The 55,828-nt window shown below is 65.6% G+C and carries 62 protein-coding genes and 1 pseudogene (1 of these 63 cut by a window edge); 30 read left to right on the forward strand and 33 right to left on the reverse strand.

Features of this window, described 5'->3' with window-relative positions:
- The 5 genes from P9A17_RS28035 to P9A17_RS28055 form a co-directional block, all read right to left on the reverse strand.
- Positions 1-404: ABC transporter permease (locus tag P9A17_RS28035; RefSeq protein WP_278042267.1), on the reverse strand; the 404-nt coding region annotated here is incomplete at its 3' end.
- 61 nt (positions 405-465) lie between these two features.
- On the reverse strand, positions 466-1,629 hold the full coding sequence (locus P9A17_RS28040; RefSeq protein WP_278042049.1) for a thiolase family protein: 1,164 nt from the start codon (positions 1,627-1,629) through the stop codon (positions 466-468).
- The gene (locus P9A17_RS28045) at positions 1,626-2,840 is read right to left on the reverse strand and encodes an OB-fold domain-containing protein (RefSeq protein WP_278042050.1); all 1,215 of its coding nucleotides are present in this window, start codon (positions 2,838-2,840) and stop codon (positions 1,626-1,628) included. Before P9A17_RS28045 ends, P9A17_RS28040 begins: the two co-directional genes overlap by 4 nt.
- A gap of 30 nt (positions 2,841-2,870) precedes the next feature.
- Complete coding sequence (locus P9A17_RS28050) at positions 2,871-4,079, reverse strand: CoA transferase (RefSeq protein WP_278042051.1); 1,209 nt, start codon at positions 4,077-4,079, stop codon at positions 2,871-2,873.
- Positions 4,079-5,575 (reverse strand): aldehyde dehydrogenase family protein, encoded by a 1,497-nt coding sequence (locus P9A17_RS28055; protein ID WP_278042052.1) that lies wholly within the window; start codon positions 5,573-5,575, stop codon positions 4,079-4,081. The genes P9A17_RS28050 and P9A17_RS28055 overlap by 1 nt, the downstream gene beginning before the upstream one ends.
- 284 nt (positions 5,576-5,859) lie before the next feature.
- Here P9A17_RS28055 and P9A17_RS28060 point away from each other — a divergent pair, with 284 nt between their 5' ends.
- The 5 genes from P9A17_RS28060 (at position 5,860) to P9A17_RS28080 (ending at position 9,621) form a co-directional block, all read left to right on the forward strand.
- Positions 5,860-6,561, forward strand: a complete 702-nt coding sequence (locus tag P9A17_RS28060; protein WP_278042053.1) for an SDR family NAD(P)-dependent oxidoreductase — start codon at positions 5,860-5,862, stop codon at positions 6,559-6,561.
- A 35-nt stretch (positions 6,562-6,596) separates the two neighbouring features.
- A complete protein-coding gene (locus tag P9A17_RS28065; RefSeq protein WP_278042054.1) occupies positions 6,597-7,457 on the forward strand; it encodes a mycofactocin-coupled SDR family oxidoreductase in 861 nt (286 codons plus the stop codon).
- A gap of 12 nt (positions 7,458-7,469) precedes the next feature.
- Complete coding sequence (locus P9A17_RS28070) at positions 7,470-7,664, forward strand: ferredoxin (protein ID WP_278042055.1); 195 nt, start codon at positions 7,470-7,472, stop codon at positions 7,662-7,664.
- 68 nt (positions 7,665-7,732) lie between these two features.
- Complete coding sequence (locus P9A17_RS28075) at positions 7,733-9,103, forward strand: cytochrome P450 (RefSeq protein ID WP_278042056.1); 1,371 nt, start codon at positions 7,733-7,735, stop codon at positions 9,101-9,103.
- 68 nt (positions 9,104-9,171) lie between these two features.
- Positions 9,172-9,621 (forward strand): hypothetical protein, encoded by a 450-nt coding sequence (locus P9A17_RS28080; protein ID WP_278042057.1) that lies wholly within the window; start codon positions 9,172-9,174, stop codon positions 9,619-9,621.
- A 97-nt stretch (positions 9,622-9,718) separates the two neighbouring features.
- Here P9A17_RS28080 and P9A17_RS28085 read toward each other — a convergent pair whose 3' ends face one another.
- The 6 genes from P9A17_RS28085 to P9A17_RS28110 form a co-directional block, all read right to left on the reverse strand.
- Entirely contained in the window at positions 9,719-10,930 is a 1,212-nt protein-coding gene (locus P9A17_RS28085; RefSeq protein WP_278042058.1) for a DUF1214 domain-containing protein, read from the reverse strand.
- 2 nt (positions 10,931-10,932) lie between these two features.
- Positions 10,933-11,646, reverse strand: coding sequence for a TIM barrel protein (locus P9A17_RS28090; protein WP_278042268.1), 714 nt, complete (start codon positions 11,644-11,646; stop codon positions 10,933-10,935).
- Between the two features lie 67 nt (positions 11,647-11,713).
- On the reverse strand, positions 11,714-12,877 hold the full coding sequence (locus P9A17_RS28095) for a sulfotransferase (RefSeq protein ID WP_278042059.1): 1,164 nt from the start codon (positions 12,875-12,877) through the stop codon (positions 11,714-11,716).
- Positions 12,874-14,001 carry an LLM class flavin-dependent oxidoreductase gene (locus P9A17_RS28100; RefSeq protein ID WP_278042060.1) on the reverse strand — a complete coding sequence of 376 codons (1,128 nt, stop codon included), beginning with the start codon at positions 13,999-14,001 and terminating at the stop codon, positions 12,874-12,876. Before P9A17_RS28100 ends, P9A17_RS28095 begins: the two co-directional genes overlap by 4 nt.
- A gap of 7 nt (positions 14,002-14,008) precedes the next feature.
- A complete protein-coding gene (locus tag P9A17_RS28105; RefSeq protein WP_278042061.1) occupies positions 14,009-15,196 on the reverse strand; it encodes an acyl-CoA dehydrogenase family protein in 1,188 nt (395 codons plus the stop codon).
- Positions 15,196-16,191 (reverse strand): acyl-CoA dehydrogenase family protein, encoded by a 996-nt coding sequence (locus P9A17_RS28110; RefSeq protein WP_278042062.1) that lies wholly within the window; start codon positions 16,189-16,191, stop codon positions 15,196-15,198. The genes P9A17_RS28105 and P9A17_RS28110 overlap by 1 nt, the downstream gene beginning before the upstream one ends.
- A 247-nt stretch (positions 16,192-16,438) precedes the next feature.
- Here P9A17_RS28110 and P9A17_RS28115 point away from each other — a divergent pair, with 247 nt between their 5' ends.
- The 4 genes from P9A17_RS28115 to P9A17_RS28130 are packed head-to-tail and all read left to right on the forward strand — an operon-like array spanning position 16,439 to position 20,047.
- Complete coding sequence (locus P9A17_RS28115) at positions 16,439-17,548, forward strand: amidohydrolase family protein (protein ID WP_278042063.1); 1,110 nt, start codon at positions 16,439-16,441, stop codon at positions 17,546-17,548.
- A 19-nt stretch (positions 17,549-17,567) separates the two neighbouring features.
- Entirely contained in the window at positions 17,568-18,713 is a 1,146-nt protein-coding gene (locus P9A17_RS28120; protein WP_278042064.1) for an amidohydrolase family protein, read from the forward strand.
- Between the two features lie 2 nt (positions 18,714-18,715).
- A complete protein-coding gene (locus P9A17_RS28125; RefSeq protein WP_278042065.1) occupies positions 18,716-19,129 on the forward strand; it encodes a Rieske (2Fe-2S) protein in 414 nt (137 codons plus the stop codon).
- 39 nt (positions 19,130-19,168) lie between these two features.
- Positions 19,169-20,047 carry an alpha/beta hydrolase gene (locus tag P9A17_RS28130; protein WP_278042066.1) on the forward strand — a complete coding sequence of 293 codons (879 nt, stop codon included), beginning with the start codon at positions 19,169-19,171 and terminating at the stop codon, positions 20,045-20,047.
- A 5-nt stretch (positions 20,048-20,052) separates the two neighbouring features.
- On the opposite strand, the gene P9A17_RS28135 is transcribed toward P9A17_RS28130, so the two are convergent.
- Complete coding sequence (locus tag P9A17_RS28135) at positions 20,053-20,529, reverse strand: hypothetical protein (RefSeq protein ID WP_278042067.1); 477 nt, start codon at positions 20,527-20,529, stop codon at positions 20,053-20,055.
- Positions 20,530-20,549: 20 nt separating this feature from the next.
- Here P9A17_RS28135 and P9A17_RS28140 point away from each other — a divergent pair, with 20 nt between their 5' ends.
- The 10 genes and pseudogenes from P9A17_RS28140 to P9A17_RS28185 all read left to right on the forward strand — a co-directional run bounded on the left by P9A17_RS28140 (position 20,550) and on the right by P9A17_RS28185 (position 29,886).
- On the forward strand, positions 20,550-21,842 hold the full coding sequence (locus tag P9A17_RS28140; RefSeq protein WP_278042068.1) for an NADH-ubiquinone oxidoreductase-F iron-sulfur binding region domain-containing protein: 1,293 nt from the start codon (positions 20,550-20,552) through the stop codon (positions 21,840-21,842).
- Positions 21,843-21,850: 8 nt separating this feature from the next.
- A complete protein-coding gene (locus P9A17_RS28145) occupies positions 21,851-22,144 on the forward strand; it encodes a ferredoxin (protein WP_278042269.1) in 294 nt (97 codons plus the stop codon).
- A 61-nt stretch (positions 22,145-22,205) separates the two neighbouring features.
- Positions 22,206-23,852: an OB-fold domain-containing protein gene (locus P9A17_RS28150; protein ID WP_278042069.1), complete on the forward strand. Its 1,647-nt coding sequence runs from the start codon at positions 22,206-22,208 to the stop codon at positions 23,850-23,852.
- On the forward strand, positions 23,849-24,739 hold the full coding sequence (locus P9A17_RS28155) for an alpha/beta fold hydrolase (RefSeq protein WP_278042070.1): 891 nt from the start codon (positions 23,849-23,851) through the stop codon (positions 24,737-24,739). Before P9A17_RS28150 ends, P9A17_RS28155 begins: the two co-directional genes overlap by 4 nt.
- Positions 24,739-25,557 (forward strand): NAD(P)-dependent oxidoreductase, encoded by an 819-nt coding sequence (locus P9A17_RS28160; RefSeq protein WP_278042071.1) that lies wholly within the window; start codon positions 24,739-24,741, stop codon positions 25,555-25,557. Before P9A17_RS28155 ends, P9A17_RS28160 begins: the two co-directional genes overlap by 1 nt.
- A gap of 15 nt (positions 25,558-25,572) precedes the next feature.
- A pseudogene (locus tag P9A17_RS28165) lies at positions 25,573-26,382 on the forward strand (NAD(P)-dependent oxidoreductase); the annotation flags it as partial.
- A gap of 124 nt (positions 26,383-26,506) precedes the next feature.
- On the forward strand, positions 26,507-27,712 hold the full coding sequence (locus P9A17_RS28170) for a cytochrome P450 (RefSeq protein WP_278042072.1): 1,206 nt from the start codon (positions 26,507-26,509) through the stop codon (positions 27,710-27,712).
- A complete protein-coding gene (locus P9A17_RS28175) occupies positions 27,709-27,909 on the forward strand; it encodes a ferredoxin (RefSeq protein WP_278042073.1) in 201 nt (66 codons plus the stop codon). Before P9A17_RS28170 ends, P9A17_RS28175 begins: the two co-directional genes overlap by 4 nt.
- Entirely contained in the window at positions 27,906-29,111 is a 1,206-nt protein-coding gene (locus tag P9A17_RS28180) for a cytochrome P450 (RefSeq protein ID WP_278042074.1), read from the forward strand. Before P9A17_RS28175 ends, P9A17_RS28180 begins: the two co-directional genes overlap by 4 nt.
- A gap of 4 nt (positions 29,112-29,115) precedes the next feature.
- Positions 29,116-29,886: an alpha/beta fold hydrolase gene (locus P9A17_RS28185; RefSeq protein WP_278042075.1), complete on the forward strand. Its 771-nt coding sequence runs from the start codon at positions 29,116-29,118 to the stop codon at positions 29,884-29,886.
- A 98-nt stretch (positions 29,887-29,984) separates the two neighbouring features.
- Here P9A17_RS28185 and P9A17_RS28190 read toward each other — a convergent pair whose 3' ends face one another.
- From P9A17_RS28190 to P9A17_RS28250, 13 genes are all read right to left on the reverse strand, one after another.
- Entirely contained in the window at positions 29,985-30,269 is a 285-nt protein-coding gene (locus P9A17_RS28190; RefSeq protein WP_278042076.1) for a DUF1330 domain-containing protein, read from the reverse strand.
- A 12-nt stretch (positions 30,270-30,281) separates the two neighbouring features.
- Positions 30,282-30,473, reverse strand: coding sequence for a ferredoxin (locus P9A17_RS28195; protein WP_278042077.1), 192 nt, complete (start codon positions 30,471-30,473; stop codon positions 30,282-30,284).
- On the reverse strand, positions 30,470-31,753 hold the full coding sequence (locus tag P9A17_RS28200) for a cytochrome P450 (RefSeq protein WP_278042078.1): 1,284 nt from the start codon (positions 31,751-31,753) through the stop codon (positions 30,470-30,472). The genes P9A17_RS28195 and P9A17_RS28200 overlap by 4 nt, the downstream gene beginning before the upstream one ends.
- 101 nt (positions 31,754-31,854) lie before the next feature.
- Positions 31,855-32,391 (reverse strand): carboxymuconolactone decarboxylase family protein, encoded by a 537-nt coding sequence (locus P9A17_RS28205; RefSeq protein ID WP_278042270.1) that lies wholly within the window; start codon positions 32,389-32,391, stop codon positions 31,855-31,857.
- Positions 32,388-33,233: a TauD/TfdA family dioxygenase gene (locus P9A17_RS28210; RefSeq protein WP_278042079.1), complete on the reverse strand. Its 846-nt coding sequence runs from the start codon at positions 33,231-33,233 to the stop codon at positions 32,388-32,390. Before P9A17_RS28210 ends, P9A17_RS28205 begins: the two co-directional genes overlap by 4 nt.
- A 14-nt stretch (positions 33,234-33,247) precedes the next feature.
- The gene (locus P9A17_RS28215) at positions 33,248-33,583 is read right to left on the reverse strand and encodes a hypothetical protein (RefSeq protein ID WP_278042080.1); all 336 of its coding nucleotides are present in this window, start codon (positions 33,581-33,583) and stop codon (positions 33,248-33,250) included.
- On the reverse strand, positions 33,580-34,839 hold the full coding sequence (locus P9A17_RS28220) for an aromatic ring-hydroxylating dioxygenase subunit alpha (protein WP_278042081.1): 1,260 nt from the start codon (positions 34,837-34,839) through the stop codon (positions 33,580-33,582). Before P9A17_RS28220 ends, P9A17_RS28215 begins: the two co-directional genes overlap by 4 nt.
- Before the next feature lie 36 nt (positions 34,840-34,875).
- Positions 34,876-35,622, reverse strand: a complete 747-nt coding sequence (locus P9A17_RS28225) for an SDR family NAD(P)-dependent oxidoreductase (RefSeq protein ID WP_278042082.1) — start codon at positions 35,620-35,622, stop codon at positions 34,876-34,878.
- The gene (locus tag P9A17_RS28230; RefSeq protein WP_278042083.1) at positions 35,615-36,649 is read right to left on the reverse strand and encodes a ferredoxin--NADP reductase; all 1,035 of its coding nucleotides are present in this window, start codon (positions 36,647-36,649) and stop codon (positions 35,615-35,617) included. Before P9A17_RS28230 ends, P9A17_RS28225 begins: the two co-directional genes overlap by 8 nt.
- Positions 36,650-36,771: 122 nt before the next feature.
- Entirely contained in the window at positions 36,772-37,224 is a 453-nt protein-coding gene (locus P9A17_RS28235; RefSeq protein ID WP_278042271.1) for a MarR family transcriptional regulator, read from the reverse strand.
- Positions 37,225-37,250: 26 nt separating this feature from the next.
- Positions 37,251-38,507: an amidohydrolase family protein gene (locus tag P9A17_RS28240; RefSeq protein ID WP_278042084.1), complete on the reverse strand. Its 1,257-nt coding sequence runs from the start codon at positions 38,505-38,507 to the stop codon at positions 37,251-37,253.
- Positions 38,504-38,848 carry a hypothetical protein gene (locus P9A17_RS28245; protein ID WP_278042085.1) on the reverse strand — a complete coding sequence of 115 codons (345 nt, stop codon included), beginning with the start codon at positions 38,846-38,848 and terminating at the stop codon, positions 38,504-38,506. The genes P9A17_RS28240 and P9A17_RS28245 overlap by 4 nt, the downstream gene beginning before the upstream one ends.
- A gap of 2 nt (positions 38,849-38,850) precedes the next feature.
- A complete protein-coding gene (locus P9A17_RS28250) occupies positions 38,851-40,119 on the reverse strand; it encodes an aromatic ring-hydroxylating dioxygenase subunit alpha (protein ID WP_278042086.1) in 1,269 nt (422 codons plus the stop codon).
- 204 nt (positions 40,120-40,323) lie between these two features.
- Between P9A17_RS28250 and P9A17_RS28255 the strand changes: the two genes are divergently transcribed.
- Entirely contained in the window at positions 40,324-41,769 is a 1,446-nt protein-coding gene (locus P9A17_RS28255) for an aldehyde dehydrogenase (protein ID WP_278042087.1), read from the forward strand.
- Here P9A17_RS28255 and P9A17_RS28260 read toward each other — a convergent pair.
- The 3 genes from P9A17_RS28260 to P9A17_RS28270 are packed head-to-tail and all read right to left on the reverse strand — an operon-like array spanning position 41,766 to position 43,686.
- Positions 41,766-42,293 carry a carboxymuconolactone decarboxylase family protein gene (locus P9A17_RS28260; protein WP_278042088.1) on the reverse strand — a complete coding sequence of 176 codons (528 nt, stop codon included), beginning with the start codon at positions 42,291-42,293 and terminating at the stop codon, positions 41,766-41,768. The genes P9A17_RS28255 and P9A17_RS28260 overlap by 4 nt on opposite strands.
- Positions 42,290-43,126, reverse strand: coding sequence for a mycofactocin-coupled SDR family oxidoreductase (locus tag P9A17_RS28265; RefSeq protein ID WP_278042089.1), 837 nt, complete (start codon positions 43,124-43,126; stop codon positions 42,290-42,292). Before P9A17_RS28265 ends, P9A17_RS28260 begins: the two co-directional genes overlap by 4 nt.
- Before the next feature lie 35 nt (positions 43,127-43,161).
- Positions 43,162-43,686 (reverse strand): hypothetical protein, encoded by a 525-nt coding sequence (locus P9A17_RS28270; protein ID WP_278042090.1) that lies wholly within the window; start codon positions 43,684-43,686, stop codon positions 43,162-43,164.
- A 150-nt stretch (positions 43,687-43,836) separates the two neighbouring features.
- On the opposite strand from P9A17_RS28270, the gene P9A17_RS28275 reads away from it, so the two are divergent.
- Positions 43,837-44,439, forward strand: a complete 603-nt coding sequence (locus tag P9A17_RS28275) for a TetR/AcrR family transcriptional regulator (protein ID WP_278042091.1) — start codon at positions 43,837-43,839, stop codon at positions 44,437-44,439.
- On the opposite strand, the gene P9A17_RS28280 is transcribed toward P9A17_RS28275, so the two are convergent.
- The 3 genes from P9A17_RS28280 to P9A17_RS28290 form a co-directional block, all read right to left on the reverse strand.
- Positions 44,436-44,900: a hypothetical protein gene (locus P9A17_RS28280; RefSeq protein WP_278042092.1), complete on the reverse strand. Its 465-nt coding sequence runs from the start codon at positions 44,898-44,900 to the stop codon at positions 44,436-44,438. The genes P9A17_RS28275 and P9A17_RS28280 overlap by 4 nt on opposite strands.
- Complete coding sequence (locus tag P9A17_RS28285) at positions 44,897-46,276, reverse strand: aromatic ring-hydroxylating dioxygenase subunit alpha (protein ID WP_278042093.1); 1,380 nt, start codon at positions 46,274-46,276, stop codon at positions 44,897-44,899. The genes P9A17_RS28280 and P9A17_RS28285 overlap by 4 nt, the downstream gene beginning before the upstream one ends.
- Positions 46,277-46,436: 160 nt before the next feature.
- The gene (locus P9A17_RS28290; protein ID WP_278042094.1) at positions 46,437-47,042 is read right to left on the reverse strand and encodes a TetR/AcrR family transcriptional regulator; all 606 of its coding nucleotides are present in this window, start codon (positions 47,040-47,042) and stop codon (positions 46,437-46,439) included.
- A gap of 109 nt (positions 47,043-47,151) precedes the next feature.
- Here P9A17_RS28290 and P9A17_RS28295 point away from each other — a divergent pair, with 109 nt between their 5' ends.
- Genes P9A17_RS28295 through P9A17_RS28325 form a run of 7 tightly spaced genes read left to right on the forward strand, consistent with a single transcriptional unit; the run spans position 47,152 to position 54,360 of the window.
- A complete protein-coding gene (locus P9A17_RS28295) occupies positions 47,152-48,330 on the forward strand; it encodes a spirocyclase AveC family protein (protein ID WP_278042095.1) in 1,179 nt (392 codons plus the stop codon).
- Positions 48,331-48,352: 22 nt separating this feature from the next.
- Positions 48,353-49,135, forward strand: a complete 783-nt coding sequence (locus P9A17_RS28300; protein WP_278042096.1) for a CbbQ/NirQ/NorQ/GpvN family protein — start codon at positions 48,353-48,355, stop codon at positions 49,133-49,135.
- Positions 49,132-50,853 carry a VWA domain-containing protein gene (locus P9A17_RS28305; RefSeq protein WP_278042097.1) on the forward strand — a complete coding sequence of 574 codons (1,722 nt, stop codon included), beginning with the start codon at positions 49,132-49,134 and terminating at the stop codon, positions 50,851-50,853. Before P9A17_RS28300 ends, P9A17_RS28305 begins: the two co-directional genes overlap by 4 nt.
- Positions 50,854-50,882: 29 nt before the next feature.
- Positions 50,883-51,689, forward strand: coding sequence for an emopamil-binding protein (locus P9A17_RS28310; protein ID WP_278042098.1), 807 nt, complete (start codon positions 50,883-50,885; stop codon positions 51,687-51,689).
- Positions 51,690-51,742: 53 nt separating this feature from the next.
- Entirely contained in the window at positions 51,743-52,657 is a 915-nt protein-coding gene (locus tag P9A17_RS28315; RefSeq protein ID WP_278042099.1) for an NAD(P)-dependent oxidoreductase, read from the forward strand.
- Positions 52,657-53,400 (forward strand): hypothetical protein, encoded by a 744-nt coding sequence (locus P9A17_RS28320; RefSeq protein WP_278042100.1) that lies wholly within the window; start codon positions 52,657-52,659, stop codon positions 53,398-53,400. The genes P9A17_RS28315 and P9A17_RS28320 overlap by 1 nt, the downstream gene beginning before the upstream one ends.
- A gap of 12 nt (positions 53,401-53,412) precedes the next feature.
- The gene (locus tag P9A17_RS28325) at positions 53,413-54,360 is read left to right on the forward strand and encodes an LLM class F420-dependent oxidoreductase (protein ID WP_278042101.1); all 948 of its coding nucleotides are present in this window, start codon (positions 53,413-53,415) and stop codon (positions 54,358-54,360) included.
- A 2-nt stretch (positions 54,361-54,362) separates the two neighbouring features.
- Here the strand turns inward: P9A17_RS28325 and P9A17_RS28330 are convergent, their stop codons facing one another.
- Both P9A17_RS28330 and P9A17_RS28335 read right to left on the reverse strand, forming a co-directional pair.
- Positions 54,363-54,545: a hypothetical protein gene (locus tag P9A17_RS28330; protein ID WP_278042102.1), complete on the reverse strand. Its 183-nt coding sequence runs from the start codon at positions 54,543-54,545 to the stop codon at positions 54,363-54,365.
- Entirely contained in the window at positions 54,542-54,967 is a 426-nt protein-coding gene (locus P9A17_RS28335; RefSeq protein WP_278042103.1) for a VOC family protein, read from the reverse strand. The genes P9A17_RS28330 and P9A17_RS28335 overlap by 4 nt, the downstream gene beginning before the upstream one ends.
- 111 nt (positions 54,968-55,078) lie before the next feature.
- Here P9A17_RS28335 and P9A17_RS28340 point away from each other — a divergent pair, with 111 nt between their 5' ends.
- Together P9A17_RS28340 and P9A17_RS28345 are read left to right on the forward strand one after the other, a co-directional pair.
- Positions 55,079-55,744 (forward strand): TetR/AcrR family transcriptional regulator, encoded by a 666-nt coding sequence (locus P9A17_RS28340; RefSeq protein ID WP_278042104.1) that lies wholly within the window; start codon positions 55,079-55,081, stop codon positions 55,742-55,744.
- Positions 55,731-55,828, forward strand: partial view of an acyl-CoA dehydrogenase family protein gene (locus P9A17_RS28345; RefSeq protein WP_278042105.1) — the beginning only. It continues 1,201 nt past the right edge of the window; only the first 98 of its 1,299 coding nucleotides appear in the window; the start codon lies at positions 55,731-55,733; its stop codon lies off the right edge, out of view. The genes P9A17_RS28340 and P9A17_RS28345 overlap by 14 nt, the downstream gene beginning before the upstream one ends.

A 55,828-nucleotide genomic window follows, 5' to 3' on the forward strand; every position in this document is an offset into this window, starting at 1 on the left:
GCCGCCAGCATCCGCGGCGTCACCAGCCGCTGCACCGGGTTGATGCCCAGCACCTCCATCGCGTCGATCTCCTCGCGGATGGTGCGAGAGCCCAAGTCCGCGCACATCGCCGTCGCCCCGGCGCCGGCCACGATCAACACCGTCACCAACGGACCGACCTGCGTCACCGCACCGAAAGCCGCACCGGCGCCGGACAGATCCGCCGCACCCAACTCGCGCAGCAGGATGTTCAACGTGAACGAGACCAGAACCGTGAACGGGATGGCCACCAACAACGTCGGCGCCATCGCCACCTTGGCCACAAACCAGCACTGCTCCAGGAACTCACGCCACTGAAACGGCCGCACGAACACATAACGCACCGCATCCAGCGACATCGAGAAGAACCCACCGACAGCCTGCATCGCCCCCGACAAACCATTCGGCAACGCGATACCGGTGGTCCACCGTTCCGGCCCCTTGGACTTAGTTGCCATTGGGCGCCTCCAGGATGGTCACGGCCGCGACGGCGGTGGGTCCGCCGATGTTGTGGGCCAGCGCAATTCGTGCCTTGTCGACTTGATTGGCCGCTTCACCGCGCAGTTGCGCGAACAGTTCGACACATTGGGCGACCCCCGTCGCGCCCGGCGGATGGCCTTTGGCCTTGAGACCTCCGCTGGGATTGACCGGCAGAGAGCCACCGATGCTCGTCACTTCGGCCTCAAGAAGCTTGTAGCCGCCCAGCCTTTCGGCGAAGCCGAGGTCCTCGTAGCTCATCAACTCGATTCCTGTGAGGAAGTCGTGAACTTCAGCGACATCCACATCCTCTGGGCCCACGCCCGCCATCGCGAACGCTTGCTTGGCAGCCCGCGTCGTCGCCGGGAACGTGGTCAGGTCCGGCTTGTGCTGATGCATCACCGAATCGAGCCCCAGCCCCACGCCACGAATCCAGACGGGCCGGTCAGTGAACCGATCGACGACCTCTTCTGCGGCGATGACGAGCGCTGCGGCACCGTCACTCTGCGGCGCGCAGTCGTACAACCGGAACGGGGTCACCACCGTTGGTGCGTTCAGGGCCTGCTCCATCGTGATCTCAAAGCGCAACCGTGCCTTCGGGTTGTTCACTCCATGACGGTGGTTCTTGACCGCCACCATGGCTAAGTGTTCTTCAGTTGCCGGAGATTCGTGGAGATATCGACGAACATGTAAGGCAAATCCTGCCGGGGCCACCAATCCCAGCGGGTAATCCCAGGCCATGTCGCGTGCCATGGCCTCCCACTCCCACATCATGTCGGCCGACGTGGTGTCGCGGAGCTTGTCCGCACCGACCACCAACGCCACATCGAACGCTCCAGACGCGACACCGAACATCGCGTTGCGGATCGCGTCATGTCCGGTCGCACAGGAGTTCTCAACACGTGTCACGGGAAGGTCTGGCAGACCCAGCGTGTCGGCGAGGATACCCGACGGGAAGCCGTCTGCCGTGCCCATCGCCCCGAACCACGCCGCCTGCAGATCGCTTTTCGCCAAACCTTTGTCGACGGTGGCTGCGCAGGCCGAGAACGCCATGGGCAGCAGGTCTTTGATGCCGAGCGCGAAGTGCTCGGCGAACGGCGTCATACCGGCGCCGACGATGGCTACCCGCCTCATGCGCTCGCCCCCACCGAGTCGTCGTCTCCTCGCGCAAGCGCTCGTCGATCGTCGGGCTCGAAGGCGTAGCCGTAATCCGGTACTCCCGACCGCACCGCGACCCGGCGCAGCGCCATCCGGCCGCGGTGACCGATGTCGACGGTGCCCGGCGTTGCGCCGGTTACCTTCACCAGCGCTCGGACGTCGACCCCGTCGAGTTCCACGATCACCAACGAGTACGGCGTCGTGAGCCCGGGAACCGGGATGTGCACCGTGGTCTCGGTATAGACCGTGCCCGTGCGGGGCAGCGGGACCAGTTCGTAGTCGGTGGCCAACGCGCCATCGGCACCCACGCGGTAACGCGGCGGGAAGTCGAGCTCGTCGGAGCCGGCGAATTGCCCTGCCTCCCAGCGGACCTTCGCCTCGAAAGCCCGCTCGTAGGCGGCCAGCGAGATCGGGATGTCCGCCTCCGTGGCCGACGCGGCCTCCGGCATCGGGCGCGGCGGCGGCTCCCTGCGGCAGGTCTGCGCGGTCCCACCGCTGACGCTGATTCCCGACAGAATCGCCTGTTCGACCGCCACCAGCGGTCCGGTCTTTCCCTGCTCCGCGAGGCCTGCGAGGGCGAACAGGCTGGCGCTCGCACCCACGGTCGGCAGCGCCGGCGGATCTCCCACGCACAGATCGGCTGCGCGCTCGTGATCCACGCCCGCAACGGCCACCGGGGTGTCCAGCCACGCCGCGGCCAGTGAGGCGATGAGGCCCCGTTCGTGCAGCAGCCGGGGGTCGCCGTAGTCGTGGACGTCCCCGGTGGACTTGCGCGTCCGAACGGGAAGGCTCCGCGCCACCCGCGCCGCTGTCCGCACCTGCAGACCGCGTTCGGCCGTCAGGATGGCCGCCGCTCCGGCCGGCGCCAGGTCGGCGCCGATGATCAGCGTGCGCGGCCGGGCCGAACTGAGCGCGTCGACCGTTGCCGGGGCGCCCCCGAGTCGTTCGTCGACCTCGAGTTCGGGATCCAGCCCGAGACCTGCGAGAAGCACTGCGGCATTGCTGCTTTCCAGCAGCGGCAGATCGCGGCTGACAAGCACGACCCGCTCGACCGAACCGCCGCCCGTCAGCGCCGCCCGCCCGGCCTCGACGGCCATGGTGACGGCGTCCTCGTCATCACCGGCAACCCGGTGCAGGGGTGTTCCCCAGCACGGCAGGTAAGTGCCGACGGACGCGACGTAGGGCATTCGGTTCTCCAGGTCTTCCGACCGCCACCGTCAGGTGACGGCACCCGCGGTCTTGAGCTCGATGATCCGGTCCCAATCCAGACCCAGTTCGACGAGGATGTCGTCGGTTTGTTCGGCGAATCCGGGTGCCGGGCCCGAGGTGGGCGCGGCGACGTCGAACTGCACGGGGTTGGACACCAGCTCGAGTTCGCCTGCCTGCACCAGATATTCGTTGGCGCGGATCTGCGCGTCCTCGGCGGCCTGCAACGTGTCCTGCACCGGAGCCCACGGTCCGGCCAGCGTCGCGAACCGCTCGCTCCACTCGGGCAGCGAGCGCTTCTGCATTGCCTCGGTCAGAATCTCGTTGGCGGCGGCGGTGTTCTCGGCGATCGATTCGGCGGTCGCGAAGCGCGGGTCGTCGATGAGGTCGTCGAGTTCCATGTGCTTGCACACGTCGGCCCAGAACTTGGTCGGCTGCATCATGACGAACGAGATGTAGCGGTCGTCGGCGGTCGGGTAGAGCCCGACGAGCGGGTTGAACGGCGACCCCTGCGTTCCGGGCGGGAATGCCTCCATGCGCTGGCCGAGGTGATTGGTCAGGGCCACCGTGTGACCCATCGACCAGAGTCCGCTGCCGAGCAGCGACACATCGACGACCGACGGCTCACCGGTGCGTTCCCGCTTGAGGAGTGCGGCCGCGATGCCGCCGGCCAGGTTCGTGCCGGAGATGGTGTCGCCGTAGGCGGGTCCCGGCGGGCCGACCATGCCGGGCGTTCCCGGCGGCGTGATCGTCGCGGCGGTGCCGGCACGGCACCAGAACGCGGTCATGTCGTAGCCGCCTTTGACCGCTTCTTCCCCGCGGGGTCCCAGCGCGCTGCCCCGGGCGTAGACGATCGTGGGGTTGACGGCGCGGATGTCGTCGACGTCGATGCCGAACTTTTCGCGGTGCCCCGGCAGGAAGCTGGTCAGGAAGACGTCAGCGCGGCGCGCCAATTCCAGAAGCACCTCGCGGCCCTCGGGCACGGACATGTCGAGGCCGATGCTGCGCTTCAGACGGTTGGCGTGCTCGATGTTCGGGTTGGGATCGCCGTCGACGCGCAGCAGCCCGGTCTGGCGCAGGCCGCGCTGCGGGTCGCCGGTGACCGCGTGCTCGACCTTGATGACGTCGGCGCCCCACTCCGCGAGCACCGCGCCGGCCGACGGCACGAAGCCGTACATCGCGACCTCGAGGACACGGATTCCGTCCAAAGGCTTTGTCATTACCCCACCACCGTCGCGAACGTCTTCGATTCCAGGAACTCTTCGAGCCCCGCCTTGCCCATCTCCCTGCCGATGCCCGACTGCTTGTAGCCGCCGAACGGGCTGTCCGGGCTGAAGTAGTTACCGCCGTTGATGGAGAAGGTGCCGGTGCGAATCCGGCGCGCGACCGCGAGTGCCCGGTCCTCGCTGCCGAACACGGCACCGGACAATCCGTAGATGGAGTTGTTCGCGATCCGCACGGCGTCGTCGTCGTCCTCGTAGGCGATGACGGCGAGCACAGGGCCGAAGACCTCTTCCTGCGCGATCTCGCTGTCGGGGTCGACGTCGGCGAGAAGCGTCGGGGTATAGAAGTAGCCCGGGTCGACCTTTTCCCCTCCGGTCACCAACGTGGCGCCGGCGTCGACGGCCCGCTTCACCATTCCGTCGACCTTGTCGCGCTGCTTGTCCGAGATCAGCGGGCCCATATATGTGCCCTCGGCTTTCGGATCGCCGTACCTGACGAGCCCGAAGTTGTTCTTGATCATCTCGACCAGCTCGTCCTTGTGCTTCTTCGGGACCAGCAGTCGTGACGTCAGCGCGCAGCCCTGACCGGCGTGGGTGACCATGCTGAACGCGGAGAACAGTGCGGCAGTGTTGAAGTCGGCGTCGTCGAGAACGATTGCGGCCGACTTGCCGCCGAGCTCGAGGAAGACCTTCTTCAAGGTCCCGCTCGCGGCCGACATGATGGCGCGGCCGGTCGGGGTGGACCCGGTGAAGGTGACCATGTCGACGTCGGGGCTCGTGGTCAGAGCGGCTCCGACGGCGGGATCCGCGCCGGAGAGGACGTTGACGACGCCTGCGGGGATGTCGGTGTGGTTGGCGATCAGCTCACCGAGCGCGAGCGTGACGAGCGGGGTGTCGGGCGCCGACTTGAGGACGACCGTGCACCCGGCGGCCAGCGCCGGTGCGAGCTTGGCCAGTGCCAGCTGGTTCGGATAGTTGTAGGCGATGATCGCGGCCACGACCCCGCCCGCCTCTTTCTCCACCCAGCGGTGGTGCTGCATCCCGCGACTCTCGATGTTGCCGAGATCCTCGGTGAGCGGGTAGGTCTTCAGGAGTTCGGCGTAGTAGCGCACGATCTCGATCGGCTGGTCGAGCTGCGCACCCTGGCACAGCGCGGGGGTGGCGCCGACTTCGGCGATCGTCAGATCCGCGAGTTCGTCCCGATGCTCGACGAGGGCGCGGTGAAGCTGCTCGAGGCAGCGGATCCGCAGCTCGGTGTTCGTCGCCCACTCTCCGGTGTCGAACGCGGCGCGCGCGGCGGCGACGGCGGTCTCGGCGTCGGCGACGCTCGCGTCGGGCGCGTAGCCGAGCACTTCACCTGTCGCCGGATTCAGCGAAGGAAACGTCCTGTCCGTCTCGAGGAGCTGACCGCCGATCAGCAGTCGGCGGCTCACGGGTGCCGACGGCTGCTCACCATTGCTGCTGGTGCTCGAGATCGTGGCTGTTTCCTGCATCGTCCTCCTCCGTCGGAGCCGTATGACCTGCGCGTGATGTGCGCTGATGTGATGGAAACTTCATTCTCATCACCGGCGAATCATACATTCGTAGGATGAGAACTCAAGAAAATGGAAAGAACGTCTCCTGCCTGCAAAGAAGGGTGCGACAATTCATCTCCAAACGTCTCACCAGTGCGAACAGGGCGGGCCTCATGTCTTGCGATCCGGCATAATGCGAGAGTACGGTTCTCATAATCGGAAGGAAGATTCTTGATGGTCGACAACACGGCCGGAGCGCGCGCGTGAAGAACGCTGTGGTGACCGGTGGCGCGTCCGGTATCGGCGCTGCAGTGGCGGAACGGTTGCGTGCGGACGGACTGCGTGTCGCAACGATCGATCTGAACCCCGGCGAAGAAAAATTCTCCTACTCCGCCGACGTCACCGACCGCGCTGCGGTCGATGCCGCGCTCGGCGAGATCCGCGCCGAACTCGGCCCCGTCACCGTTCTCGTCAACGCCGCGGGCCTCGACCGGTTCAAGAAGTTCCTCGACCTGACCTTCGACGAATGGCAGAAGGTCGTCGACGTCAACCTCAACGGTGTCTTCCACTGCACCCAGGCCGTCCTGCCCGACATGATCGAGGCCGGGTGGGGGCGCATCGTCAACATCTCGTCCTCGAGCACGCATTCCGGGCAGCCGTTCATGTCGCCCTACGTCGCGGCCAAGTCGGCGGTCAACGGCCTCACCAAATCTCTCGCACTGGAGTACGGGGAATTCGGAATCACCGTCAACGCCGTCCCCCCCGGCTTCATCGACACCCCGATGCTGCGCAAGGCCGAGAAGCGCGGGTTCCTCGGTGACACCGAGCGGCAAATCCAGCAGACTCCGGTGCGCCGCATGGGCCGCCCCGAAGACATTGCCGCGGCATGCGCCTTCTTCATCTCCGATGAAGCCAGTTACATCACCGGCCAGATCCTGGGCGTCAATGGCGGCCGGAACACCTGACGAGCCAGCAGATTTCAGCGAAAGGACATACTTCTATGGGACGTGTTCAGGGCAAGGTCGCCTTCATCACGGGGGCGGCACGCGGCCAGGGGCGTAGTCATGCGGTGCGCCTCGCCGAAGAAGGCGCCGACATCATCGCCGTCGACATCTGCAAGGACTACGACACCGTCGGCTATTCGATGGCCACCCCCGAAGACCTCGAGGAGACCAAGAACTTCGTCGAGAAGACCGGCCAGCGCATCGTCACCGCCAAGGCCGACGTGCGCAACGAGGCGGAACTGCGCGCAGCGCTGGAGGCGGGTCTTGCCGAGTTCGGCAAGGTCGACATCGTCGTGGCCCAGGCCGGCATCGCCGCCATGAAGGGCCAGCCCGCGATGCAGGCCTGGACCGACGGCATCAACACCAACTTCGTCGGCACCATCAACGCCATCCAGGTCGCGTTGCCGCACCTTCAGGAGGGCGCGTCCATCATCGCGACCGCCTCGGCCGCCGCACTGATGGACGCTCACAACAAACCCAACCCCGGCGGCGATCCCGGCGGCATGGGCTACATGATCTCCAAGCGCCTGATCTCGGAATACGTACACGCGTTGGCAACCGAACTGGCGGTGCGCGGCATCCGCGCCAACGTCATCCACCCGACCAACTGCAACACCGACATGCTGCAGAGCGAGCCGATGTACCGGTCGTTCCGACCGGATCTGGAGAACCCGACCCGTGCGGATGCCGAGCCCGTCTTCGGCGTGCAGCAGGCGATGAAGGTCAACTTCATCGAACCCGAGGACATCAGCAACGCGGTGCTGTGGCTGGCCTCCGACGAGTCGCGGTACGTCACCGGTATGCAGTTGCGTGTCGATGCCGGCGGCTACCTCAAGTGGTACGACTACCACGTCTAGGGAGGGATGACGGTGAAGGTTTTTGTCGACTCGGGACGGTGCCAGGGGCACACGCTGTGCTCGATGATCGCTCCAGATTCCTTTGAGCTCAGCGACATCGACGGTACGGCCTCCCCTGTCAACGAGGTCGTACCCGCCGATCAGGAGGACGCGGTGCGCGAAGCAGTGCATTCGTGCCCGGAGCAGGCCATTTCAGTCGAAGAATGACGATTTGGGCGTAGTTGGCCACGATGACGTCGACCAACTGCACCGAAATCCATAGAGGGAGAAGAGCCTTGAGTGTCGACGACGTCGTAGACGGCACCGCCGACGACAGCCGCAAGAAGAACAACTACCACTTCGACCGGCACACACCTGAGTACCGGCTGCAATTCGAGAAGATCACCGAGGAGATGCAGTCGAAGTGCCCGATGGCGTGGACAGACGTCTACGACGGGCACTGGGTCGCCGCGGACAGCAAGCACGTGTTCGAGCTCGCCCGCTGCCCCGTGGTGTCCAACCACCACGACATTTCGGGCGAGACGCCGTTCAAGGGCATCACCATCCCGAAAGCCAGTCGCGCCACCGTCGTTCGCGGCGGGATCCTCGAGATGGACGAGCCCGAGCACAGCGCCTACCGCGGTGCGCTCAACCCCTACCTGTCCCCCGCCGCCATCAAGCGCTGGGAACCGTTCATCGACGAGATCACCCGCGCCGCACTGGACGAACACATCGAATCGGGACGCATCGACTTCGTCGACCATCTGGCCAACGTCGTGCCCGCGGTGTTCACACTGGCGATGATGGGCATCGACCTGAAGAAGTGGAACGTCTACAGCGAGCCCACGCACGCCTCGGTGTACACGCCCGAGCATGCTCCCGAGCGCGAGAAGATCAACGAGCAGCACCGGGAAATGGGCATCGATCTCATCACCAACATGATGGAGATCCGCGAGAATCCGCGGCCCGGTCTGGTGAATGCCTTGGTGCAGCTGCGCATAGACGGCGAACCGGCTCCCGACATGGAGCTGCTGGGCAATCTCGGACTCATCATCGGCGGCGGTTTCGACACTACGACCGCGTTGACAGCCCACGCTCTGGAGTGGCTCGGCGAGCACCCGGACGAACGGGAGCGGCTCAGCAAGGAGCGCGCGACCCTGCTACACCCGGCCACCGAGGAGTTCCTTCGGTACTTCACCCCCGCGCCTGGCGATGGACGCACTTTCGCCGAGGACGTCGAGGTCGAGGGGCAACAGTTCAAGCAGTTCGAGCGTCTCTGGTTGTCGTGGGCGATGGCCAACCGCGACCCTGCGGTGTTCGACGAACCGAACGAGGTCATTCTCGACCGAAAGGGCAACCGTCACTTCAGCTTCGGTATCGGAGTGCACCGGTGCGTCGGATCGAACGTGGCGCGCACGGTCTTCAAGTCCATGCTGACCGCGGTGCTCGACCGGATGCCCGACTACGTGTGTGACCCCGAGGGGACCGTGCATTACGACACCATCGGCGTCATCCAGGGCATGCGCAATCTGCCCGCGACGTTCACGCCCAGCAAGCCGCTGGGCCCCGGTCTGGACGAGACCATCGAGAAGCTCCAGCGCATCTGCAACGAGCAGGAACTCGCCCGCCCGATCACAGAGCGCAAGGAAGCCGCCGTCATCGATTAACTGCTGATCTCGCCCCATGATTCGAGGCGAAGTGGTTCGATGAGGGGCGGCGAAAGGGAGGACGAGCGATGAGGCTTCGCAAAATCGCGACGACAGCCGTCGCCATGATGGCATCGGCGATGGCGATGGCGACCGTCCTCGCTCCGCCGTCGTCGGCGGACTTCCAGATCGGCAACTACGACCTGCTCACCAACAGGTACAACCGTGCGTCGTGGTTCTGGTTCGTCTCGCTGTGCATCCCGGAGAAGAACCCGAACTGCCTCAACGTCGCCGCCCGGCCGCGCCTGGCGTACTACCAGTACTACGAGAGCAAGGTCTGGCTCGACAACGGGCGCTACACGTTCACCGTCGATGTGCCCGACGGACTGCAGTGCCCCGGCCACGTGATGCCGACACGCGAAACCTATTCATGGGATGCCGTCACGCTGCTGGGCACGATCGACTCCAAGTTCAACGTCGGCTGCTTCAACGGTCCGCCAGGCTCGCAGTTCTGGACGTTCAAGCTCCAACGCCTCTGACCAAGACCCATTCGCCCCGCACCTCGCACCGCGAGCGCGCGTGTCTGCACGCGGACACGCCGCGCGGCGCGCACATTTTGCGCGCCCTCGCGGCCCGTCAGAGCGACGAATAGCGCGAACGAATTGCGTTGAATCGCTGCCACATCTGTGCAGCCCGCTCCTCGACGGCAACGACAGTCGTATCGGCCGGCAATTCGTCGGCCAGTGTCGCGGCCTTCACCACGCGGGCGTGCAGTGCCGCAGGGGCGCCTTCGAGCATGTGCCGATAGGTCAGATTGCCGCGCTCGAAGCCCTGCGTGTCGATCCAGTTGTGGAAGCCGGGGTCGGTGTGGGCGAGGATCATCCGCACCCTCCCGTCGGCGTCGACGGCGGTGCGGCTCGGTGTGTAGCTCACCGGGCGGTACAGGAAATCCATGCTGTTGAAGAAGACGCCCATGTTGGTCAGCATCCACAGCCCCTCGTGGGCGTCGAACTCGACGATGAGCGCCTCGTCCGACGCCAGCGTCCAGTGCATGTTCGCCGCGGCGCGCCCGCGCTTGGCATCGCCGTCGCCGGTGCTGACGGCCGGGAACCGGTTGGGCCGTTCGGCATCCACTCCCCCGTAGGTGAACGGGTACTCGGGCCAGTCGGTCATGACGCCGGTGAGGAAATCTCCGGCCCACGCGATGGCGTCGGTCATCTGCTCGGGAGTCGGCGGGGGTTTGGGCGTCGACATGTCGGCTCGCTCGATTCGCAGCCGGGCGGGTCGTTCGTCCCAGGCATCGAAACCTTGGCGGATGAACAGCTTTCGCGATCCGGAGGTGGTCGGCAACCAGTTCTGGTCACGACGAGGACCGCCGACATATACCTCGAATGTGCCGTCGGATGCGGTAACCAGTTGAGCACCGGTCAGGTTCGCCTCGGGCACGTCACCGAAAGGCTCGTGCAGAATTCCGGGACCGTCGGGCCGTGGACCCTGGACGGTCATGTTGAAGAATCGCGCGGTCCCACGTTCCCCGACGATGCGATAGGTGGACTCGCCGTCAATCCAGGCCTGCTGATACGTGAAATCCGCGCAGTCGCCGCCCAGCTTGCGGCTGGGCCCGCAGAAGGCGTGCAGGCTCGGATAGCGCGTATCCCTGGTCTCCAATGCCAGGTCGAAGGCCTGCCCGAGGTTCTGGGTCAGGAATCGCAACGCGTCGACGCGCTGGTTCCCAGACGTGGGGTTGAGGTCCTTGAAGGCCTGCTCCCCCGCCGACTTCAACCGATAGCAGAACGTCTCCCACGCGCGGCGCAGCGCCGCGTCGTCCTGACCGTCCCCGTACGCCATCGTTACCGCGCAGTCTCGGCGCGGGACAACATGGGCGACACCGCGGCACAGGCGCGCTGCGCCGCGCGCAGCGGCCCCTCCTGCTCGACGCGCGGACCGATCAGCTCAAGGTCGAATCCGTGCCGGTAACCGCCTGTAAGTGCCTGCGCGACGAGCGTTTCCAGCGGTATCACGCCGTCGCCGGGCACTGCCCGCGCGGGCAGTGCCCGGTCGCCGAGGACGTAGTCGCTGAGTTGGATCAGCTCCGTGCGCGGCAGCGCACGGTCGAGAAGCGCGGGCAGGTGGGCTTCGGTCCAGCAGTGGAACAGGTCGACGCAGACGCCCAGCCCTGCCGTCTCGGCCAATTCGACGGTGTCCCTGAGCGTGTGGGCGATGTGAATGTCGGCGTAGAGGCCGGACGCGTTCTCGATGGCGAGTGCGACGCCTGCGGCTTTCGCGTCGTCGAGGCAGGGCTGCACCGCATCGCAGAAGCGCGCCGCCGCCTCCTGCCAGGTGAGGTCGCCGCGGCCCCCGGTGAGCATGTAGACGACTCTGGCGCCCTGCCCCGCTGCCGCCTCGATCACCCGCCGCAGACCGTCGGCCGTGTCGAACAGGTGGAACACCGACTCCACCGAATACCCCTGCGCCGAGATCACCGTGGATAGTGCCGGCTCATCGAGTTGCGTGTCGATGAGACTGAGGCGACGGATCCCGAGTGCCTCCCAGTGGAAGCACATCTGGGTCAGTGTCGCGCCGTGGAACGTGACGGAGTGGACCGATACCCGTCCGTCAGTAACGGGCACCTCAGCCACGCTTCTCGATCTCGACGCCGAACCGCTCCCGGAACGATCGGAACTCCTCGTGCAGTGCGTCGAGATCTTCGCCGATATCGGTGAGAAGGCTTGTGGAGTAGGTGAATTTGCCGTGGCGGTCTCCCTTGTTGTTCGCCAGGTAGTCCCGCATGTGGGCCTCGGCGTCGTCGGTCAGCGAGCGTCCGCTGAAGGAGTAATAGTCCCGCACCGTGGTCACCGGGTCCGCGACGAAGTCGGTGTAACGCACGTGCCGGATCCGTGGGTCGTGCACCAGCGGATTGGTCATGGTGTTGGCGACGCCGACACGCGTGAGATCCAGATGCATCTTCGCGGCCGCGTGCAGGTCGATGGGACCGACGATGCCGTCGAGTATGTCGGCCATCATCATGGTGCGCGACGCGGCGACCTGGACAGGATCGCGATGCAGCCACAGCAGCGTGGCGTCGGGGTAGGTGTCGAAGAATTCCGCCAGCCGGAAGCCGTGGAATCCCTTGAGCACCCAGTGCTTTCGCGGCCTCTTGTATTGAAACTGCTGCAGCATCGCGCGGTGCAGGCGGTACTGCGCGGCGGGATCGGTGGGCAGTCCGCCGACCACAGTCTGCATCGGCACCCGCCACCACGCCGTCGGCGTCATCACACGGAAGTCGAAGGCCCAGGTGCGCTCGTCTTCGGGCAACCCGTCGCCGAGCATGTCGTTGTACGGGTGGCTGTGCAGCCACTTCGGCATCTTGGCGTTGATCTCGCGCCAGTGCGCGTCGGCCCGCGTTCGACGGGAGTCACCGGGTTCGGCGATACCGGGCGGCGGCGACGGATACATGACCTCCCAGAATCGCAGCGCGCGGGCGTCCGGGTCGACCGACATCAGGGCGTGCATCAGCGTTGTGCCCGAACGTGGTTCGCCGGTGACGAACATGGGCCGCTCGATGATCTCGTCCGCGATCGGAAATCTGTTGCGGTCCTCGATGAACTCGAGCCTGGTCGTCAGGAGCCAGTGGCAGACATCAGATGCCTGCCGGCGACCGTCGGCGTCCATACCGAGACCGTTCAGATGTTCGACGGCAACCCCGAAGCGTTCCGGCAGCGTCGGATCACCGTAGTCGTGAAGCCCGGTCTCCGCCTCGGCGCTGCTCAGCATTTCCGCCGCATCCAGAGTCATGAGACACCTCCACACAACCGCATGAGTTCGTCCTCGGCTTCCCCGACGTTGCGCGCCGACTCCGCGGCGTATTGGAGCCCGGCCATGGCCCCGTAATCCAGGATCTTCGGCACCCGCAGACCGGCGTCGACATAGTCCTTGATGGTCTGTGCCACTTGCTTCGGCGTACCGTGCGGCACCATCGCGAGGATCATCTCCGGCTCCACGCCGGCGAGGAATTCGATGATTCGGTCCCGGGTCAGCACGGCGGGGTCGATGTCGTGGAACCCGCCCCAGTCGGGGCCCATCGGATGCCGGAATCCGAACGCGGTCAACGTCTGTGCCGACACCTGGAGCAGGAAGGACTTCACCAGGGGCGCCTGCAGGATCTCCGCGAGAGCGCCCTCGTCACGGCCCATCAGGCACACCTGGATGAAGCACGGCGTGATCTGCTCGGGGTCACGACCCGCCCGTTCGGCGGAAGCCTTCACCCGAGAGAGCTTTTCGCCGTAATCGTCCGGTGTCCACGCCCCGGCCGGCCACCAGCCGTCGGCATAGCGGCCGGCGATGTCGAGCGAGCGCGGACCGCTCGCACCGATCCAGATCGGCGGGAAGCGTCCGTCGTACGGCTCGGTGTCGAGCCGCGCGTGATGCAACCGGTGGAACCGGCCATCGAAGTCGACGGGTCCGTCACTGTCCCACAGCAGCCGGATGACGTGCAGAGCTTCTTCGAAACGTGCTACGGGGCGGTCGAAGTCGAATCCGTAGGGCTCGATGTTCTCGCTCTCGCCGCTACCCAGGCCGAGGACGAACCGGCCTTTGGACAGATGGTCGATGGTCAGCGCGCTCTGGGCCAGCGACGCCGGGTGGCGCCGCACGGTGTCCACCACGCTGGTGACCAAGGGCACCCGCTCGGTGAGCACGGCGGCCGCTGCGGCCACCGCCATCCCGTCGAGGTGGCGGTGCGGGGACGGCGATGCCGTGGCCAGGTCGGTGAACTCCGGAGTCCAGATCGAGTCCGGCCAGAAGCTCACCATGTGGTCGGGCAACCAGATGGAGTGGTAGCGCCCGCTGTCGAGCCGCGCCAACTGGCTCAGATCCAGTGGCAGCGTGGTTCGCAGGAAGGCCGCGGGTTGGACCCTCACGACATGACTATCGGCGCGGCAGGCCCAGCACCTGCTGGGCGATGATGTTGCGCTGAATCTCCGACGTGCCGCCGGCGATGGTGCCGCCGAAGCTGCGGCAGTACCGCTCGAACCAGCTCGCGAAGTAGTGGTCGAGGTTCATGTGTGCGTAGGGACCCGATGTCGTCGGGTGCACCAGTCCGTCAGGACCTGAGGCCTCCAGCGCGAGCCCCTCGACGCGTTGCTCTGCCTCGGCGCCAAGCAGTTTCGGGATCGACACCGATGCCACGTCGACTTCGCCGCGGGCCGCCTTGGCGATGCCCACGGAACCGAGCAGGCGCAGAGCCTCGTAGTCCATGATGCTCGTCGCGAGCGCGTCGCGCTCCAGAGGGGACTTCGGTTCGAAGTCGGCGATGCAGTTGGCGATTCGATCGGCGAAGCCGAGCCACATCATGGTCCGCTCGTGTCCCAGGGATCCGTTCGCGACACCCCAACCGCCGTTGAGCGGGCCGACGAGATTCTCCACCGGCACCCGGACGTCGGTGAAGAACACCTCGTTGAAGTCGAGGTTCTCGATGCCGGTCATGTCGGCGAACGGCCGGCACACGACGCCCTCGAGGTCGGTCGGGATCAGCAGCACGCTGATTCCCTTGTGCTTGGGCGCATCCGGATCGGTGCGGACGAAGGTGAGCAGGAAGTCGGCGTCGTGTGCGCCGGAGGTCCAGACCTTCTGGCCGTTGACGACGAAAAAGTCGCCGTCGGAATCGGTCGAGCGAACGGCTTTGGTGCGCAACGACGCCAAGTCGGATCCCGCGCTCGGCTCGCTCATCCCCAGCGACGCGGTACGTTCCCCGCGCAGCACCGGCACCGCCCACTGGTGCTTCTGCTCGTCGGTGCCGAAGGTCAGCAGCGAGGCCGCGATGATGTTGACGCCCTGCGGGTTGAAGCTGTGGTAGATCCGGCGCCGGCAGAGTTCCTCGGCGTGCACGAACGTCTGCAGCACCGAGGCGTTGCGGCCGCCGAACTCGGGCGGCTGCGCAGGCAGCAGCCATCCGTTGTCGAACAGCAGGCGCTGGAAGTCGCGAGCCCACTGAGGCATGTGCGAGACCGACCGCGGCCGCTCCAATGTCTCTGCGGCAGAGGGCGTGTGCTCGTCGAGGAACGCGGAGAACTCGGCGCGGAACTCCTCGACATCGGAGTCGAATGCGAGCTGCATCAGATGTTCCTCCCGTATTCCTCCGCGATCATCGCCCGGTGTTCGGCGGCGCCGCCGAGCAACAGCTCACCGGCTTTGGCCCGCTTCAGCGCGAACTGCACGTCGTTCTCCCACGTGAAGCCCATGGCGCCGAACAGCTGGATGCCGTGCTTGAAGACCAGCGACTGACACTCTCCCGCGGACGCTTTCGCCATCGCCGCCGCAAGTCGTCGGCGCGGGTCGTCCGCGGCGATGGTCAGCGCAGCGAAGTACGACAGCGCACGGGCACGCTCGATCGCGACGAACATGTCCGTCGCCTTGTGCTGCACCGCCTGGAACGTGCCGATCGCGACCCCGAACTGCTGGCGACTCTTGGCGTGCTCGATGACCAGGTCGAGGATCCGCTGGCAGGCGCCGACCATCGTGATGGCCATGCCCATCAGCGCGACGTGGCGGGCCCGTTCGGTGTCGGAGGGCAACCGGTCGGAGTCTGCAACGTGCGCCCCGAGAAAGGACACCTCGGCGACGTGCAGCACGGGATCGAAGACGTCGACGCGACGCGTGGTTGCTTTGTCGGCGTCCACGAGAAACACGCCGGCGGGCGTGACGACGGCGAGGCGGTCCGCGCGGTCACCGTCCAGGACGAACCTGTCGGTACCGCTGAGCACCCAGCCTTCGGCATCGCGGACCGCGCTGACGCCCGAGTACACCGCGGTGCCCGCTCCGGTGGACTCGAACCGGTCGCCGACGAGCGGTGCGAACTGGGTCAGCGTGGCCAGGAACGGGGTCGGGTCGGTCGCGCGGCCGAGCTCTTCGAGCACGATCGCCAGTTCGACGGCGTTCTCGGGGTCGGTGAGTTCCGTCCACCCGGCGTCGAGGTAGCTGTTCCACAGAGGCGCCGGGTCGACGCCGTTCTCGGCGATGTCGCGGATCAGCGACGCCGGGCACTGTTTGGACACCGCGTCGCGCACGGTCTCCTGCCACAGCCGCTGATCAGCATCGAACTCAAGTAGCACCCGTACGCCTCCTCAGACCGCCCGTGAATGGAGAATAGCATTCTCACATCTGGTGGGACCGTTCTCGCCAAACGGGTATCCATTTTCGGCAAATGAATGCTGAGCAGTTGTTCAGCAGCGACGTCTACCAGCACAGATGTTAAGCGGTGTGCTGGAGAACAGAATTCTTGATATGGAAGAACAAGGATCTACACTGAGACTGGCGTCGGTCGCGCCCTCGGCCGCGTGAGCGTAAGGACGGAGCTGCGTGAAGGACTTCACCGATCAGACGGGCGTCCCCGTCATCGATACCAGCGTGCACATCTTCTGCCAGTCCAACAAGGACCTGCGTAAGAACTTCCTGCGGGAACCGTTCCGCAGCCGCGGGTTTCCCGATTACGAGATGGACTGGTACGGCGCCCCGGGCGGCGAGTATGCCAAGGGCACGGAAGGACCGGACCGCCAGTACCCGGGTTCAGACCCGGAGATCACCGCCAAGCACCTGTTCACCGATCGCGGCGTCGACATCGCGATCCTGCATCCGATGACGCGCGGCATCATGCCGGATCGTCATCTCGGCACTGCGATCGCCTCGGCGCACAACGAGATGATGGTGACTCGCTGGCTCGAACACCCCGAGTTCGGCGACAAGTTCCGCGGCACCCTGCGCGTCAACCCCGACGACATCGCCGGTGCTCTGCGTGAGATCGCCAAGTACAAAGACCATCCCGGCATCGTGCAGCTGGGCATTCCGCTGCAGTCGCGCGAGCTCTACGGCAAGCCACAGTTCTGGCCGCTGTGGGACGCCGCCGTGGAGGCCGGCTGGCCGGTCGCCGTGCACTTCGAGGTCGGCTCCGGTGTTGCGCTGCCGCCGACGCCGAACGGGCTGACGCGCACCTACGAGCAGTACGTCGGCTTCACGGCGCTCAACTTCCTGTACCACCTGATGAACATGATCGCCGAGGGTGTCTTCGAGCGGACGCCGGAGCTCAAGTTCGTCTGGGCGGACGGCGCCGCGGACATGCTGACCCCGTTCATCTGGCGGATGGACTGCTTCGGCAGACCGCACCTCGAGCAGACCCCGTGGGCACCGAAAATGCCCAGCGACTACCTGCCCGGTCACGTCTTCTTCGTCCAGGGTGCGCTCGACGGACCCGGCGACGTCGACTTCGCCGGCGAATGGGCCGGGTTCACCGGCAAGGACGACATGGTGATGTACGGCTCCAGCTACCCGCACTGGCAGCTCAACGAGCTGTCGGTGCCGAGCGCCTACACCGCCGAGCAGCGCGACAAGTTGTGCTGGCGCAATGCCGCCGAGCTTTACGGCATTGAAGTTGGCGCATTATCTGCCGCCGCATCGACCAGTACCGCACAGTAGAGGTAGTGAGGAGGCTCGTATGACCACCACAGCCAATCCCCGGGTGCCCGCCGCCGAGCGGATCGCCGTCCGGTGCGTGGACTCCGACGTCCATCCCGCTCCGCGCACCGGCGACCTGGGCCAGTACATCCCTGAGCCGTGGCGCAGCAAGTACTTCGGCACGCACAAGGTGGGCGACCAGATCTACTACGATGCCCCCGATTACGCGCACTCCTACGCAATGCGCCTCGACGCGTTCCCGTCCGACGGCGAGTTCGCCTGCAGCGACCCCGATCTGGCGTTCAAGCAGCTGATCATGGAGGCGGGCGCCGACATCTGCATCCTGGAACCGGCCGCCTATCCGGCGCGGATCCCCGAAGCGCAGCACGCGATGTCCGTGGCGCTCAACCACTGGCAAGCCAACCACTGGCTCGACAGCCACAACAACTGGCATGAGCGCTGGCGCGGTTCGATCTGCCTGGCGATCGAGGAGCCGGAGAATAGCGTCGAGGAGATCGAGAACTGGGCGGGGCATCCGTTCATGTCGCAGATCCTGATCAAGGCCGAACCGCGCCCGTCGTGGGGAAATCCCAAGTACGACCCGATCTGGGCGGCCGCGGCCAAGCACGACATTCCCGTGAGCTGCCACTTGTCGCGTAGCCATTACGACGAGTTGCCGATGCCTCCGGTCGGCCTGCCCAGCTACAACCACGACTTCATGGTCACGTACTCGCTGCTGGCGGCGAACCAGGTGATGAGCCTGATCTTCGACGGCACCTTCGACCGCCATCCGACGCTGAAGATCGTGTTCGTCGAGCACGCGTTCACGTGGATCCTGCCGCTGATGTGGCGCATGGATGCCATCTACGAAGCGCGCAAGTCGTGGGTGGACATCAAGCGCAAGCCGAGCGAGTACGTCAAGGACCACATCAAGTTCACGACGCAGCCCCTGGATTACCCCGAGGACAAGACCGAGCTGACCCGGGCGTTCGAGTGGATGGAGTGCGAGAAGATCTTGCTGTTCAGCAGTGACTATCCGCACTGGACGTTCGACGACCCGCGCTGGCTCGTCAAGCACCTGCCTGAGCACGCCCGCGAGCCGATCATGTTCCGCAACGGGCAGGCCACGTATCGCAATGTGCCGGAGACCGTTCCGGCGCTCGAGGGTCAGATCCGGGTCTTCTGAACATGACCGAACCGAAGGCGCCCCGCCTCGCACCGGGGCAGGCCCCGCGTTTGGCACAGGGGCGGGAACACGTCGTCGCCACTGTCGATGAGATCCCCCCGGGCAAGCACAAACTGGTCCCCATCGGCAGGCACGGCGTCGGCGTCTACAACGTCAACGGCACGTTCTACGCCATCGCCAACTACTGCCCGCACGAGGGCGGCCCGCTGTGTTCGGGCCGCGCCCGCGGCCGCAACATCGTCGACGAGAGCGTCCCTGGTGACGCCGTGATGGTGCGCGACATGGAGTACATCTTCTGCCCCTGGCATCAGTGGGGATTCGAGCTCGCTACCGGCACCACGGCAGTGAAGCCGGAGTGGAGTATCCGCACCTACCCCGTCCGGGTCGTCGGCAACGACGTCCTCGTGCAGGCCTAGATCCCACCACAACGTGGCCGCAGCGTAGAAAGAGAACAGTTGCCCAACAAGAAGATCGAGATCAACGGCGGCAATGTCGTCTACGAGATTCTCGGCAAAGAAGGCGAATTCATCGTCCTGACTCCCGGTGGCCGGTTCAGCAAGGACATCCCGGGGCTCAAGCCGTTGGCCAAGAAGCTCGTCGAGGGCGGCTACCGGGTTCTGTTGTGGGACCGCCCGAACTGCGGTAAGTCCGATGTGCAGTTCTACGGCCAGAGCGAATCACACATGCGGGCCGACACGCTGCACCAGTTGGTCACCAAGCTGGACATCGGGCCCGTCATCCTGCTCGGCGGTTCGGGCGGTGCGCGGGACTCGATGCTGACGACGATGCTCTATCCCGAGATCGTCAAGAAGCTGGTGGTGTGGAACATCGTCGGCGGCGTGTACGGCTCGTTCGTCCTGGGGTCCTACTACATCGTGCCGAGCATCCTGGCGGTCCGCGGTGCGGGCATGAAAGCCGTTGCGCACATTGCGGAGTGGCAGGAGCGTATCGCCGAGAACCCGGACAACGAGGCGCGGATCCTGGAGCAGGACTCCGACGCCTTCCTGAAGCTGATGCTGCGCTGGCTCAATGCATTCGTGCCGAAGCCGGGTCAGACCATCCCCGGCGTGGAGGACGAGATGTTCGACAACATCACCGTGCCGACGCTGATCATCCGCGGCGGTGAAAACGATCTGGACCATCCCAAGCGCACGTCGTTGGAGGTGAGTTGCCTGATCAAGGGCTCGAAGGTCATCGACCCCCCGTGGCCGGAGGACGCCTGGGAGCGCGCCGGGGAGGCGCGCGCCTCGGGAAAGGTCAAGCGCTTCAACATGTTCGACACGTGGGTTCAGGCCGCACCGGCGATCCTCGACTTCTTGAAGAAATCGAGATGACGGTCTCAGTCGGTCGTGACGATCACGACCTCACAGTTGGTCGAGGCCTCCAGCGCGGTGTGGATGCGGCTCTCCGGTATTCGCGCCAGGTCGGCTTTGCGCAGCGTGACCGTGATGATGTCCCAGCCGTCAGCGCCGGGTTCCCGCTCGATGATGCCGGTGAGGCCGAATCCGGCGAGCACTCCGTGGGCGTCGTCGTCGGTGCCGTGACTGACGAACGTCAGCACGCCCGTCACCGGTTCGGTGTGAAACGCACTGGCACACAACCCAAGAGCGGTCGACTGCAGCTCTGCGGGATCGACGCCCTCCATCAGAATCTCCGCCTCGCGCCGGGCCGCGGGCAATCCGGACAGGTCGTTGTCGATGACGCGCGCGCCGATCTGCGCGGTGAGTTCGGCCAGCGCGGCCATGCCGTCGCGCAGTTGATCCGCCGTCAGCCTGCCCGCCGGATCGACTCCGATCCGCACCACTGCCGTTCGCATGCAGGGAAGGGTAACCGGAGATGAGCACGGCGATGAATACCGAACTGACGGTGGCCGCGTGGCCGGGCCTGACCCCGCGGCTGCTGCTGACGACGCCGGGCACGGAGTCCCTCGACGCCTACCGCAACGCAGGTGGGTATCAGGAGTTGACCGACCCGTCCGCGCTGCTCGATGAGATCGGCCGGGCCGGGATCGTCGGCCGTGGGGGCGCCGCGTTCCCGATGGCCGTCAAGCTGACGACCTTGCGCAGGGCATCGCTGCGTGGGCTCGACACCGTGCTGGTCGCCAACGGCGAAGAGGGCGAACCGGCTTCGGTGAAAGACCGTTGGCTGCTGCGCCACCGCCCGCACCTCGTGCTCGACGGTGTGCGACTTGCCGCCCGGATCATCGGCGCCCGTCACGCGCACGTCTACGTCTCGGACGCCGCCGCCGCCGACTCCGTGCGGGCTGCGCTCGCCCAGGTGGCGCCGGACGTCCTCGACGGCGTGACTGTGAGCGTGTGCACAGTCGCTCCCGGTTATGTGGCCGGTGAGGAGACTGCCGCGGTGCGGGCCATCAACGGCGGTCCCGCCAAACCGACCGACAAGCCGCCGCGCCCGTTCGAAGAGGGTGTGGGAGGCCTGCCGACCGCCATCAGCAATGTCGAGACGCTGGCGAATCTGCCGTTCGTCCTGCGACACGGGGCGGCCGAATACCGCACGGTGGGCACCGACGGCTCCCCCGGCACGTTTCTCGCGACCGTTACGGGAGGCGGAAGACCACCAGGGCTGTACGAGGTACCGTTCGGGATACTGTCGGCAGATCTTCTTGCACTGCACGGGATTCCGTCCCAGATCGTGCGCGGTGCGGTGATGGGCGGCTACTTCGCCGGGCTGCTCGACCAACGAATCCTCGAGACTTCGATGGACCACGAGTCGCTGCGCGCGCAGGGCAGTGGCCTGGGCTGTGGCGCGGTCTCGGTGATCACCGACGAGTGCCCGGTCGCGGTCGGTGCCTCCGTGCTCGCCTACTACGACCGTGAGAACGCCGACCAGTGCGGCTCGTGTTTCAACGGCACCGCCGCGATGGCGGCCGCCGCCGAGGCGTTACGCGACGGGAGCGCCGACGCCGAGGACGTCGCCCGGCTGCGACGGTGGTCCGAGGTTCTGCGGGGCCGCGGCGCCTGTGCGACGCTGGACGCCGCGTGCAATATCGCCGCGAGTTTGTTGACGATGTTCGGTGACGACATCGCCAGGCATCTGGACAGCGAGTGCCCGCGTTGCGCCGAGGGAGCATTCACCGCGCTGCGCCCCTTCGAGGTGGAGGCCCTGTGAGCGACAAGATGCGGATCAAGCTCGACCGGACGCTGTGCGACGGATTCGGCATCTGCGCCAAGCACGCCCCCGACTATTTCTCGCTCGACGACTGGGGATACGCGGTTCTCGTCGGCGACGGGAACATCCCGGACAAGGACCACGACGCCGTCCGGCGCGCACTGCTCGACTGCCCGGTGCACGCCATCTTGGAGCTCTCCGAGCGGCGCCCCGACGAGGTGCATGCTCCCCTGCTCGACGAACCCGATCTCGACAACCTGAAGACTGACGCTGATGCGGGGCAATGGGATATGACGCGATGAGCGCTCGCGCCGCGACGAGCCCTTGGGCGAGGAGCAATCAGATGAAGAGCCGAGGACTGCGATGAGCCGGCTTCCGCTGCCCCAGTTGACGTTTGACAACGAGTTCTTCTGGACCTCAGGCGCTGACGGTGTTCTCCGGATCCAGGGCTGCGATGACTGCAAGTCACTGCTCCATCCTCCGCAGCCGGTGTGCCGCTACTGCTACAGCCGCAATCTGTCCCCACACGAGGTGTCGGGGCGGGCTGTGCTTTCGGCGTTCACCATCAACGAACGCTTCTCGATCCCCGGCCTGCCCGCACCGTACGTGGTGGCCCAGGTCGCGATCGAGGAGGATCCGCGAGTTCGGTTGACCACCAACATCATCGACTCCGACCCCGGTGAGCTCGAGCTCGGCAGGGTGGTGGAGGTCGTCTTCGAGCAGAACGACGACGTCTGGTTGCCGCTGTTCCGGCCGACGGCTGAGCCGGAGACGGCGCCGCTGCCGGAAGACGAGATCGCGCCGCAGGATTTCCCCAAGTTCGTCAGGCCGAAGCTGACGGCCGACAAGTTCGAGGACGCTGCGGCGATCACCGGTATCGGCGCATCGAAGATGGGCCGACGGCTGATGGTTTCGCCGCTGTCGCTCACGCTCGAGGCCTGCGAACAGGCTATCGCTGACGCGGGGTTGACGCTGGCTGACATCGACGGTCTCTCAACGTATCCCGCGATGGACGCGATGGGCATGGGCGAGGGCGGTTGCACCGCGCTGGAGGGCGCGCTCGGCATCCGCCCGACGTGGATCAACGGCGGCATGGACACGTTCGGGCCCGGTGGTTCGGTCATCGCCGCCGTGATGGCCGTCGCCACCGGGATGGCCCGCCATGTGCTGTGTTTCCGCACGCTCTGGGAGGCGACGTTCAACCAGTTGATGAAAGAGGGCAAGGCCTCTCCGCCGGGCGGTGCTCGCGTCAACAACTGGCAGGCACCCTTCGGGGCCACGTCGGCGGCGCACACGCTGGCCCTGAACGCGCAGCGGCACTTTCACCGGTACGGCACCACGAAGGAGACGCTGGGCTGGATCGCGTTGAACCAGCGGGCCAACGCCGCGTTGAACCCCACGGCGATCTACCGCGATCCGATGACGATGGACGACTACCTCAACGCGCGGCCCATCACGACTCCGTTCGGCCTCTACGACTGCGACGTGCCCTGTGACGGAGCGGTCGCTGTCGTGGTGTCCGCCGTCGACGCCGCCGTCGACGCGCCGAAGCCGCCGGTGTACTTCGAGGCGGTGGGCACCCAGATCATCGAGCGCACCGACTGGGACCAGACCACACTCACCCACGAACCGCAGGTACTCGGCCAGGCTGCCCACCTGTGGACCCGGACATCATTGCGGCCCAACGACATCCACGTCGCCGAGCTGTATGACGGATTCACGTTCAACTGCCTGTCGTGGCTGGAGGCACTGGGCTTCTGCGGTATCGGCGAGGCCAAGGACTTCCTCGACGGTGGTGCGGCGATCGCCCGCGACGGTGTCATCCCGTTGAACACTCACGGCGGCCAGCTGTCGCACGGCCGCACGCACGGTATGGGGCTTGTGCACGAAGCGGTGTCGCAGTTGCGCGGCGAGGCCGGCGAGCGGCAGGTCCGCGATGCACAGACAGCAGTGGTCAGCAGCGGCGGCCTCACCCCCAGCGGTGTGATGATCCTGCGGACGGGAACATGACACCCGCACCCCGGCCGCGGGTCGTACTCGTCGACGGTATTCCCATGTCGGCGCTCGTCGCCCAGGCTGACGAACCGCGCGCGGTGATCGTCGCGATCCACGGCGGGGCCACCTCCGCCGCCTATTTCGACTGCCCCGGCCGGCCTGACCTGTCGCTGCTCAGAATTGCTGCGGCAGAGGGGTTTACGACGATCGCGCTCGACCGGCCGGGGTACGGCACGTCGGCGGTCTACGCCGCCGACTTCGCCGATCCCGCCCGGCGGGTGGCGGCGGCGGTCGGCCTGGTGGACAAGATCCTCGGCGACGGCACGCGTGGCGCGGGCGTGTTCGTCGTGGGGCATTCCGCGGGATGCGAACTCGCGTTGCGCATGGCGACGGGGGTCGACGGCATCGACGATATTGTCGGCATCGAGCTTGCGGGCACCGGGCTGCGGTACAGCGCTGCGGCTAAGGACATCATCGCCGAAGCGACGGTCACGTCACGTCCCGCCGGGTTGCGGGACCTGTTGTGGCAGCCGACCGAGCTTTATCCGTCCGAAGTCCTCACCGGCGCACTGTCCGCTCCGGGCGTGGCCTACGAGGGTGAGGTCACCGCCCACTGGGCGCGGCGGGACTTCCCTGCGCTTGCCGCCGAGCTCGCCGTGCCCGTGCAGTTCAGCCACGCCGATCACGAGAAGGTCTGGGAATCGACGCCCGAGGCCGTCGCCGCGATCGCCGGCCTGTTCACCGCGGCGCCCCGCGTGCACGTCAACGAGATGGCCGGCAGCGGACACAATCTCAGCGTCGGCCTGAGCGCGGGCGATTATCACCGAAAAGTGTTGTCATTCATCGACGAGTGCATCGCGGGCAGTCACGGCCGCGATCGGGAACAAGTGGAGGCGAGCTGATGCGGGTTGGTTTCATCGGGCTGGGCAGCCAGGGCGGACCGATGGCCCGGCGGATCGCCCTCGGCGGTTTCGAGACCACGCTGTGGGCTCGCCGCGAGGCAAGTCTCGAGCCCTATGCCGACACCCCCGCCAAGAGCGCAGCCACACCGGCAGAGCTCGGTGCGGCCAGCGATCTCGTGTGCCTGTGTGTCGTCGGCGACGACGATGTCCGCGAGGTCCTCTACGGGGACAACGGCGTCCTGGCGGGGATGTCCGACGGCGGGATCATCGCGATTCACAGCACCGTGCATCCCGACACGTGCCGGGAGATCGCCGACAAAGCTGCCACTCAGGGTGTTTTGGTGATCGATGCCCCGGTGAGTGGCGGCGGTCCCGCGGTCGAGCAGGGCACGCTGCTGGTCATGGTCGGTGGTGACGAGGCTGTCGCGGAGAAGTGCCGCCCGGTGTTCGCGACGTACGCGGACCCGATCGTCCACCTGGGACCGCTGGGCAGCGGGCAGAACACCAAGATTCTCAACAATCTGTTGTTCAGCGCCAATCTCGGCAGCGCCGTCAGCACGCTGCAGTTGGGCGAATCGCTGGGCATCCCGCGCGACAAGCTGGTCGAGGTGCTCAATCGCGGCTCCGCTACCAGCAAGGCCGTGGGCAGCATCTCGATGTTCGGGGGCACGCTGGACGGGTTGGCCCCGATCGCGGGCGCGCTGCTGCAGAAGGACGTTCGGCACGCGGCGAGCCTTGCCTCGGCCGCGAAAGCCCCTGAGGGTGCAGTGTTCACGGCGGCGGACGCGGCGCTGGAAGAAATGGGGCATGCCCGATGAGCGCTTGCGCGAAGAGCAGAAAGTACTGCTGAATTGATGCGAGTCGGTTTCGTCGGGGCGGGACGTATGGGCGCACCCATGGTCGGCCGCCTCGTCGGCGCCGGTCATGACGTCCGCGTGCTGGGCAGGACCGACGAGAAGCGATCCGCGATCGCCGAGCTGAGCGCCACGCCCGTCGCGGACATCGGCGACGTCACCGAAGGAGCCGATGTCATCGTCGTGTGCGTGTTCACCGACGATCAGGTCGCAGAGTTGTGCCTCGACGGCGAGCTCGTCGCGATGATGGCGGCAGGGTCATCTCTCGTCGTGCACACGACGGGCAGCCCGAAGACCGCGCGGGCAATCGCCGCCACGTACGGGCACGTCGATGTCATCGACGCACCGGTCAGTGGTGGCCCGCACGACATCGCCGCCGGAACCGTGACGCTGTTCGTCGGCGGCGACGACGCGGCGCTCGAACGCACCAGGCCGGTGCTGGCCAGTTACGGCGACCCGATCCTGCATGCAGGTCCAACGGGCGCCGGTCAGCTCGTCAAGCTCGTCAACAACACGATGTTCGCCGCGCAGATCGCGCTCGTCGCCGAAGGGGTGCAACTGGGCTCGCGCCTCGGCATCGAGGAGGTGCCGTTGTTGAACGCGCTGGTGCACGGCAGCGCCCAGAGCCGCGTGCTGTCCATGGTCGCGGCGGCGGGTTCGGCAGACAGGTTCATCTCGGCGGTCGGCGAGTTCATCGGCAAGGATGTGGCGGTCGTTCGTCGCACCGTGGCCGACCTCGGTCATGAGCTCGGGGAACTGGACCGTTTGGTGAGCGCGGTGACTTCATGACACGGCTGCGCCCCATTGCCTATTCGGCTGACTTTCGAGACCATATGTCGCATACTGGATTCGTTACAGTAAATCAGCCTTTCGTAACGTTTCCGGCCCTGATACCGGTGCCGAGGAGGACATAGTGACCAAGCCCAAGTTGGTGTTCGATCCGGTTGCCCAGGAGTACTTCGACAATCCGTACGAGATCTACCGGCGGATGCGCGACGAAGCCCCGATCTACTACGACGAAGAGGGTGACTTCTACGCGTTGACCCGGCACGCCGACGTCGCCGCCGCCTTCCGCGACCACGAGTCGTTCTCGTCGGCGCGCGGCTGCGACCTGGGCCAGGTCCGGTCAGGCGAACCGCCGCAGAAGTCGATCATCTTCATGGATCCGCCCGACCACCGTCACATGCGGAGCCTGTTGAACAAGGCGTTCACCCCGCGCGCGGTCCAGTCGCAGCGCGACACCGTGATCGAACTCGTCCAGCACTATCTGAGCGAGGTGAATCCGGACAACTTCGACGTCGTGCAGGACTTCTCGGGACCGTTCCCGGTCGAGGTCATCACCCGCATGGCGGGCGTGCCCGAAGAGTTCCGCCAGCAGGTGCGGCACTGGATCGACGCGGGCCTGGAGCGCGAGCCGGGCCAGATCGAGTTCAGCGAAGCGAACATGAAGGCGAACATCGATTCGGGCGTCTACTACTACGGCCTAGTGCAGGAACGACGGCTGAACCCCCAGGACGACATGATCAGCCGCCTCATCGCAGCCGAGATTCCGGATGACGACGGCAACCTTCGTCAGCTCGACGACATCGAGATTGCCGGTTTCGCCACGCTGTTGGGTGGTGCGGGCGCCGAGACGGTCACGAAACTGATCGGCAGCGCGGTGGTGGTCTTCGCGCAGCACCCCGAACAGTGGCAGATGCTGATCGATGACCGCAGCCTGATTCCCGGCGCGGTCGAGGAGCTGCTGCGCTACGTCGGGCCGGTGCAGTACAACGTCCGCTACAGCGTCAAGGACGTCGTGCTGCCCAGCGGCACCGTCCCGGCCAACAAGCCCGTGTTCCTGATGGGTGCCGCCGCCAACCGCGATCCGCGCGCGTTCGAGGACGGCGAGACGTTCGACATCACCCGCGACCGCAGCCAGGCGCAGAACCTCGGTCTGGGGTACGGCATCCACAGCTGCCTCGGCGCGGCGCTCGCCCGGATGGAGAGCGTGATCGCGCTGGAGCATCTACTCGACTTCATGCCTCGCTACGAGGTCGATTTCGACGGTTTGCAGCGTGTGTCGATGCAGAACGTCGCAGGCTTCCATCACGTCCCGGTGAAGGTGTTGAGCTCATGACCCAGAAGATCGAGGTCGATTTCGGCCTGTGTGAAAGCAACGGGGTCTGCATGGGCATCATCCCGGAAGTCTTTGATCTCGACGACGAGGACTATCTGCATGTGCTGCAGGACGAGGTGACTCCGGAGAACGAGCAACAGGTCAAAGAGTCCGTGCGGCAGTGCCCGCGTCAGGCGATCGCGATCAAAGACGAATGACGGCAACAGAGCTCGTCTTCGACCCGTTCTCCGAAGAATTTTTCAACGGGCCCTGGGAGCTCTACCGGCGCATGCGCGAGGAGGCGCCGGTCTACTACAACCCCGAGCACGACTTCTACGCGTTGTCGCGGCACGAGGACGTCGCGGCCGCCTACAAGGATTTCGAAACCTATTCGTCGGCCTACGGTTTGGATCTTTCGACCGTGCGGTCCGACGAACCCATGATGGCCAAGATGATCATCATCATGGATCCGCCGGAGCACCGGCAGATGCGCAGTCTGGTCAACAAGGTGTTCACTCCGCGGGCCATCGAGGCGTTGCGCCCCATGGTCACAGAGACCATCGATCGCTACCTGTCGCAGAACACTTCCGACGCATTCGATGTCGTCAAGGACTTCTCTGCGCTGTTTCCCGTCCAGGTGATCACGCAGATGCTCGGCGTCCCTGAGGACAAGCGCGGGCAGGTGGGCGAATGGGTGGACATCACGCTGGCTCGCGAGCCGGGCCAGATCGACATGTCCGAAGCGGGCATGCAGGCGGTCGGTGAGCTGATGGGGCTGTACTTCAGCATCATTCAGCAGCGGCGTGCCGAACCCTGTGACGACATGTTCAGCAGGCTGGTCGCCGCCGAGATCGTGCGGGACGACGGCGAGAAACAGTCCCTCGACGACTTCGAGATCGCCGGATTCGCAACACTTCTGGGCGGTGCCGGCGCAGAGACCGTCACCAAGCTGATCGGCAACGCGGCGGTGACGTTCGCTCGCAACCCAGACCAATGGCAGAAGCTGCTCGACGATCGGAGCAAGATCCCTGCCGCCGTCGAGGAGTTGTTGCGCTTCGAGGCGCCGAATCAGTACAACGTTCGCCGCTCCATGAGGGAGATCGAGCTGCACGGCGTCACGATTCCCGAGGGCAAACCCGTTTTCCTGCTCGCCGGTTCGGCCAACCGTGACCCGGACGCGTTCACCGACGCCGACACTTTCGACATCGACCGCGATCGGGCCGAGGCGCAGAACCTCGGGTTCGGATACGGGGTGCACAGCTGCCTGGGCGCGGCGCTCGCCCGCATGGAGAGTGCGATAGCGCTTGATCTCCTGCTCGACCACATGCCGCGCTACGAGGTGGACTTCGACGGGTGCACGCGGGTCGCCGCGCAGAACGTGGCCGGCTGGTCCAGCGTCCCGGTGCGGGTGCGCAGGTAACGCAATGCGATTCGTCTTCGTCCACGGCGGATTTCATGCCGCCTGGTGCTGGGATCGGACCATCGCCGAGCTGCGCGCCCTGGGCCACGACGCTGTCGCTGTCGACCTCCCCGGTCACGGCGTGCTGATCGATCAGGAGTCGACCCTGGCCAACCGTCGCGACGCGATCCTGGCGACCATGGGCGACGAGAAGTGTGTGTTGGTCGGGCATTCCGGCGGCGGCTTCGATGCGACGCTCGCCGCCGACGCGCGTCCGGATCTGGTCAGCCACATCATCTATCTCGCCGCCGCCCTCCCCCGCGAGGGCCGGACCTATCCCGAGGCCATGGCGATGCGCGATGACGCCGAGCAGCTCGAGGAGGGCTTCGACGGCGACGTCGGAGAGATGTTGAGCTATCTACACTTCGACGAGTCCGGCGCGATGACGTTCGCTGATTTCGACGGCGCGTGGAAGTACTTCTACCACGACTGCGACGAGGCGACGGCCCGGTGGGCGTTCGAGCGTCTCGGCCCGGAACGGTTCGGCGACACGACCGTCACCCCCGTGTCGGTGCCCGGCTTCTGGGAAGCGGACCTGCCTCGCAGTTTCATTGTGTGCGAGCAGGATCGGTCGATGCCTCGCTGGCTGGCCGATACCGTGGCGCGCAGGCTCGGGGTCGAGCAGCTCACGATCGACGCGTCACACTCACCGTTCCTGTCGCGCCCGCGCGAGTTGGCCGAACTGCTGGTGCACGCGACCACGACGAAACCGGTCGCCCCGCTCAGCCCCGCCTGATTTGCACCGCGAGCGCGCGTGTCTGCACAGCGACACACCGCCCACGCATGGCAGAACGCGCACGCTCGCTGGCAGCGAACGTGCGCGTTGTTCCAGGCTCAGAAACCGGAGACGATGACCCCGTTGCAGTCGGCTGCGGCCTGGCGCAGCTTGGCGGCAGCCTGGTACTCGTCGGAGTAGTACCACTCCTTAGCGGCGTCGACGGATTCGAACTCCAGCAGCACGGTCTGGGTGCCGTGCCACTGCCCCTCGAGCGATTCGGCCGCCGGGCCGAAGGCCAACACCTTCGCGTTGCCCATGGTTTGCGACGCCAGCTTGCCGTATTCGGCCATCCCGGCGGGGTCTTTGATGTCTTCGGTGATGATCACGTAACCCTTGGCCACAATTGAACCCTCTCAGTCGATTTCGCGGATTGCTCGTTCAGGACAGTTGTCGATGGCTTCCTTGGCGGCAGTCTCGAGGTCGGCGGGCACGTCCCCGGGATCGGCCACGGCCCAGCCGTCGTCGGTCATCTCGAAAACCTCAGGACACAGCGTGAGGCACATTCCGTGGCCGGCGCAACGATCTTCGTCGACCGTGACCCTCATCGGACGTCGAACTCTAGGTGCAGCTCCGTCAGCCCGCGCAGGATGTAGGTCGGGATGTACTGGTAGCGGCGGTCGCCCCGTGGCCCGTGCATCTTCTCCGAGATCCGGATGTCGGTGGTGCGGTCGAGAAGTCGTTCCAACCCGACCCTCGTTTCGGCCCGGGCCAGCGGCGCACCGGGGCAGCTGTGGATGCCACGGCCGAACGCCAGGTGCTGACGCGCGTTCTTGCGTTCCGGGTCGAACGTGTCGGGATCTTCGAAGCGGCGCGGGTCGCGGTTGGCGGCACCGTTGATCACCATGACCGTGCAGCCGGCACCGAGCTGCTGATCGCCGACGGTCGTCGGCACCCGGGACAGCCGGAAGTCGCCCTTGACCGGGCTTTCGATACGCAGGCATTCTTCGATGAAATTGCCGAGCAGATCCCGGTTTTCGCGCAACTTGGCCTGCACCTCGGGCTGGTCGCCGATCACTTTCAGCGCGGTCGACAGCAGCCGGACAGTGGTCTCCTGTCCCGCGGAGAAGACATTGGTGGCGACGCGCACGACGTCACCGACCTCGGGCAAGGAGCCGTCCGGGAACGTCGCGGTCGCGAGTCCCGTGAGCACGTCGCCGCGCGGTTCTGCCCGACGCTCCTCGACGTAGGTCGCGAAGACGTCGTAGAGGTATTCCAGCGGCGTCTTGGTCAGCGCCTTGTCCGCGTTGCCGAGTCCGCTGCCGTGGGTGCCACGGGCGAGGCGTTCGAGTAGTTCCTCGCGGTCGCCCTCGGGCACACCGAGCAGATCGGCGATGACCTGCAGCGTGAACGGACCGGCGAAGCCCTTGATGAACTCACCTTCGCCCGGCGCCAGGAACCTGTCGAGGTTGTCGTCGGCCAGCTGCCACATCGCGTCCTCGTTCTCCTTGAGGCGCTTGGGCGTGATGAGCCGCATCAGGAGTGCGCGGTGGTCGGTGTGTGTCGGCGGGTCGAGCGTGGGCAGCTGGTCGCTGAACGGGATCTCGTCGCGGTGCTTGACGATCAGATCCGTCACATCTCCCCCTTCCATACCCTCCAGGGACACCGGGAATCCGGGGAACGGGCCCGTCACCGAGATGCACGACGAGAAGGTCTCGGAGTCGTTGTAGACGTCGACAGCTTCCTGCCAGCCCGTGACCATCGTGACCCCGTAGTGCTCCTCCTTGCTCACCGGGCACTTGTTGCGAAGCGCCTCGTAGAACGTATACGGGTCATCCGTCAGCCGGCTGTCCCTGAAGAAGTCGACCGTGGTGAGGTCTTCCGTCATGCTCACTCCGTTTCGACGATCTCTCGCGCGGCGAGAACGCGATTCTCATTATTGCGTATCAGATTTTCACACCGGCACCGCCCCGTCAACGAGAACGCGGATCAGGGCTCTTCCGGTTCGACCCCGAACACGTTCACCGCGGTCCCCAGCAGCTGGTAGCAGCCGATCGTGAAGATCAGGTCCATCACCTGGCGCTCGTCGAAGTGCCCGCGCAGTGCCGCCCATGTCGTGTCGCTGAGCGTGTTCGACCCGTCCATCTCGTCGACGGCGCGCACGACGAGCGCATCGACGTCGTCGGTCGGCTCCCCCGCCCGGATGCTGTCGATCTCGGCGAGGGTCAGCCCGGCGCGCTGCGCCAGCGGAATGTGGTGTTCCCACAGGTAGCCACACGGACGCACGTGCACCGCGCGTAGCAGCGCCACTTCACGTACCCGCGCCGACAGTGTCGAGGAGACGAGGAGGTGCGCATTGAACGTCAGGTATGCCCGCGTCAGCGCGGGATGACGAGCCAGGGTGCCGAGGACGTTGCCGGCATCGCCCGGGTTGGCTCGCTGCGGGGGCAGCAGTGGGCTCACCGCGTCTCGAACCGTGTCGTCCCAGTCCTCGGCGGGCAGCGGTTCCAGTCGCGGCGTCACTATTGAATCGGCTCGTCGCCGAGCACCGTCGTGCGCAGCATCTCCCGCTGTGAATCGGGGTCGTAGGGCGCGGCCCGGTGCAGCACGCCGTTGTTGTCCCAGATGACGGTGTCGCCGACCGACCATTTGTGGCTGTACACGAGGTCGGGCTGGGTGGCCCGGTCCAGCAGTTCGGCCAGCAGCGCCTGGCCTTCGTCGCGGTCCATGCCGACGACGTAGTGCGCCGAGATCCCAAGCACCAGCGACTTACGGCCACTGCGGTGCGTCCACACCAGCGGGTGCTCATGGGTGGGTCGCGCGCGCCAGCGGGCGAGCTCCTCCGGCGTGGGGTTCGGGTTGACCCGGCTCTGCGAGGCCTCCAGCGAGTGCACGACGCGCAACGTCGAGAAGCGTTCCTTCTCCTCGTCGCTGAACGCGTCGTAGGCGGCGTAGGAGTTGGCGAACTCCGTCTCACCACCGCGCTCGGCCACCTGAACAGCCGACAGCACCGTGGCTTTCTGGGGGCACTCGTCACCGGTCGGTGTGCAGCCGTCGATGTGCCAGTCGAACGTCGCCTTCAGGTAGGCGGCCGACTTGTTCTTCGACTTGTCCAGCGTGATCGGATAGATACCGGCGACCGGATGGTGTCCGTCCGACGAGTGATCGACCGCCCCCAAGCGGCGGCTGAACGCGACCTGCGCCTCCGGGTCCAGGCCGAGGCCGGGAAAGACGAGCACTCCGTTGGCTTCCAGCGCATCCAGCACGGCAGCGCTCAGCGAGTCATCGGTCGCCAGGCGATCGGGGTCGACACCGAGCACTTCGGCGCCGACCGACGGCGTCAGCTTGTTGATCGTCAACAGGGACATGGGATTCCGATCTCCTAGGGCACCGGCGCGCTGACGCGGTCGATGACGGCGTCGGCGGAGTCGGCGGGTTTCTGGGTACCGAAGACCTCGACAGCCATCGAGACCATGATCATGGAGTAGACGAGGTGCAGCAGGTTCAGTACGTCCTCGGGTAGCTCGTCGAGGGGGAACTTGTCGCAGTAGTCGATCGCTTCCTCGAACCGCGGCGTGAACGCGTCGTAGAACGCATGGATCTCGGGCATCGGGGTGCTCAACCGGGCTTCCCAGCGCTCGGGTTCCGTGGCCAGGCACCACTTGTCGGCGAACGATTCGAACTCGGCGAAGGGTTCGGGGAGACGGGGCACAGTCACACCCCCACCGGGGAGCGCTCGGCCTTGTACCGTTCGACCCAGTCGACGGCGACATGGTGCAGGTGCCGGACCAGGATCTCCTGGTCGTTGAGCGGGTAGTCGTCGACGACATCGTATTCGAGTGCGGCCTGGGTGCCGCCGAGCATGCCGGCGTCCTGCAGCGCGAACTCCTTGAGGACGACGGACGCGACCTCGTGCTCGACGCGTTCGCGGACGGTGCGGGCCGGGTGAAACGCGTTGTACGCCTCGAACTTGTGCGTGTTGTGCGACGTCGGCCAGTAGCGGTACAGCAGGTACCACCCGTGATAGATCAGGATCTCCAGGTTCGGGAAGATCTGGAAGTTCGTGATTCCCCACGGCTCGATGTTGCCAGGGTTCAGGCCGGCCGACTGATGGGTTTCGGGGGTCCGCCACGGGCCCACCAGCCCACTGCGCGTGGCCCTTTCAACCGGATACATGAACTCGGGGGCGAGCAGCCAGCGGCGGGTGCCCGCCGTCGACACGAGACGGTGGGGCCCGTCGATCTGAAAATGCCCGCATTCGAAGGTCGCATTGGGCTGGCGCACCTCGGTCGGCACCTGCTGCGAATGCAGCGACGGCACGTGGTAGTACTCCTGGAACGCGTCGGCGAAGATCTTCCAGTTGCTGTTGTTATGGGCGACGAAATCGTAACGCTCGGTCATCATCTCGAACGGGTAGTCGTCCAGCGCGGTGATCATCGGCCCCAGGAAGTCACGCAGCGTCTGCCGCGGTTCGGGGTCGAAGTTGATGAAGATGAAGCCGTTCCAGACGTCACACTGGACGGGCTTGAGGCCGTACTTGGCCGTGTCGAGATCGAAGAACTCGCCGGGTTGCTGCACGAACGTCAGGTCACCCTTGAGGTCGTAACGCCAACCGTGGTACTTGCACGTGAACTGACGGCACGCGCCCTTGACCTCCTCGCTGGGAAAGTCGTTCCACACCAACTTGTTCCCGCGGTGGCGGCACACGTTGTAGAACGCACGGATCTGCTGATCCTTGCCCTTCACCACGATCACCGACGTTCTGGCGGCGTCGATGTCCTTGGTCAGGTAACTCCCGACACGCGGAAGCTCTTCAACCCGTGCGACGTTGAGCCAGGCCCGTTTGAAGACCGCCTCACGCTCGAGTTCGTAGAATTCCGGCGAGATCGAGTCGCGGAACGACACCGGACCGGTGCCGAGCTCCGGATAGTGTTCCGTCCAGCTGCCCTCGGCGGGCTTGGGCCACTTAGCCATATGTGCCTCCCTGTTCGTTCTCGCGCCCGACTGTCATCACATCACCGAGCCACCGTTGACGCCCAGGGTCTGACCGGTGATGAAAGCGGCCTCGTCCGAGCACAGGAAGCCGACGGCGGCGGCGATGTCCTCGCCTGTACCCAGATGGCCGACCGGAATGCTGGCCGCCATCTGTTCGTTGGGCGGCAGGTGTCCCGCGGCCTGCGATTGGTGCTGCATCGGCGTCTCGATACCCGACGGCGGAATGTTGTTGACCGTGATGCGGTTTGGTCCGTACTCCCGGGCAAGCGATCGCGTCAGCGAGATCAGAGCACCCTTGGATGCGGCGTAGTGCGCCATCCCCGGCGAGCCCCGCTGGGCGCTCGACGACGAGATCATCACGATGCGTCCCCACCCCGCATCCAGCATGTCCGGCAGCGCGACCTGAGCGCAATGGAACGTACCGGTGAGGTTCACGTCGACCATGCGCTGCCACGACTCGGGCGAGATCTCCACAAAGGGTGCCCAGCCGACCAGGCCGGCGCTCGTCACGAGGATGTGCACCGGCCCGAGTTCGGTCCGCACCTTGGCGAACGCTTCCTCGACGGCGGCCCGGTCGGTGACGTCGGCGGCGACCCCGAGCGCGGTGACCCCCGCCGCACGCAACTCCTCGGCAACGCGTTGCGCCGCATCGCCGTTCACATCGAGCACGGCGACCCTGTGCCCCCGCCTGCCGAGTTCGTGGCAGGTCGACTCGCCCATGCCGGAGGCTCCGCCCGTCACCACTGCTACGCGCTTACTCATAAACCACGTGCACCTTCCGACTGGTGGGCAGTGACTGGCACGTCAGCACCCAACCTTCCTCGACCTCGTCCTCATCCAGCGCATCGTTGATGCGCATTCGCGCGCTACCCTCGACGACTCTCGCCATACACGTTCCGCAGGAACCGGTTTCGCAGGAAGCCGGCGCCCTCAGGCCCTTCTGCCGCGCGGTCTGAAGCAATGTGTCACCCTGCCGGTAGGCGGCAGTGACCTTCTGCCGGTCGAGTTCGATGACGATCTCATCGCAGGTCTCCTCAGCGTCATCGGTGACGCCGGGCGGCACCTCGGCGACCGTGAAGCGTTCGAGGTGCAGTCGCTGCTTCGACACACCGACCCCGAGCAGTGCGGTCTCGACGGTGTCCATAAAGGGGGCGGGTCCGCACACGTAGTAGTGGCCGGCTTCGGCCGAGGCGGCGAACGCCGTGATGGCCGATGCCGCCACGACGCCACCGTCCTCGTCGTAGTGGTGCTCGACGACCAGACGGTCCGCGTACTCCTCGATGAGTTGCGCGAGCGGTCCGGAGAAGATGACCGAATCGCGTCCGCGGTTGGCATAGAACAACTTGACCGGCCTCGCGGAATCGGCGAGGACCGTGCGCACCAGCGACATGATCGGCGTGATCCCACTACCGCCGGCGAAGGCGACGAGCGGTTCGAACTCCGAAACATCTTCGGGCAGAACGAATCTTCCCTCGGGCGGGGCGGCGTGCAGCTCGTCCCCCTCGGCCGCGGTGTCGTTGATCCAGTTCGAGACCACCCCGCCGGGGTCCCGCTTGATCGTGATCCGCAGCTCGTCTTCGACGGGCGCGGACGACATGGAGTAGCACCGCCGCAGGTCGCGTCCGTCGACGCTGACCCGCACGGTCAGAAATTGGCCGGCCTTGTAGCGGAAGTGCTGCGAACAGTGTTCGGGCACGTCCAACACCAGCGACACGGCATCGGAGGTCTCGCGCACCACGCGCTTGATGCGCAGGGGCGCGAATCCGTCCACGGTGAGTTCGTCGGCCATCCCCCGAAGAGTATCAAGTACTTGTCATTCAACTCAAGCCTCTACCCGCCGGAACTGCGTTCCCGCAGAACTTTGAGCGAGAGAGGGCCTGCCGGAATGCAATTCCGGCAGCTGCGGGTCGACTAGGGGTCGACATGGTCGGCGAAGAGTTCGTGCCCGGTCCCCTGCTCGACGACGCGACCGAGCAACTCCCGCAGGGTCTTCTGCTCGGCCTTGGACAGCACCCCGAACACCTTGTCGTGCGCTTCGATAGCGTCGTGCACGACGGCGGCGGCGACCTTACGACCCTGATCGGTGAGAAATGCCTGCAAGATCCGGCCGTGCGCCGGATTCTGCTTGCGCTCCACCAGCCCTCGCTTCTCGAGCGCGGTCAACGCCAACTGGACACCCTGGGGGGTGATCAACAGCCGCCGGGCCAGTTCGGCACCCGACAGGCCCGGCTCGTTGGACAGCTGCCGCAGGACACCGATCTGGGCGGTGCTCACGCCATGCTCACTGACAGCCTCGTTCACGCTGGTCAGCGAAAAATAGAAGGCCTGTTTAAGCAGCCAGAGGATGTTGTCGGTGAGCTCAATACCCGCCATGTCGTGCGCCTCCATGCCTAGACGCTAGCCGTCTGGCCCCCTTTATGGACCACGCCGTCCTTCATCACGAAACGCACGTCCAGTGTGGCCGCGATATCACGAGACGGATCGCCGTCCACCGCGATGACGTCGGCCAGGTAGCCGGGGGCGAGCCGCCCGAGTTCGTCGTCGGCTTCGATGAGCTCGGCGCTGGTGATCGTCGCCGCGCGCAGCGCCTGCATCGGGGTCATCCCGCGGGCGACCAGAGCGCACAACTCTTTCGCGTTCTGTCCGTGCGGGACCGCGGGAGCGTCTGTGCCGCAGGCAATGCGCACACCCGCCGCGATGGCTTTCGGCAGCATGGCCTGCGCCTGCGGAAACACCACTTCGGCCTTCTTGCGCAGCTCAGGCGCGATCCGGTCGATGGCCATCGCCTCGGTGAGGTAGGTCGTCGAGACCAGGAAGGTCCCGTGGTCGACCATCATCTGGATCGTGTCGTCGCTGGCGAGGAATCCGTGCTCGATGCAATCGATCCCGGCCCGGATGCAGGCGCGAATCGCGCTGTCCCCCACCGCATGTGCGGCGACACGGACACCGGCCCGGTGCGCCTCGTCGGCGATCGCGGCGAACTCCTCGTCCGAGTACTGCTGCGCCCCCGGCGCCGTGCTGTGCGACATGACGCCACCGGACGCGGAGACCTTGATCAGCTTGGCGCCGTGCCGGATCTGGTACCGCACGCAGGTACGGACGTCGTCGACACCGTTGGCGATGCCCTCGGCGACCGAGAGCGGCATGATCCCCGGCGCGAGCCGCTGGAACACCGTCGGATCGAGATGTCCGCCATACGGGGTGACGGCGTGCCCTGCGGGATAGATCCGCGGCCCGGCATGCCACCCCTGCTCGATGGCGCGCTGCAGCGCGACGTCGAGCAGGTAACCACCGGTCTTGACCATCAGGCCCAGATTGCGGACGGTCGTGAACCCGGCGTCCAAGGTCGTCCGCGCGTTCACCGCCCCGCGCAGCGTCCGGTACGCGGGGTCGTCCTGCACGCCGTGCATCGGGCTGGGCAGGCCCTCCGGACCGCCGGGCCCTCCGATGAGCAGGTTGAGCTCCATGTCCATCAGCCCGGGCAACAGCGTCACATCACCCAGATCGATGACCGTCGCATCCGCCGGTTCGGCGGGCGGGTTGACCGCCTGGATCCGGTTGCCCTCGATCACCAGCACTGCAGGGGCGCGGATCTCACCGGCCTCGACGTCCACCCAGCGGGCGGCCTTGACGACGGTCGTGGTCATGGGATCGGTTCGACGTCGCAGTCCAGCGACGTGGCGCCGGTGTCGGGCACCTTGGGTTGCTTCCAGCATTCAACGGGGAAGGACGCCTGGATCATCGAGTAGAGCATGTGCATCAGGTTCAGCACATCGTCGGGCAGCTCATCCAGAGAGAACTTGTCGCAGTAGGCAATTGCTTCTTCGGCACGCGCGGTGACGGCGTCGTAGAAGGCCTGCAGTTCCGGCATCGTGCTGCCCAGCCGTTTGGCGTAGCGCTCGGGTTCTGAACCCAGGCACCAGTCGGAGAACTGCTCGAGGTCGGCGAATTCCGGCGGCAGCTTGGCAACCGACGTGTCGACATCCATGCTCACACCCCTGCCGTCTTGCGCCGGTAATCGTCGACCCATGCGGCTGTCTCGGTGTGCAGATGCCGGATCAGCACTTCCTGGTCGCAGAGGACGAAATCGTCGAGGACCCGGGACTCGACCATCGACTGCGTGGCCTCAAGGGTGTTGGCGTCCTGCAACCCGTATTCCTTGAACGAGACCGCCGCGAGTTCCTGGGCGATCCGCTCACGCGGCGTGCGCGGTTGCGGGAAGTACACGGTGCCTTCGAACAGGTGCGTGTTGACCGACGTCGGCCAGTAGTGATACGTCAGGTACCAGCCCTGTCCCCAGAAGAGGATGACGAAGTTGGGGAACAGCTGGAACGAGTCCAGGCCCCAGGGATCGCATTTCGCCGGGTTCAAGCCGGGTGGCATCTCACCGAGGTCCGGTTTGTCCCACGGGCCGAAAAGCCCACTCTGGCAGATGTCTTCGATGGGCTTGCGCATCTCGTCGGCCATTTCCCAGGCCCGGATGCCCGACGTGCTGACCAACCGGTGCGGTCCTTCGATGCGGTAGTGCGGCGCCTCGAATCCCGCTTCGGCCGCGGCCTTCGAGTACGCCGTCGGCGACTGGTTCGCGTGCAATACCGGCGCGTGGTAGAACTCCTGGAACGCGTCCATGTAGAGCTTCCAGTTGGCCTTGACCTCGGACCGGTAGTGGAACCGCGATGTCATCTTGTCGAACGGATAGCCCTCGAGATCGGTGATCATCGGTCCGAGGAAGTCGCGCAGCGACTGCTCCGGTTCGTCTTTGGCGAAGTTGACGAAGATGAAGCCCTCCCACACCTCACAGTGCACGGGCACCAGCCCGTACCGGCTCTTGTCGAGGTCGAAGAACTCGCCTTCCTGCTGCACGAAGGTCAGGTTGCCGTCGAGGTCGTAGCGCCATGCGTGGTACTTGCAGGTGAACTGCCGGCACACCCCGCTGGTCTCCTCCAGCGGCATGTCGTTCCAGACGAGTTTGTTACCGCGGTGGCGGCAGATGTTGTGATAGGCCTTCACGTCACCGTTGCCGGTGCGGACCACGATGATCGACGTGTTGACGACCTTCATTTCCTTGGTGAAGTAACTACCTTTGCGTGGAATCTGTTCGACGCGGCCGACATTGAGCCAGGCGCGCTTGAACACCGCCTTGCGCTCGATCTCGTAGAACTGCGGGTCGACCGAGTCCTCGTAGGACACCGGTCCGGTTCCCAGCTGTGGGTAGTGCTCGGTCCAGCTGCCTTCTGCCGGCTTGGGAAATCGGGCCATCACGTATCTCCTCTGCCACCTCGGGGCTGCTATCACTGCTGCGCCGCCCGCATGCGAAGCGACCAGACCAGTCTCGCAGGCAAACACACAGGCGCAGCTGCCTTTTCGCCATTTCGCAGGAGACGACATTGCCGACGGTATATGGTTGATCAATCAATCGCAAGTAGTTGATATTCATTGAGGCCTATCGAGGGGAACGCGCGGGTGCGTCACGACGAGCTGTTCATCGGGGGTAGCTGGCAGACACCGAGCACCGAGGGGCGCATCGACGTCGTCTCGCCGCACACCGCGACGACGGTGGCCTCCGTGGCGGCAGCCTCACCTGCCGACGTGGACCGCGCCGTCGCCGCCGCGCGCAACGCATTCGACGATGGACCGTGGCCGCGCGCCCGCGCCGCCGAACGCATCGCGGCAATCCGCCGGCTGGCCGAGATCTACGGGGAACGGCGCGCCGACATGGCCGACCTCATCACCGCCGAGATCGGCGCCCCCATCAGTTTTGCCCAGCGCGCGCAAGTGGCACTGCCGTGGACGATGATGACGGCGTTCTGCGATCTGGCGGAGAACTACCGGTGGAGCGAGGACAGACCGGGGCGCTACGGCGCCGACATCCGCGTGCTGCGGGAGCCTGTCGGCGTCGTGGCCGCCATCGTGCCGTGGAACATGCCGCAGTTCCTGATCACCACGAAGTTGATCCCGGCGCTGCTGGCCGGATGTGCCGTGGCGCTCAAACCCGCTGCCGAATCCCCCCTCGACGCAATCCTGCTCGCGGAGATCATCGCCGAGGCGGGCCTGCCACCCGGCGTGGTCAGCGTCCTGCCCGGCGACGGCGCTCTCGGCGAGTACCTGGTGCGCCACCCCGGCGTGGACAAGGTGTCGTTCACCGGGTCGAGTGCCGCAGGCAAGGCCGTTGCGACGGCGTGCGCAGCAGACCTGAAGCGGGTGAGCCTGGAGCTCGGCGGCAAGTCCGCCGCCATCGTGCTCGACGACGCCGACCCGAATGTCGTTGCGTCCGGAGTGCGCTCGGCGAGCCTGTCCAACAGCGGGCAGATCTGCAATGCGCTGACGCGCATCCTGGTCCCGCAGTCGCGTGCCGCGGAGTTCACCGATGCGCTGGCCGCCGAGATGAGCGCGCTCATCGTCGGCGATCCGACCGACAGCGCGACCCAGGTCGGACCGCTCGTCTCGCAGCGCCAGCAGCAGCGCGTCACCGGTTACCTCGAACAGGGGGTCCGCGACGGCGCCCGGGTGGTGCTCGGCGGCCCCGGCATGCCCGACGGCATCGATCGCGGTTGGTTCGTCAAGCCCACCTTGTTCGACGGCGCCGACAACTCGATGACCATCGCACGGGAGGAGATCTTCGGTCCGGTGCTGACCGTCATCCCCTATTCCAACACCGCCGAAGCGATCCGGATCGCCAACGACTCCGACTATGGGCTGGCGGGATCGGTCTTCACCGCCGACGACGAACGCGGACTGGAGGTTGCCGCCGCGATTCGCACTGGGACGCTCGGAGTCAACCAGGGCTATCCGATGGATCCGTTCGCGCCGTTCGGTGGGGTGAAAGCGAGCGGGTACGGCCGTGAGCTCGGACCGGAAGGCATCGACAGCTACACCGAAACGAAATCCATTGCGGTAGCTGCACGTTAAGCGTCCTCGCCCTCGATCCCGAACGTCTCGATCGCCATCGCGAGTGCCCCGTAGCCGCCGGCCGTGAAGACGAGGTCCATCAGCTGCTGCTCGCTCAGATACGCACTGAGCGCACTCCAGGTCTCGTCTCCGATCACCGCTTCGCGGTGGAGTTCGTCCACCGCGGCAAGAACGCTGGCGTCGAGCCCATCGACCGCCGTGCCATTCTTGATGCCGTCCAGCTCGTCGTCGGACAGTCCCGCCCGTTTCGCCAGCGGTACATGGTGATCCCATAGATAGCGCGAGCCTCGGCACATCGCCGTGCGCAGCACGATCGTCTCGGTGATTCGCTTCGACAACGTCGTCGTCATCAGCAGGTGCATGTTGAACGTCAGGTACGCCTTCGTCAGCCGCGGATGGCGGGCGAACGTGGCCAGCATGTTGCCGACGGTGTCGGGCTGCGCGCGCTCCGGCGGCATCATCACTGACAGCGCGCGGACCACGTCGTCGTCCCACTGGTCGGCGGGCAGCGGCGTCAGCCTCATTTCAGGCAGCTGCCCAGGTCGATCGGCATCGACACCCCCGTAACGTAGCGCGAATCGTCCGACGCGAAGAACATGACGGCGTTGGTGATGTCCTCGACCTCGACCCAGGGCCGCGGCATGCTGTGGAACATCTGGCAGATCGGCGCGATGTCGTCGGGACCCGGGTTCTCCAGATCGGGACGGAAGAGCCGAAAAGTCTCGTCGTTCATCACCATCGGCGAGTTGACGTGCGTCGGGTGGACGCTGTTGACCCGGATCATGTGCGGCGCGAGTTCCACCGCGCACGACCGCATGAGCCCGACGACACCGTGTTTGGCCGAAACATATTGGCTCATCATGGGATAGGCCTTCATTCCGGCCACCGAGCTCGTCAGCACAATGGATCCGCCGCGTCCGCCGGCGACGATGTGCGGGATGCCCGCCTTCACCGTCTTCCACACACCGGTGAGGTTGATGTCCATCATGGTCTGCCACACGGCCTCGTCGAGTGTCTCGACGGTCTGCCCGCCGTTGCCGATGCCCGCATTGGCCAGGATGATGTCCAGCCGTCCCAGTTCGGCCACACCGCGGTCGACGAGCGCCTTCATCGCGTCGAAGTCGCGCACGTCGACCTCGTCGGCGACGATGCGCCGGCCCAGCGCTTCGACACGCTCCTTGGTTTCGAGCAGGTCGCCCGGTGCGGCCATCTCAAGCTGAACGTGGTCGATGTTCTTGCAGACATCGATCGCGATGATGTCCGCGCCTTCTTCGGCGAGCTTGAGCGCGTGGCTTCTCCCCTGGCCTCGTGCGGCGCCCGTGACGAAGGCAACCTTGCCCTCCACCCGACCCGGCATGGTCCTCTCCTCAATTCTGTTGCAGTGCAGCTACCTCAGAGGGTGATGCTGTGCTTCTCGAAATGCCGTGACAGCGCCTGCATGTAGCCGTCGCCGTGGAAGGGCCCCCGCGCGCCGATCGCGGCCTCCAGGAACGGGCCGTACTCCTCGTCGTTGACGTAGGTGGACCAGTGCACGATCTGGCAGTCGTCGTTGGTCTCGACGAAGCTGATCGAGTAGAAGCCCATTGTCTCGCCGGTGTTGACGTTGGTTCCCTCCCAGCGGTACCGCTGGACGAAACCGTTCTCGGCGGGCCACACCTTGAAGTCGACGGGCTTCCAGTCGGGAAACGTCACGCCGTACGCCTTCGCCTCGATCGTGGCCGCGGTGTCCCAGTGGGTCGCGACGTCTTTGAGTACCAGTTCCTGCTCGGCGACGAAGTACGGCGAGGTGTAGACGGCGTCGTCGGCGAACTCCCACTCGTCGTAGCTCTCCCCCTCCTGCACCTTCTGGAGCACGTACTTGTCGCGGTAGCTTTCGGCCATCCGGCGATGCTTGGCGATTCGCTCAACCAGATCCATTGCGTATCAGTTCCTTTCAGCAGAGGCACGGGCCTGAATCGAAGATGTCTGCTAGCTTGAATATACAGCTGTGCATTTGAGATACAAGAATGAATATATTTTGAACGGGGTGGAGCACCGGTCACCGGGCGTTGTTGGGAGAATGGCCAGATGGCGGAGCGATGGACGCGGCAGCGAAGGGTCGAACACACCCGCTCGCTGCTGCTCGACGCCGCGGAAGAAGTGGTCGCACGGCAGGGCTTCGGAGCGGCGGCACTGGAGGTCATCGCCGACGCGGCGGGCTACACCCGCGGCGCGATCTATTCGCATTTCGGCACCAAGGAGGAGCTGTTCCTCGCCGTCATGGAACGCCAACTACAACGCTTCCTCGACGGCTTCACCGACATCGTCGAATCGTTCCAGTCCCTCGACGAGATGGACGTCGACCAACTCGCCGAGCGGTGGCGCGAGCTGACGATCGGAAATCCCGATCGAGCCGCGTTGGGATACGAATTCACCCTGTTTCTGGTGCGCAATCCCGAGGCCCGCGCCCGCGTCGCCGAACAGCGCAGGCAGACTGCAGACTCACTGGCCGAGTACATCACCAGCCACGTCGACAAGATCGGTGGCCGGATGCGGGTTCCGGTCGACACCCTCGCCCGCGTCCTCATCGCCGTAAACGAAGGCGTCACGCTGGGCAGCGACATCGACGGGGTCGACTTGAGTCGACCCTTCCTCGAAATGGTCCTCGCCAACGTGGAGCCCGCCGACTAGCTCTGCGAGATGTCAACGCCTTCATATCCTTTGAGTACGTCGGCCGACGGCAGCGCCATCTGGAGGTAGACGTCGATACGGCGTACCTTGCCCTCCTCGGTGAATTCGTACACCGACAGCGAGTTCACCACGCTGTGGAAGTCACCGACGGAGCTGCGCTCCTCGAGTTCGAGGAACACGACACCACCCTTCTCGGTCACCCGTTTGAACGTGCAGTCCCAGTCGGCATTCGGCGCCCAATTGGTCAAGAAGGCCGCATACTCGGCCCAGTCCATGACTTCCTTGAAGTTGCCCACGCGGACGAAGTCGTCGGTGGCGATCAGGTCGCGCAACGGGTTCCAGCTCTCGACGGAGAAGCCCGGCGCCTTGGCGCTGTCGACGATCTGCTTGGTGGTGATCGCGTACTGCAGGACAGTTGCGGCATTCCCGCTGTGGCGTTCCAGGATCTCGTGGAGGGTCACGGGGTGGCGCCCTGGGCCGCGGCGAGGTAGCGGTCGACGACGGAGTGGTAGTGGGCGATCACCACTTCCTCTTTGACCAGCGACATGTGGTCGAGCTGCCGGTTGCGCAATCCGAGTTGCTGCCGCGGCATCTGCTCGTAATCCTGTTGCAGCGCGGTGAAGTACTTGTAATCCCCGGGCTCGGTGACGTCGATGCGTGGTGCCCTCAGTGCCTCTTTGTATTCGTCGGGCAGCCACATCACGCTGATGATGTGCCAGTAGCACTTGTTGGGATCACCGCTCTCGTGCGGTTGGGCCAAGATGACCGTCGCCTCGCCGGCCCGCACGGTCATGAAGAAGTTCGGGAACAGCACCCAGCCGTGGTTGTCGCTCATCTGCGCGTCGGTCAGCGAGCTGACGTCGAACCCCATGCCGGTCAGGGTCTCGCGGGTCGCGCGCTGCAACAGCGTCCTCGGAGTTACGCCGTCCGGAAGGATCAGTTCACCTGTGCTGTCGCGGTATTCAGCGACAAGTTCCTGAAATCTGGGCAGTACGGCCGTCACCGACGGGAACGTCTCCGGCAGGCTCATGATGCCTTCGAGCTGCTCCTCGAGACCGTACGCCTTTCCCGCCACCTCGAACGGTGCACACGAGACGCTGTGCTTGTCGAAGAACTTGTACCGCGTGGTGCTCGGATCGATCATGATCACCTGCAGCAGCTGCGGATGGATTCCGGAGATGTGGTAACCCTCCTCGAAGGCGTCCATCACCACTTTCCAGTTGCAGTCCAACGCCTCCCGCACGTCGAGGACCGTGTCCATCTCTTCGAGGCGATACGGGCTGAGGAGGTCGACGACATCCTGGCCCAGGAACTCCGCGAGTGGCGCGGCATCCGGGTCGGGGTTGACGAAGATGAAGCCGCCGAAGCACTCGACCGAGACCGGGAAGAGGCCCAGACCTTCCTTGTCGAGGGCCGTCAGGACGTTCTCTTTCTCCCGCAACACCCCCTTGAGGCGGCCTTCGAGGTCGTAGGACCACAAGTGGTACTGACAGAGCAAGCCGCGCTTGGCATTTCCCCTACCGACGCACAGCTTGTTACCGCGGTGCCGGCAGGCATTGACGAATCCGCGAACCTCGCCGTCCTTTCCCCGGACCAGGATGAAGGACTGGTCGAGTAGGCGGTATTCCATCCAGTCGCCCGAGTCGGGCAATTCCGATGCTCGTCCGGCGACCTGCCACGTCCGCAGCCAGATGCCGTCGTGTTCACGCTGGACGTACTCGGGATCGGTGTATCGGTCGGTGGTGATGTCCATCCGGTACTGGGTGAGGTCGATGTCGTCCAGACCCAATCCGGTGTCGAACCACTCCCCCGGCCGTACGGGCTGTGTCGTTGTCATGACTGCGCTGACTCCTGTGTGTCGTCTCGTGACGCCTGACACAACTATACACACGCGTATTTCACATACAAGAGTGTATTTTTCTTTGGCGAGCAGACACAAACTCACACGAAAAGGGTTGCAAACGCGCGATTTTGTGTCTGCTCGCGTGCGAGCTGGTTCAGTCGGGGAGCTTGATGACCGACGTGTACATCTCGACGATCGGCCGGTAGAGGTCGACGTCGTCGAGCGCGCTTCCCAGCACCACGGAGTCACTGGTCGCCACCAGCGCCTGGGCGAATGCCAGCGGCGGGATCATCAGGCTCGCGCCGAGCTTTTCCATCCCGTCGACGATGAACTTGGCCAGTTGATCGACCACCTCGGCCCGCTTGGCCGCGACCCGGTCGCGCGCCTCGGGGTTGCGAAGGAGGTAGAGGGTGAACTCCAGGCCCAGCGCCGCGTGCTCGGCGCCGCGGTCGACACTCAGCTGACGCCAGCGCTCGGCGATCTCGTCGAGTTCGTGGGCCCCGACCCGATTCGCACTCGACATCACCTCGGCGAAATTGTCGAAATACCGCCGCCAGTACCGGTCGCTGACAGCGAGGAAGAGGTCTTCCTTCGTGGTGAAGTGTTTGTAGATCGCGCCTTTGGTGTAGCCGGCCGTCCTCGCGATGTCATCGAGAGTCGCTGGAGTGAAACCTTTTTCGGCGAACACTTCTTCGGCGGCATCCAGCAGCACCGAACGCGTCTGCTCAAGACGTCGCTCCCGGGTCCAGCGCTCCACCATGACGGCATTCTTCCACAGGATCTGAGATACCTATTGGACACTCAGATACCAGTGGGTATATTCGCAACCGCCAGGTCGCCTGGTTCGCCGATCGTCGAGGGGATATCGAGTGAGTGAACTGTCGAAGAAGCCTGCCGTCACAGAATCACTGCGCGGGAGCACTGAGCTCGGCAACCATCGGCCGTCATCGTCGAACGCCGTCACGATCTGGGCGACCGTCGGCGCCATCTTCCTGGCGTACACGCTCTACGTGTTCATCCGCTGGATCACCGGCCCGTTCTTCGAGCCCGTGAACGGTGGGCCCACCGACCCGCCGATGTACATGAAGATCCCGTTGATGGCCAACGCCGTCGTGCTCTGGATCGGGCTGCCAGCGGCGTTGTGGTTCTTCATCATTCGGCCCTGGGTACGCGAGCGGCGCATCACCCTCGACGGCATGCTGCTCGTATCCATGGGCCTGATGATGTTCCAGGATCCGATGCTGAACTACTACAGCACCTGGTGCACGTACAACGCCTGGCTGTGGAACCGGGGCTCGTGGGCTCCGCACATCCCCGGCTGGGTGGCCCACGAAGAGCCGGGCCACACGGTGCCCGAGCCGCTGCTGACCAACATCCCCGGCTACATGTACGGCGTGCTGCTGCTGACCATCGTCGGCTGCTGGGTCATGCGCAAGATCAAGAACCGGTGGCCCGCGATCAGCAATCTGCGGCTGATTCTCATCACCTATGCGATCGCCTTCGTCTTCGACTTCGTGATGGAAGCCCTGATCATGCTGCCGATCGGGTTCTACTCCTACCCCGGGGCCATTCAGTCGTTGTCGTTCAACGCCGGCACCTACTACCAGTGGCCCGTGTACGAGGGACTCATGTGGGGCGGGGTCCAAGCGGCGTTGTGCTGCCTGCGCTTCTTCACCGACGACCGCGGAAGGACCGTCGTCGAACGGGGATTGGATCGTGTGCGCGGCGGATTCGCCAAACAACAGTTCGTCCGCTTCCTGGCGATCTTCGGCGGCGTGAGCGCCTGCTTCTTCCTGTTCTACAACGTCCCCGCGACGTGGCTCGGAATGCACGGCGATCCGTGGCCCGAAGATGTGCAGAAGCGCTCGTATTTCAACCCGGGCATCTGCGGTGAAGGGACCGATCGACCGTGCCCGAATCCTGACCTGCCGCTCCCGACGAAGCACTCGGGTTTCATCAACCACGACGGTGAGCTCGTACTGCCGGACGGCGCGACGATGCCGACCGTCGTTCCCATCCAGGGCGCGAACGGTGATGACCGTCAGTAACTTTGAGCCGGCAGCCGGCGCAATGCCCGTCCCCTTCTACCGCGCGGTCGGCGACGAGGTCGAAGTGTTCTGCGCAGCGGCCCGGCGCGGGGCTCCGGTCATGCTCAAGGGACCCACAGGCTGCGGGAAGACCCGCTTCGTCGAGGCGATGGCGCATCGACTCGGTCGGGATCTGGTCACTGTCGCCGGGCACGAGGACATGACGTCGGCGGACCTGGTGGGACGCTTCCTTCTCAAGGGCGGCGAGACGGTCTGGGTCGACGGACCGTTGACCAGAGCGGTACGCGACGGGGCGATCTGCTACCTCGACGAGATCGTCGAGGCCCGGCAGGACACCACCGTCGTCATCCACCCGCTCGCCGACCACCGGCGCGAGCTGCCCATCGATCGGCTGGGTAGGACATTGCCTGCGGCGCAGGGGTTTCAATTGGTGATCTCGTACAACCCCGGGTACCAGAGCATCCTGAAAAACCTCAAGGAGTCGACACGGCAGCGGTTCGTCGCCATCGGCCTCGACTTTCCGACCGACGACATCGAGACCGACATCGTCGCCCACGAAGCCCGCATCGATCCGGAGACCGCGCGCTCCTTGGTCACGCTCGGTGCGGCTATCCGCAATCTCGACAGCACCGCGCTCAACGAGGTCGCCTCCACCCGCATGCTGATCCTCGCGGGTGGTCTGGCCGCCGAAGGCCTCGGTCTTCGCGCCGCGGTCCAGTCGGCCGTCGTCGAGGTGCTCTCCGACGATCCCGGGGTGATCCGCGCGCTCGGTGAACTGGTCGACGCGGTCCTGCCCGCCCCGTGACCGCGGAACCTGCAGGCGCCGAACGGTTTCGGTTCCTGGCCTCCTTCGTCGCGGGCAGGCCCGTCGACGTGATCGAGGCGGCCGCCGGGCAACCCGCGTACACGAATGGCCGGGCAGTCTTTGTCTCGCGGGGCGGGTCCGCCGATCACCAGCGCCGCGAGGTGCTGGTGCAGAGTGCGTTGCTGGGATCGGGCAGTCTCGATCGACGGTTCGCGAGCCGGCTGCGGGGCCGGCCTTCGGCGGCTCGTCGCTACCTCGCGCTCGAGGGTCACCGCGTGCTGGCCGGTCTCGCGATCCGAATTGCCTTGGCTGCCGAGATCTGTCCCGATGGCGCGCCGGATACCGGGAACGCCGAGGAGTCCATCGCAGTCGCCTTGGGCCGAACGAGGATCGCCGAGCCACCGACATGGTTCGGCACCGTCAGGCCCGCCCAGCTGATGTCGTCGCCGCCCACCCGGGTGTCGGCGCCGACCGGCAGGGACCTCTACGTGAACCTGGATGACGGCGAGATGTCCGACCTCAACGACGACCTCGACGACGAGGCCGACACTCCGGAAACCGGGAGCAGAATCCTCAGATTGTTCGAGGTACCCGTCGGAGCCAAGGCCACGGCCGACTTCCTGCGCAAGATTCTCGGAAGCTCCCGGTCTTCGGGAAACGACACCGCCGGCGGCGAGTTGACGCCCGGCGCGATGAGGCGAACGCCCGCGGCAAGCATGAGCGCACGACCCCTACCGACGCCGATCCGCTTCACCGACGGCGACAGGCCAGGTGCCGCGGTCGACGTCGGCGGCGCCCTCCACCCGGAGTGGAACGCCTTCACCCACCGGTACCGGCCGGATTGGTGCCGGGTCATCGACTTTCCCGTCACCGCCGCCGTCGGTGGCACCGACAGCGGTGTTCTGCGCGACGACGTCCTGCGGCGACGACTGTCGCGGGTCGGCCTCGGGCCCACCGTGTTGCGTGCCCGCGCCGACGGTGACGACCTCGACATCGAGGCGCTGATCCAGCTTTCCGTCGATCTGCGATCCGGTCATGCAGCACCGGAGCACATTCATACGGAACGCCGCAATCGCGCACGTCACCTCGGAGTGCTCGTCCTGGTCGATGTTTCGGGCTCGGCCACCGACGGCGATTCGGAGGGCGCCACGGTCCACGACCATCAGCGCCGCGCCGCCGCCACGATCGCCGCGACGCTCGAGGAACTCGGTGACCGGGTGGCGGTGTACGGGTTCCGCTCTCAGGGCCGCAGGTCGGTACACCTGCTTGCCGTCAAGACCTTCGGCCAACGTTTCGGTGTCGCAGCCCGCAGCCGCCTCGAACACCTCCGGCCGTCGGGATACACGAGGCTCGGGACGGGCATTCGCGGCGCGGGCGAACTTCTCAAGCGGGACGCGGGGACACCCCACCGGCTACTGCTCGTCCTGTCCGACGGTTATCCGTACGACGACGGTTACGAAGGCCGGTACGCGGAAGCCGATGCCCGGCGGTCCCTCGATGAACTGCGCGCCGACGGTGTGGCGTGCCTGTGCCTGTCCATCGGCACAGCCGCCGAGTCGGACACGTTGCAACGCGTCTTCGGATCAGCGTGCCACCGCAGCGGATCGAGCTTGTCGGAGTTGAGCCCGCACATGGACGAACTGTTTCTGACCGCACTGCGGGAACTGTCCGCTCCACGACCCGCCCGGGTATATGCTCCGACCGTCAATCACAAGTAGTTGATACAGCGCGGACAGAGGATGGCGACGTGACGACGCCGAACGAACACGAAACGAACTTTGCCCAGCCGTGGGCACCGCACCGCCTGAAGATCTACACCTGGACCGGCATCTTCACCTTCGGCATGTTCCTGTTGGTGACGGTCGGGGTCAGCATCGGATTCATCGCGCCGACCTTCACGACCGATGTGGTCGTCAACTTGATCTTCGGCATCCCTGTGATGCTGCTGCCCTTCGTCATCTTGTGGAATGCACCGGGAGAGAGGCGAACCCGGCTCGACAAGGCGGCCGAGCTCACGCTCTTCTACCTGCCCTACACGGCAGGCAGCCAGATCGGCTATGAACTGATGTTTCTCGTCGGCCATCCACTCGGCCTGTGGGCGCCGACGACCGATCCCGGCTGGAAATGGTTGTGGTGGCAGTACGGCCTTGCCGACACCCGCTACGTCAGCGGCAATCCGTGGATCTTCGCGCTGGAGATCGTCGGTGTGCTGACCGGGGCCACCGTCTTCGTCATGTGGACCCGACTGGTCAAGACCGGACTGCCGGACGAGTCGCGCATCCGCTGCCTGTGGATCACCTTCGCCGGGTGCGCGATTCTGATGAGCAGCACCGCGGTCTACTTCCTGGCCGAGGTCGGCGCCGGCTTCAGCAACATCGGTCAGGGCGCCTTCGGTCTCGGGTTCAAATTCATCGGCGAGAACATCCCGTTCATCGTGTTGCCGCCACTGGTGCTGTATTCGATCCATCTCCAGATCGACTACCTGACACGTCGTGCAGGCGCGCGGGCCGCATCGCTCACCGCACAGGCGGCACCAGGATCCGCAGCCCGCTGAAACTCTGACATCGCCGCCTCCGAACATGATTCAAGGGCCGAAAGGAGGTCCGCATGCTGCATGGAGAGAAGATCCTGATCACCGGGGCCACCGGCAAGATCGCGTTTCCGATCGCGCGCGCCCTGGCTCCGCACAACGAGGTGTGGGGCGCGGCCCGGCTGCGCGACCCGGCCGATCGCGACAAGCTGTCGGATGTGGGGGTGACACCGATCGCCCTCGATGTGAGCACCGGCGACTTCTCCTGCATTCCGGACGATTTCGGCTACGTGTTCCACGCGGCGGTCGATCCGGGAACGGGGACCTGGCAACAGACCGTGGAAACCAACGCGCACAACTCCGGGGAGCTGCTCTTCCACTGTCGCGCCGCCAAAGGGTTCGTGCTGTGCTCGACGGGCTCGATCTACGGGTACCAGGGCAGGCGCCCGCTCACCGAGGAAGACCCGCCCGGTGTGCCGTTGCGCGCCAACTACAGCTTCTCGAAGGTCGCCGCCGAAGCGCTGTGCAGCTGGATCTCGCGGCGTCACGGTATCCCGTTGACGATCATCCGGATCTGCTCGACGTACGGCCCCGAGGGCGGCGCGGCCGCCGACCGCCTCGATGCGATCCTGGCGCGCAAGCCCATTCGGCTGCATCCCGACGCACCGAACAACTACAACCCGATCTACGAGGACGACTATGTCGCGCTGGGCATCCGGGCGATGGAAGTCGCGACGTCGCCGCCCCAGGTGGTGAATTGGGCGGGCAGCGAGACCGTCAGCGTCGAGGAGTACTGCGCCTACCTGGGGCAACTCGTCGGAGTGGAGCCCGTCTTCGAATACACCGCAGAAGCCCACACGCCGCTGTGGCCCGACGTGAGCCATATGCACGAAGTCCTCGGCAGGACGAAAGTGCCTTGGCGAGAAGGTTTTCGGAGGATGGTCGCCGCCCGCTATCCTCACCTCGTCCTTGCCGGGTCGGGCCACGAGTGATGCAACTTCCAGGGACCCCGTCCGACGACGTCGACGGAGTGCTCGCCGCCGGCCGCGGTGACATCAGCACCCTGTTCGTGTCGATGGCCACCCGTCACCCCGAGGGCCGCGACGCGGACTACCTGCGGTGGCACACCCTGGACCACCGGCCCGAACAGCATCGACTCGCGGCGGTCCGCGCATCTCTGCGGCTGGTGTCGACATCGGAATGCCGGGAGGCGCGACTGCCCGGCGATGCACGGTTCGACAGCATCGACCATGTGATGACGTATTTTTTCAGCGACCCCGCCGGACTCGTCGCGTTCAACGAGCTCTCCATCGCGCTCGGAGACGCGGGTCGCAAGATCGCGTTGCTTCCGCCGGTCGACCGTGGCGTGTACGCGGTGCAGAGCAAGGCGGCAGCGCCCCGGGTCAAGGTCGGTGCCGATGTGTTGCCCTGGTGGCCGGTGCGCGGCGTCGTCGCCCTGCTCGAACGCGAGTCGCTCGATGCGGCACCGCTTCTCGACGTCGACGGTGTTGCCGGTGTGTGGTCGGCCTCGACGCTGTGTGTGGATGCCGAACTTGCCAGCGCGAAAAGCGGCCAGCACCTGACGTATTGCTTCCTCGACGACGACCCCGTAACGGTCGCGCGGCGGATGGCTCCGGTGCTCACCCGCCGCTGGGAAGACGCCGGGACGCAGCCGCTGCTGGCCGCGCCGTTCTACCCGGTGATCCCGCACGAATGGGACCGGCATGTGCCGTGACGAGGAGGTGACATGCGTATCGGCCTGATGGTCGGCTCGGACAAGGAACGGGATCGCGGAGACCGCCTGGCAGGGCTGATCTCCGACGGTGTCGCCGCCGAAGTCGCGGGCTTCAGCTCGTTCTGGTTTCCCCAGGTGCCCGGGTATCTGGACGCGATGACGGCGATCGCGCTTCTCGGCGCGTCGACCACGTCGATCGAACTCGGCACCGCCGTGGTCCCGATCCAGACCCGCCATCCGCTGATTCTCGCCCAGCAGGCACTGACCACGAACGCAGCGTGCGGTGGCCGCTTCGCGCTCGGCCTCGGTTTGTCACACGACTGGATTATCAACGGCCAGTTGGGACTTCCGTACGAGCGGCCGGTGAGCACGCTCCGGCATCACCTGGATGTGCTGGGAGCGGCATTCGCCGGACCGGGCCAGGTGAACGTCGACAACGATGACTTCCGGGTGCACAGTCCGATCGACGTGACTGACACCGCGCCGCCTGTTCTGCTTGCCGCACTCGGACCGAAGATGCTGCGGATCGCAGGCGAGCGGGCCGACGGGACACTCCTGTGGATGGCCGATGAGCGCGCTGTCGGCGAACACGTGGCACCGCGCATCACGGCTGCTGCGCAGGCCGCCGGCCGACCGTCCCCCCGCGTCGTCGCGGGGGTACCGGTCGCGCTATGCGCGCCCGGTGACGTCGACGACGCGCGCACCCACGCCAGCGAAGTGCTCGGGCACGCCCACTTCTCCCCCAACTACGTGGCGCTGCTCGAACACGGCGACGCTGAGGACGTCGGCGACACGATGGCGGCCGGAGACGAATCCGCGGTCCTGCGACGGCTACAGGCCTATCGCGACGCCGGGGTCACCGATCTCGCCGCTCGCATCATCCCCCTCGGCAAGGACGCCGCCGAGAAGAGCCGGTCGCGCGAACGTACCGCCCAGTTCCTGGCATCACTGGTCCTGTGACCTCATCGGCGGGACCGCAGCACCGACGCGACGACTGCTGCGGCAACCGAAATCCCGACAACACAGGCGAATCCACCCAGGATCAGATGTCGCGGTGACCCGCCCGACGCGAATGCCACCAGCTGAAGACCTCCGGCAGTCAGTGCCAGGCCGGCGAAGGCCAACGCCGCGATCTTGAGGGTCATTCGTCCTTTCCGAGCGCATAGCTGCCCATGAACTCCATCGGCACCCCGCCGACGGTGCAGAAGAACAACTCGACGCCCGGTACTCCGGCATCGAAAACGGTCACGTCGGAGGCATGTTTGGCCGCCGCGTCCTGACTCCGCCCGAAATCGTCGGTCAGGAAGGACAACGCCGCCAGGCCCTCCGGCGCCACCGCGCGCAGATGTTCGGGGACGTCGAGCACCTCGATAAGGCCGGCTTCGCCGGTGCCCAGGATCGTCACGTCAGCACCGTCGGAGGGCGGCCATCCCAGCGTCGTCTCCAGGACAGGCCCCGGCACCCGCATCTGGTAGGCGACAGTCATGCCGACGACCTCGGTCAGGAATGCGATGAAGTCCGCAGCCGAGTGGCTGCGCATGACGACATGGTGGAGATGGTTGGGCATGGCCGAACGCTACCCAGTGGCAGCCGCCGGGGACGGACAACCGAAAAATCCATTTAGTTTTACTCCGGTCAACTATTGGCCGTCCGCCAAAGAGCTGTTAGTTTGCCTGATGTGGCGGTGATCAAGCCGGAAGTGAAAGCTGACCGTGGTCAGCGCAGGGCATCGTTTCAACGAGCTCGTTCCACCGAGACGAAAAGGATGCTCGTCCAGGCCGCGATGGCACTGTGGCGCACCAAGGGGTATGCCTCCACCACCGTCGTCGACATCTGTACCGCGGCCGGCGTATCCAAAGCGCTCTTCTACTTCTATTTCCCCCGCAAGGAGGATGTGCTCTTCGAGATCGGCGTGCTGTCGACGCAATCCGCACACCGCCGGATCCACGAACTGTTGAAGAAGCCGTACGAGATCGAACCCGTTATCTCCGCCGCGCTCACCGCCTTCGAACGGTCGATGGCGCGCAACCCGAGCGAACTCGTCGTCGAAACCATCCTCGAGGGCTACCGGCACGAGCACCGCATCATGGCCGACGGCGCCCCGCCCGGCATCGACGAGGGCATGTTCACCGAGTTGTTCACGCGGGCACGAGCGGACGGCAAGTTGCCCGATTCGGTCGACACCACACATTTGGCCTATCTGGCGCACACCATGGTCAGCGAGGGGGCCAGGCACTGGGCGGCAGGAGCTTTCGGGCAGCGCTCGTTCGCCGAGGTCGTCACCGAAGACATCTGCACGCTGATCGACGGATACACGGCAAGGAGGCCGCATGTGGGATTTTGAGACCGACCCCGAGTACCAGAAGGTGCTCGACTGGGCAGACGAGTTCGTCCGCGAGGAGGTCGAGCCACTCGACTTCGCTTTCCC

The sequence above is a fragment of the Mycobacterium sp. 236(2023) genome (assembly GCF_029623955.1).
Classification (GTDB): domain Bacteria; phylum Actinomycetota; class Actinomycetes; order Mycobacteriales; family Mycobacteriaceae; genus Mycobacterium.

Bases quoted from the DNA above. Each gene is read 5' to 3' on its own strand.
- P9A17_RS28265 (WP_278042089.1), bottom strand. From the start codon at position 43,126: ATGCCGGGTCGGGTGGAGGGCAAGGTTGCCTTCGTCACGGGCGCCGCA.
- P9A17_RS28065 (WP_278042054.1), top strand. From the start codon at position 6,597: ATGGGACGTGTTCAGGGCAAGGTCGCCTTCATCACGGGGGCGGCACGC.
- P9A17_RS28200 (WP_278042078.1), bottom strand. From the start codon at position 31,753: ATGACGGAAGACCTCACCACGGTCGACTTCTTCAGGGACAGCCGGCTG.
- P9A17_RS28125 (WP_278042065.1), top strand. From the start codon at position 18,716: ATGACCGAACCGAAGGCGCCCCGCCTCGCACCGGGGCAGGCCCCGCGT.
- P9A17_RS28275 (WP_278042091.1), top strand. From the start codon at position 43,837: ATGGCGGAGCGATGGACGCGGCAGCGAAGGGTCGAACACACCCGCTCG.
- P9A17_RS28315 (WP_278042099.1), top strand. From the start codon at position 51,743: ATGCTGCATGGAGAGAAGATCCTGATCACCGGGGCCACCGGCAAGATC.
- P9A17_RS28320 (WP_278042100.1), top strand. From the start codon at position 52,657: ATGCAACTTCCAGGGACCCCGTCCGACGACGTCGACGGAGTGCTCGCC.
- P9A17_RS28325 (WP_278042101.1), top strand. From the start codon at position 53,413: ATGCGTATCGGCCTGATGGTCGGCTCGGACAAGGAACGGGATCGCGGA.
- P9A17_RS28185 (WP_278042075.1), top strand. From the start codon at position 29,116: ATGCGATTCGTCTTCGTCCACGGCGGATTTCATGCCGCCTGGTGCTGG.
- P9A17_RS28260 (WP_278042088.1), bottom strand. From the start codon at position 42,293: ATGAGGCTGACGCCGCTGCCCGCCGACCAGTGGGACGACGACGTGGTC.
- P9A17_RS28290 (WP_278042094.1), bottom strand. From the start codon at position 47,042: ATGGTGGAGCGCTGGACCCGGGAGCGACGTCTTGAGCAGACGCGTTCG.
- P9A17_RS28335 (WP_278042103.1), bottom strand. From the start codon at position 54,967: ATGCCCAACCATCTCCACCATGTCGTCATGCGCAGCCACTCGGCTGCG.
- P9A17_RS28085 (WP_278042058.1), bottom strand. From the start codon at position 10,930: ATGGCGTACGGGGACGGTCAGGACGACGCGGCGCTGCGCCGCGCGTGG.
- P9A17_RS28230 (WP_278042083.1), bottom strand. From the start codon at position 36,649: ATGGCCGACGAACTCACCGTGGACGGATTCGCGCCCCTGCGCATCAAG.
- P9A17_RS28180 (WP_278042074.1), top strand. From the start codon at position 27,906: ATGACGGCAACAGAGCTCGTCTTCGACCCGTTCTCCGAAGAATTTTTC.
- P9A17_RS28240 (WP_278042084.1), bottom strand. From the start codon at position 38,507: ATGACCACGACCGTCGTCAAGGCCGCCCGCTGGGTGGACGTCGAGGCC.
- P9A17_RS28135 (WP_278042067.1), bottom strand. From the start codon at position 20,529: ATGCGAACGGCAGTGGTGCGGATCGGAGTCGATCCGGCGGGCAGGCTG.
- P9A17_RS28080 (WP_278042057.1), top strand. From the start codon at position 9,172: ATGAGGCTTCGCAAAATCGCGACGACAGCCGTCGCCATGATGGCATCG.
- P9A17_RS28250 (WP_278042086.1), bottom strand. From the start codon at position 40,119: ATGGCCCGATTTCCCAAGCCGGCAGAAGGCAGCTGGACCGAGCACTAC.
- P9A17_RS28120 (WP_278042064.1), top strand. From the start codon at position 17,568: ATGACCACCACAGCCAATCCCCGGGTGCCCGCCGCCGAGCGGATCGCC.
- P9A17_RS28045 (WP_278042050.1), bottom strand. From the start codon at position 2,840: ATGCCCTACGTCGCGTCCGTCGGCACTTACCTGCCGTGCTGGGGAACA.
- P9A17_RS28220 (WP_278042081.1), bottom strand. From the start codon at position 34,839: ATGGCTAAGTGGCCCAAGCCCGCCGAGGGCAGCTGGACGGAACACTAT.
- P9A17_RS28055 (WP_278042052.1), bottom strand. From the start codon at position 5,575: ATGCAGGAAACAGCCACGATCTCGAGCACCAGCAGCAATGGTGAGCAG.
- P9A17_RS28270 (WP_278042090.1), bottom strand. From the start codon at position 43,686: ATGGATCTGGTTGAGCGAATCGCCAAGCATCGCCGGATGGCCGAAAGC.
- P9A17_RS28140 (WP_278042068.1), top strand. From the start codon at position 20,550: ATGAGCACGGCGATGAATACCGAACTGACGGTGGCCGCGTGGCCGGGC.
- P9A17_RS28195 (WP_278042077.1), bottom strand. From the start codon at position 30,473: ATGAGGGTCACGGTCGACGAAGATCGTTGCGCCGGCCACGGAATGTGC.
- P9A17_RS28175 (WP_278042073.1), top strand. From the start codon at position 27,709: ATGACCCAGAAGATCGAGGTCGATTTCGGCCTGTGTGAAAGCAACGGG.
- P9A17_RS28150 (WP_278042069.1), top strand. From the start codon at position 22,206: ATGAGCCGGCTTCCGCTGCCCCAGTTGACGTTTGACAACGAGTTCTTC.
- P9A17_RS28300 (WP_278042096.1), top strand. From the start codon at position 48,353: ATGCCCGTCCCCTTCTACCGCGCGGTCGGCGACGAGGTCGAAGTGTTC.
- P9A17_RS28095 (WP_278042059.1), bottom strand. From the start codon at position 12,877: ATGACTCTGGATGCGGCGGAAATGCTGAGCAGCGCCGAGGCGGAGACC.
- P9A17_RS28040 (WP_278042049.1), bottom strand. From the start codon at position 1,629: ATGAGGCGGGTAGCCATCGTCGGCGCCGGTATGACGCCGTTCGCCGAG.
- P9A17_RS28155 (WP_278042070.1), top strand. From the start codon at position 23,849: ATGACACCCGCACCCCGGCCGCGGGTCGTACTCGTCGACGGTATTCCC.
- P9A17_RS28225 (WP_278042082.1), bottom strand. From the start codon at position 35,622: ATGAGTAAGCGCGTAGCAGTGGTGACGGGCGGAGCCTCCGGCATGGGC.
- P9A17_RS28245 (WP_278042085.1), bottom strand. From the start codon at position 38,848: ATGGATGTCGACACGTCGGTTGCCAAGCTGCCGCCGGAATTCGCCGAC.
- P9A17_RS28160 (WP_278042071.1), top strand. From the start codon at position 24,739: ATGCGGGTTGGTTTCATCGGGCTGGGCAGCCAGGGCGGACCGATGGCC.
- P9A17_RS28145 (WP_278042269.1), top strand. From the start codon at position 21,851: ATGCGGATCAAGCTCGACCGGACGCTGTGCGACGGATTCGGCATCTGC.
- P9A17_RS28210 (WP_278042079.1), bottom strand. From the start codon at position 33,233: ATGTCCCTGTTGACGATCAACAAGCTGACGCCGTCGGTCGGCGCCGAA.
- P9A17_RS28090 (WP_278042268.1), bottom strand. From the start codon at position 11,646: ATGTGCTTCCACTGGGAGGCACTCGGGATCCGTCGCCTCAGTCTCATC.
- P9A17_RS28285 (WP_278042093.1), bottom strand. From the start codon at position 46,276: ATGACAACGACACAGCCCGTACGGCCGGGGGAGTGGTTCGACACCGGA.
- P9A17_RS28330 (WP_278042102.1), bottom strand. From the start codon at position 54,545: ATGACCCTCAAGATCGCGGCGTTGGCCTTCGCCGGCCTGGCACTGACT.
- P9A17_RS28050 (WP_278042051.1), bottom strand. From the start codon at position 4,079: ATGACAAAGCCTTTGGACGGAATCCGTGTCCTCGAGGTCGCGATGTAC.
- P9A17_RS28105 (WP_278042061.1), bottom strand. From the start codon at position 15,196: ATGCAGCTCGCATTCGACTCCGATGTCGAGGAGTTCCGCGCCGAGTTC.